Source organism: Micromonospora sp. CPCC 205561 (assembly GCF_036906775.1).
GTDB lineage: Bacteria > Actinomycetota > Actinomycetes > Mycobacteriales > Micromonosporaceae > Micromonospora.
The window spans coordinates 1-55,176 of sequence record NZ_JBAKHV010000045.1 but is presented as its reverse complement, the minus strand read 5'-3'; the positions used below and the strand labels follow the sequence as shown (position 1 = coordinate 55,176).

Here is a 55,176-nt window from a genome sequence, read left to right as displayed (position 1 = left end):
CGCGACGGCGTCCGGCTGCTGGGCCGCGTGCCGGCGCGCCACGTCGACGAGCGTGCGCAACTGAACAGTCACCGGTCCTCCTCAGTGGGCGTACGGGTGGGGCGGCTCAACGCCACGTCGGCCGCGATTCGCATGTCGGGCGAATGGACCAGAGCCATCCGCACCTCGTCCTCGGCCGGACCGCCATTGGCGTCCGGGAATCGTCAGGGCAAAGAGGCGCGGGACCAACGGCAATTGCCGCCTGCCCGATCGGCGCGCTGTTCTTGACCAGCGATGTTGTCATCGCTATTCCTCCGACTGCGTGAGGTGATCTGCGAACGGCTGCGGAATTGAACGTAATCGGCGCGTGCCATTACCCGGTAACAGCGGAAGAACTGACGTTCGACCATCCGCGCCCAGAGACGCTCGCGCGGCACCCGACCGGGGAACCGGGCGGCGGTCAGCTCACCACCGAGTACTTCTGCCAGCCGGTCGCGACGACCTCCGCCGCGGAGAGCGTCGCGGCCGGCCGGTCCGGGTCGAACTTGCCGGTGTGCAGATGGACGACGAGCGTGCCGTCGGCACGCACCGCCAACAGGTCCGGCCGGCCGTCAAGATCGATGTCCGTCACCGCGATCTGCGTGAACTCCTGCCACCCCCGCCCGAGCGTGAACCAACGCCCCTCGCCCCGCCACCACGGCCCCTCCCCGGAGGTGTTGTGCGCGAACTCGTACACGTCCAGATCACCGTTCGCACGCCGCACCAGCAGATCCGGCCGACCCGTCCCGGTGACGTCCGCCATCGCCAACGGAAAGTCCTCGACGTCCACCGTCACCATCCGGTGCGCCGTACGGTCGTACGTCTCGTTCTGCCGCACCTGCCGCTGGTTGAAGAACGCGTCCACATTCCCCGCGTCCTTCTCTCGACCGAACATGTCGTCACAGCCGTCCAGGTCGACGTCGGCGATGCCCAGGGTCTCCCACTTCTTGTCGTCCCGCGAGCCCGAGATGCGGATCGGCTCCCCGAGCGTGTCGAGACCGTTCAGACCGCCCCTGTTCGGATAGAGGAAGATCCCGTGCGTCTCGTTCATATGGCTCACGCTGACGCCGATCACGTCGGCGTAGCCGTTGCCGTTGACGTCGATGGGACGGACCAGCGCGTGGTTCCGCGTCTCGTGGAAGCCGGTGCCGATCAACACCGGCTCGCCGTAGGTCTCGCCACCGCGGAAGCTGCCGCTGTGCGGGAAGACCAACAGGTTACCCGTGACGTCGTCACGGGCCATGATGTCCAGCATCCCGTTCCCGTTGAACGAACGGCAGTGACCATTCCCGCTCATGGCTGCCACAAGCTACCTCCACGTAACCGGATGCGACGCTCCGATCATCACGAACAGGATCTGGGCGAGGTAACCCCTACCCGCACCCCTCACCACCCGCAAGCCGGCGACCGGCGAGGGGAAATCGACATACGACAAAGCAGACTTTCGGCTCTCGCCACCGATCGGTATCCCGCCGCCAGTCATGGACATCAGAGGACCGGTCAGGGGAAGGGAAAACGCGACTTTCCGCTACATCGAAATGTCTCGTCTCGAATCGAGGCCGGGGCCCGAGCGGCCCGCCGCGCGCCGACCGTCCGACGGGCAGCCCTCCCACCAGGAGCCCTCCCCGCCACGCCGGCGTGCGCGACGTTCGAAGCCGGCGGGGCGGAGGGCCGCCCGAGTTGACCGGGAGAACAGAAGTGGTGACGGACGGTAGTCGACGCGGCGACCGGGCGGGCCGGACGCACACCCCCGGCGGCCGGGTGGGCGCACGGGCAGGGGCACGCGAGCGGGGGCCCGACCGGACGAACCGGCCGGGCCCCCGGGGGCGGTCGCGGGGTCAGCCGCCGAGGCTCGCCGCGGCGGAGGCGATCGCCGAGGCGAAGTAGCTCACCTGGGTGTAGACGCCGGGGTAGGAGGGACGGGCACAGCCGTTGCCCCAGCTCACGATCCCGACCTGGATCCAGGCGTTGCTGGCGTCACGCCGGAACATCGGGCCGCCCGAGTCGCCCTGGCAGGTGTCGATGCCGCCGCTGGCGTAGCCCGCGCAGATCTCCTCGCTGGGGATGATGTCGCCGCCGTAGTACGAGTTGCAGGTGGCGTCGCTGACGAACGGCACGGTCGCCTTGCGCAGGTAACGCTGCTGCGCCCCGCCCTCGCGGGTGGCGCCCCAGCCGGCGACCGTGAAGGTGCCGCTGTCGTACGCGGTGCTGGTGGCGATCTTCAGCGTGGGCACCGAGGTCACCGGCGTCGCCAGCCGGATCAGCGCCCAGTCCTTGCCGGCGCCGTTGTAGCCGGGCGCCCGGTAGACGTAGTTGGAGCGCACCTGGATCCGGCTCGACGACTGGAGGTCCACCACGCCGAGGGTGGCGGTGATGCTGGTGTTCGCGCCCGTCCTGCTGACGCAGTGCGCGGCCGTCAGCACGAGCTGCGGGCTGTAGAGCGCCCCGCCGCAGCCCATCGAGAGCCGGACCATGAAGGGGAACTCCCCCTGGGCGGCCAGGGTGCCGCCCACGACGTACGGGGTCACCTCGGGGGCGGGGCGGGCACCCGCCGGAGGGGCCAGGACGAACGAGCCGGCGGTGACCGCCACCAGCGCGGCGGCCATCCGGCCGACGAGTGTGCGCCAACGGACCATGGGAGCCTCCCGAACCTCGCGGCGCACCGAGACGACGCGCCGGCAAACCGATGGCGGGAGCCTATGGACGTGCATTGATGGATGGCAATGCTTCTACACATCCCGCGTCGGTCATACCGCAGGCCACCGGGTCCCGGACCCGCTCGCCCGGGGACCGCCCGTTTTGCACCCGACCGACCCGGGTACGGCGTCGGTATGGACACGAACACGAAGGCACACCTCATCGGCGGCCCCCGGGACGGCAGCACCCTCGACACGGGCGGCAAGGCCCTGGTGGAGGTGGAGATCGACGGCATGATGCACCGCTACATCCAGACCACCAAGCAGCACGACGAGGGGGGCCCGATCTACAACTACGACGGCATGGTGGCGCCCGACGGCGGCGAGCCCGGCGTCGAGGACCCGGCCGCCCGCGTCGCCTCGCCGAAGGCGGACGCGGAGGGCCACGGCGGGAAGCACTGACCCCCGGGTCAGTCCCGGTCGGCCGTGGATGATTCGCGGCCGGCCGGGTAAGCGGCGGCGACCTGGTGGAACGACCGAGGTCGTGGCACGCCACGACCGGGCGCGCGGGCGGGCGGCACGGCCGACCCGCCCGGGCGTGCGGTCAGTGCCCGGTGACCCAGTTCCAGGCCGACACGACCCATTCGGTCTGCTGGAGGTAGGCGACCCCGAGGCCGGTCAGGAAGACCGCGGTGACCAGGTGCGCCCCGCGCGCGCTGCGCCGCACCCGGCCCATCTGCCGCTCCAGCACGACCCGGCCCAGCAGCCGGGCCAGTGCGAAGAGGCCGGCGGCGACCAGCAGGCTCAGCAGGAAGATCAGCAGCGGCCCGGCCAGGTCGCCCCCGCCCGAGATCGCCCAGATCCCCCAGCAGACGAAGGCGAAGAGCCCGCCGGCGGCGCTCCACTCGCCGCCCCGCTTGAGCTGTTCGACGTGCCAGCTCAGCGGCCGGCGCGGCGCCGGCCCGTCCGACCATCCCGGGCCCGTCGGCTCGTGCTCGACGACCGGGAACGGCTCGGTGCGCTGCGTGCGGGACTGCCCGACCGAGGCCACCCCCCGCCGGTACGCGTCGCGCTGCGGCGGCACGCCGGCACCGGGCTGCGGCGGCACCTCGACGGTCCGCTCGGCCCACGGCTGTGTCTGGTCGACCATCTCGTCCCCTCCCCTGGACCGACGGCGACCACCGGCCGCCGTCTGTTCCGAGGGTAGCCACCCGGCAAATCGCCCGCCGAGCCCGCACCGGCGGGCCGACGGGCGCGCGCGTCCCGGGCGCGACGGAACGGGCCGAGCGCCCCGGCCGTCGCGACAGGCCGGGTCGGGCCCGCCGGGCGACGTGGCCGAAGTCACCCGCGCGGGCCCCTCCGGCCCGGCGGCCCGCCACGGGCACGGGTACGGGCGGCCGGCACCGGTGGGCCCGGGACGGTACGGTCGGCTTATGGGGGAGATCGAGCGACGCCGACGCCGGCTGCGGCACCCGAGCGGCGACACCGGCGGCACCGGCGAGCCGAGCGCGACGACCGGTGGGGTGCACGACACCCCCGAGCCGCCGCGCGGCCGCCGGGGCGGCCCGGGCGACGAGGGCGAGCGCGGCCTGCGCGGCCTCGTCGGCCCCGGCTCGTCCCAGGTCAGCGTGACGGCCGCGATGCGGGCCCGCGACGCCGCCCGCCCCACCGACCAGGATCTGGCCGAGGCCGAGGCGCGCGTGGTGATGATCCGCCGCAACTGGACCCCCCGCGAGGACCTCCCCCGCCGCTGAACTTCCGACCCGCCACTGCGGCCCGGCCCCGGGCCCCGGCCGGTACGCGCGGCGCCCGGCCGGCGGCGGAAGGCGGGCGGGGAGGCCCCGCGGCGCCGGCTCCCGCCCGGTACCACGGCGCGGGCCGGCCGGGCGGACCGCCGGTCCGTCAGGGAAGCGGGGGAAGCTCGCGGGTGCGCTCGTACTCCGCCATCTGGGTGATCCGGCGGGCGTGCCGCTCGTTGCCGGAGAACGGGGTGGTCAGGAACGCCTCGACGATGGCGGTGGCCTCGTCCAGCGTGTGCTGCCGGGCGCCGACCGCGACGATGTTCGCGTCGTTGTGCTCGCGCGCCAACTGGGCCGTGTCGACGCTCCAGGCGAGGGCCGCCCGGACGCCGGCCACCTTGTTCGCGGCGATCTGCTCGCCGTTGCCGGAGCCGCCGATGACCACCCCGAGGCTGCCCGCGTCGCCCACCACCCGGTCACCGGTGTGCAGGCAGAAGGCCGGGTAGTCGTCGTCCGGGTCGAAGCTGTGCGGGCCCACGTCGACGACGTCGTACCCCTCCTTGGCCAGGTGGTTGACCAGGTGCACCTTCAACTCGAAGCCGGCGTGGTCGGATCCCAGGTAGACGCGCATACCGCGCAGTCTGTCAGGCGCGCCTCCGGGACGACGCGCGGGCGGCGCCCCGGAGGCGGATTCGTCACAGACTCAGCGGGACAGCTCGGCGACGACCAGGCCGCCGCGCGCCTTCGGGGTGAACCAGGTGCTCTTGCGCGGCATCTTCTCCCGCGCCAGGTTGACCGCCACGAAGTCGTCCACGGTCACCGGGGCGACCAGCACGGCCAGCTCCGCCCGCCCCGCGTCGACCTCGCCGGTCAGCCAGCTCGCCGGGTAGTCGCCACCGACGTAGGTGATCCGCTTGTCGCCCGGGTCCAGCCCGAGCGCGTCGCGCAGCAGCAGCCGCTCGACCAGGGCGTGGTCCAGGTTCTCCAGCCGGTTACCGCCGACGTGCGGCAGGGTCACCTCGTACCCCCGGCCGGCCAGGCGGAGGTGGACGGTGCCGCCGGCCGTCGGGACCTCGACCGGGCCGTCGATCGGGCTGATCTCCGCGCCGGCGGCGCGGAGCCGGTCGAGCAGGTCGTCGGCGGTGGTGGTCAGCTCGCTGACCAGCCGGTTGTAGGGCTGGATCGCCACCGAGGCGGGGGTGGTGACCACGGCGAGGAAACGCGGCAGGCCGCCGGTCTGCGCGGCCAGGCTGCGGTGGTTGCCGTCGGCCACGACCAGCTCGCCGCCGCCCGCCAGGGCGGTCAGCTCGTCCTGGCGCGGGCCCGGCCCCAGCAGCCAGATGGCGTGGGTGCGCCCGGCCTGGTCGGTGTCGGTCGCGGCCGGCGCGCCGGCCGCGTCGGTCGCCGCCGCGAGGGCGGCGTGCAGCTCGTCGCCGCGCCCGGTCTGGAGCAGGAGTACGGGCGACAGCAGGTGCCCCAGCGCCTCGGCCAGGGCCACCCGCTCCCGCACCTTGGCGATGAAGACGTCCTCGTTGCGGATGACCAGCCCGGGCTCGTCGGCGCGGGTGGAGATCTGGTCTGTGTCGACCATGGCGAAGAGCCCGTACGCGTTCCCCTCCCCCGGCGCGCTGATCCGGTAGAGGACCACGACCTGCTCGGCCGGGGTGTAACTGCCGTCGGCCTTGGCCTCGGCGAGGCGGGTCACCGCGTCGGGCAGGGCGTCGAGGAAGGAGTTCCCCAGGCTGCCCGGAGCCCGGTGCGGCATCTCGATGCCGAGGGCACTCTGCGGGTTCGCCTCGATGATCGCGGTGATCTCCGCGTCGTCGGCGAACTCGTCGTAGTTCTGCGCGCCGGTGCCGCCAGTGGTGATCCAGGCCCGGGCGATCGGATGCACGACCGTCATGTGCCCAGACGCTACCGGCGGCGCGGGGGGCGCCGACGCGGGACCCGCTCGGCGTCCAACAGTTGAAAGAGCTACCGGCCGGGGTGCGGCTCAGGCGGTGCGGTCGGCCTGCCCGGCCGCCCGGCGGTGCCGGCCGCCCGGCGCGGGGGCGCCCCCCGGTCGCCGGCCCGCCGTGCCCGGCCCGGCCGGCAGGATCCGGCGGGGTCCGGCCGACGCCAGCCGCTGCTCGGCCGGCTCGGCGGGCGGCCGCCCGGTCGGCGGGGTGAGCCGGGAGGTGGCCGGCACGCGGGCGACGCCGACCACGATCGGCGGGGCGAGCAGGTCCACCATGTGTGCGGGAAGGTCGGGGCGCAGCGTCGGCCAGCGGGAGTCGTCGACCGACCAGTACGCCGTCTCCGGGCCCTCGGTCACCCCCTCCCGGGTCGACGGGTCCTCACCGGACGCGCGGTGCTTGGCCATCGGATTGCCTCCACGAGCTGCGGGGTGCGGCCCTGCGGGTCGCTGCGGCGGACACCGAGGAGAACGATGCCGCGCGCCCCCCGGTGACGCCGACGCGGCGCGTACGTCCGGGCGCGCCCCCGCGGCGGACCGCATCGCGGATCCGACGCGGGGGCCGTGGCCGAGGCGGCCGGCCGTCAGTCGAAGATCGGACCGAGCTCGCGGGAGCGCTTCAGCTCGTAGAAGCCGGGGGTGCCGGCGACCAGCAGGACGCCGTCCCAGAGCCGACCGGCGGCCTCGCCCTTCGGGGCCGGGGTGATCACCGGGCCGAAGAAGGCGACCGTGCCGCCGTCCGGGCCGGGCGCGTGGATCACGGGGGTGCCGACGTCGGTGCCGACCGGGCGCATGCCGGCCTCGTGGCTGGCCCGCAGCGCCTCGTCGTGGTCGCTGCCCGCGGCGGCGTCGGCCAGTGCCGGGTCGAGCCCCGCGTCGGCCAGCGCGCCGGCGATCAGCTCGGGCGAGATCTCCTGCTGCCGCAGGTGGATCCGGTCGCCGAGCGCGGTGTAGAGCTTCCGGACGGCGTCCTGGCCGTACCGCTGCTCGACCGCGACGCAGACCCGCACCGGGCCCCACCCGGTCCGCATCATCTCCTGGTACTCCTCGGGCAGCTCCCGGCCCTCGTTGAGCACCGACAGGCTCATCACGCGGAAGCGGATGTCCACTTCCCGGACCTGCTCGACCTCCAGCAGCCAGCGGGAGGTGATCCAGGCCCACGGGCAGAGGGGGTCGAAGAACATGTCTACGGCGGCACGCTCGCTCACGGTGGGTCCCTTCACGACGGGTGGCACCGGCCTCCGGCACCTCGCCCGATCTTCACCCCGACGGGTATCGACCGGCACCGGAATGAGAGCGTGAGCTAGCCCACCACAGGGTGTTCGTGCATGGAAGACTCGAATCCGGCCGTCACGAGCGGTCGATGACGGCGCCAACCGGGCGCACGGCGAGAACGGGATGGAGACGAACAGTGCCGGGAGTGCGCAACCTGACGCAGGTCGAGGCAACCGAGCGGGCCCGCCTGCTCGACGTGACCGGGTACGACATCAGTCTCGACCTCTCGTCCGCCGTCCGCGCGGCCGACGGTCGCACCTTCCGGTCGACCACCGAGGTCCGGTTCCGCTGCGCGGAGCCCGGCGCGAGCACCTTCATCGAGCTGGCCGCCGACTCCGTGCGCTCGGCGACGCTGAACGGCTCCCCGGTGGAGCTGGGCGACTGGTCGGCCGAGAAGGGCCTGGCCCTGTCGGGGTTGGAGAGCGAGAACACACTGCTGGTCGAGGCCGACTTCGCGTACTCGAACAGCGGGCAGGGGCTGCACCGCACCGTCGACCCGGTCGACGGCGAGACCTACCTCTACAGCCAGTTCGAGACGGCCGACGCCCAGCGGGTCTTCGCCTGCTTCGACCAGCCCGACCTGAAGAGCGTCTACACCTGGCACGCCACCGTCCCGGAGCACTGGAAGGTGGTCTCGAACATGCCGGTGGAGCGTGAGGAGGCCGCGGGCGAGGGACTCAAGACGGTCCACCTCACCACCTCGGCGCGGATGAGCACCTACATCACCGCGCTCTGCGCGGGGCCGTACCACGAGGTGCGCGAGACCCACGACGGCATCGACCTGGGTGCGTTCTGCCGGGCCTCGATGGCGCAGCACCTCGACGCGGACGACCTCTTCCTGGTCACCCGGCAGGGCTTCGACTTCTTCCACGAGAAGTTCGGCGTGCGCTACCCGTTGCCCAAGTACGACCAGCTCTGGGTGCCCGACTTCAACGCCGGCGCGATGGAGAACTTCGGCTGCGTCACGCACGCCGAGGCGCACTACATCTTCCGCTCGCAGGTCACCGACTACGAGTACGAGCAGCGGGCGAACACGATCCTGCACGAGCTGGCGCACATGTGGTTCGGCGACCTGGTCACCATGCGCTGGTGGAACGACCTGTGGCTGAACGAGTCGTTCGCCGAGTGGGCGAGCCACTGGTGCAACACCCACGCCACCCGGTTCGTCGACGCCTGGACGACCTTCCTCTCCATCCGGAAGAACTGGGGCTACCGGCAGGACCAGCTCTCCTCCACGCACCCGGTCTACTGCGAGATGCCGGACCTGGAGGCGGTCGAGGTCAACTTCGACGGCATCACGTACGCCAAGGGCGCGAGCGTGCTCAAGCAGCTGGTCGCGTACGTGGGTGAGGAGCCGTTCGTGGCGGGCCTGCGGGCCTACTTCGACAAGCACGCCTGGGGCAACGCCACCTTCGACGACCTGCTCACCGAGCTGGAGGCGGCCTCCGGCCGGGAGCTGCGCAAGTTCGCCGCCCAGTGGCTCGAGACGGCGCAGGTCAACACCCTGCGGCCGGAGCTGACGGTCGGCGCGGACGGCAGCTACGAGCGGGTGACGGTCCGCCAGGAGGCACCGGCCGCGCACCCGACGCTGCGCACCCACCGGATCGGGGTGGGCCTCTACGACCTCACCGACGGCCGGCTGGTCCGGCGCGAGCGGTACGAGGTCGACGTCACCGGCGAGCGGACCGAGCTGACCGAGCTGCACGGGGTGCCCGCGGCCGACGTGCTGCTGCTCAACGACGACGACCTCACCTACACCAAGCTCCGCCTCGACGAGCGGTCGATGGCCACGGTGGTGCAGCACATCGCCGGCCTGGAGTCGTCGCTGGCGCGCGCGCTCTGCTGGACCGCCGCCTGGGACATGACCCGCGACGCCGAGCTCGCGGCCCGCGACTACGTGGCGCTGGTGCTGACCGGGCTGCCCGCCGAGACCGACATCAACCTGGTCAACGCCACCCTGCGCCAAGCCACCACCGCGATCGTCTACTACGCCGACCCGGCCTGGGCGCCCACCGGCTGGGCGGAGCTGGCCCGCACCGCGCGTACGGCGTTGGCGGCGGCGGAGCCGGGCAGCGGCTTCCAGCTCACCTGGGCCCGCGCGTACGCCTCGGCGGCCCGCTCCGCCGAGGACCTGGCCGCCCTGCGCGGCTGGCTGGACGGCACCGGCGTCCCGACCGGCCTGGCCATCGACACCGAGCTGCGCTGGGCGGTGCTGGACTCGCTGGTCGCCAACGGCGCGGCCGGTCCCGCCGAGATCGAGGCCGAGCTGGCCGGGGACCGGACGGCCAGCGGCGAGCGGGAGGCCGCCTACGCGCACGCGCTGGTGCCGACGGCCGAGAACAAGGCCGCCGTCTGGGCCCAGCTGACCGGGCCGGACGCGCTGCCGAACTGGCGCAACCGGGCGCTGTTGCAGGGCCTCATCCACCCGGCGCAGACCGAGCTGGTGGCGCCCTACCGGGAGAAGTACTTCGCGGCGGTCGCCCAGGTCTGGGCGAGCCGGGACAGCGAGCCGGCGCAGGAGTTCACGGAGCTGGCGTACCCGAGGTACCTGGTGGACGACGAGACCGTGGCGGCCACCGACGCGTGGCTGGCCGGCGAGGGCCACCCGGCGTCGCTGCGCCGGCTCGTGGCCGAGGGCCGCGACGCGGTCGTGCGCGCGCTCAGGGCCCGCGCGAAGGACGGCCGGAGCGCCTGAGCGACGAGCGGCACCGCCGGGGCCGGCGTGGGCGCGAGCCCGCGCCGGCCCCGGCGGCGAAACCGGCACGACGGAGCGGGCACGCCCGGGCCGCCGCCGGAGGGACTGATCGCCCGGCACGACCAGGCCCGGCACGACGAAGCCCGGTCCGCGTGGCGCGGACCGGGCCTGCGTGCGCTGCGGGACTCAGCCCCGGCCGGCGTGGCTGGCCAGCTGGTCGAGGCCGTTGATGATGCCGCCGGTCAGGTCGCCGCCGCCGAAGGCCGCCACCATGGAGAGCGCGGCGAGCCGGGAGTACGTGTCCGGGATGCGCTTGCGGGCGTGCCGACCGGTGACGATCTCCAGCTGCCGCTGGTTGGGCGACACCGCGATCAGCACCGACCTGTCGGGCTCGGCGAGCTGACGGTGCAGCCGCTCGGCGTGTTCCCGGATCGGCTCGTCGAGACCGCCGACGAAGACCGAGAAGACCAGGCCGGTGCCCTGGTCGGCCAGGCGCAGCGCCTCGTCGATGCGCAGCAGCTGGCGGGTCGAGAACGGCCCGTCCAGCACCTCGGGCGGGTTCGGCGACCCGGCCTGCTTCTCACCAACGGTCACTTGCGCCTCCGGTTCCGCCGGCCGGCGCCTCGATGCCGGCCTGCTCCTGCTTGCGGCTGGTCAGCGCCGGCGCCTGCGCGCCCGCTGCCAGGGCGGTGCCGGCCGAGTCGGCCAGCTGCTCCGGCCGGCCCAGGAACCAGACCGGAGTGAAGTCGAAGGGCCGGCCCGGCCGGTAGCGCTTGGTGCCGCCACCACTGCCACCGCCGCGGCTACCGGCGTACGACAGGCCGGCGATCACCAGCACCGCGGCCGCCGGGATGCCGACGAAGACCAGCAACGTCTCGGTTACAGACAATCCCAACGCCCCCAGGCGGAAGAAGAGACCTCAAGGATCCGGGTCGGATGGACGATCATGGCACCGACCGCCCGACACCGCTGCCATTCACGTTAGCGGAGCCCACGGCCCGCCAGATTGCGGGGTGGCGATCCCACCCGCCACTGGAGTGCTCCAGTTGCGCAGCGGTGCCGAGCAACCTCGCGTCGTCGCCGTACCGGCCGGTGAGCAGCACCCCCACGGGCAGCCCCTCGGCGGTGACGCCGACCGGCAGCGACACCGACGGGTCGCCCGTGACGTTGAAGACGGCGCAGTACGGCGAGAACCGGCGTTGCCGGTCGAAGTCCTCCGCCGGGTCGCCGCCCTCGGCGAACCAGCCCAGCGGCGCCTGCGGCGCGGCGAGGGTGGGGCAGAGCAGCAGGTCGCAGCCGGCGGTGCGGCGGGCCCCGAGGCGTACCTGCGCCTGGAGCTCGCCCAGCGTGGCCAGCAGGGTGCCGGCGGAGATCTCCGCGCCCCGGGCCCGCAGGTGGCGCGTCAGCGGCAGCAACTCGCCCTCCCGGCCCGGCGGGACGGGCGCGAGCGCCAGCACGTACCAGACGATCTCGAACAGCGGCCACACCTCGGGCCCGAGGGGCGCGGGGACGTCGACCACCTCGTGCCCGGCGGCGGCGAGCAGCCCCGCCGCCCGGTCCACGGCGGCGAGACAGTCGGGGTGGACCGGCTCGTCGGCGAGCATCGGGGCGGTGAAGCGCCCGACACGCAGCCGGCCCGGGTCACCCGCCCGGGCCGCGGGGAGCCAGCCGCCGGCGGGCGGGGCGGGCGCCGGATAGGGCTCGCCCGGCACCGGGCGGGCCAGCACGTCGAGCAGCGCCGCCACGTCGGCGACCGTCCGCCCGATCGGCCCGTGGGTGGGCAGACCGAAGCCGCCCGAGCCGACCGGACCGCCGGAGACCAGGCCCCGGCTCGGCTTGTAGCCGACCAGGCCGCAGAGCGACGCGGGGATGCGCAGCGACCCGCCGCCGTCGGAGCCCTGGGCGACCGGCACGAGCCCGGCCGCGACGGCCGCCGCCGCCCCGCCGCTGGAGCCGCCCGCGGTGTACGCCAGGTCCCACGGGTTGCGGGCCGGCGGCGCCACCCGCCCCTCGGAGTAGAGCGAGCAGCCCAGCTCGGAGGTGGTGGTCTTGCCCAGGCTGACCAGCCCGGCCCGCGCCATGAACCGGACCACGTCGGCGTCCACCGGCGGCACGAAGTCGGCGAACGCCGCCGAGCCGAAGGTGGTGCGCACTCCGGCGGTGAGGGTGAGGTCCTTGATCGCGGTCGGCACGCCGTGCAGCGGCCCCCGTTCCCCGGCCGGTACGGCGTCGGCGGCGCGCGCCGCCGCGCGGGCCCGCTCCGGGGTGACCGTGACGAACGCGCCCACGGTGTCGCCGAGCGCGTCGACCCGGGTCAGGTGGTGCTCGACCAGCTCGACGCTGGACAGCTCGCCGCGGACGATCGCGGCGGCCTGCTCCAGCGCGGTCAGGTCGTGCGGCTCGGCCATCCCCTCATCCTGCCCGCCCGCCCGCCGCCGCGCCGCACGACACGGCGGGTCGGCGCCGCGACGGCCGCCATATCCCCCTGGCATGACCACATCGGGATGACCCTTCGCCCGCGCCCGGCACGCAGGATGGACACCGATCGATGGCGATCACGTCCACCGGTGGCCCGCAGCGCCACCGACCGTCCACCCCCCGCAGGGAGCGTCGCCGTGCAGCCCCTACCCGCTCTTCACCCCAGTCCCGGTCGCCGCCGGCCCTCGCGCGCCGCCCGGCCGCTGCTCGCCCTCGCCCTGGTCGGCGCGAGCCTGACCGCCGCGCCCGCCGCCCTGGCCGGCCCCCGGGACGCGCCGCCCGCCGCGCCGCTCGCAGCCAACCCGTACGAGCGGGGGCCCGCGCCCACCGTGGCCAGCATCGAGGCCAGCCGCGGCCCGTTCGCCACCGCGCAGACCACCGTCGCCGCCGGCAGCGTCAGCGGCTTCGGCGGCGGGACGATCTACTACCCGACCAGCACCGCCGAGGGCACCTTCGGCGCGGTCGCCATCTCCCCCGGCTTCACCGCGCGCCAGACCTCGGTCGCGTGGCTCGGCCCCCGCCTGGCCTCGCAGGGCTTCGTCGTCATCACCATCGACACCCGCTCCGTCTACGACCAGCCGGCCAGCCGGGGCACCCAGCTGCTGGCCGCCCTGGACTACCTGACCAACACCAGCACCGTGCGCACCCGGATCGACCGGAACCGGCTCGCCGTGATGGGCCACTCGATGGGCGGCGGGGGCAGCCTCTCGGCGGCCAGCACCCGTCCCGCGTTGCAGGCGGCGATCCCGCTGACCGGCTGGCACTCCCAGAAGAGCTGGTCGTCGGTGCGCGTACCGACCCTGGTCATCGGGGCCGAGAACGACACGGTGGCGCCGGTCTCGTCGCACTCGGAGCCGTTCTACACCAGCCTGCCGGCCACCCTCGACAAGGCGTACCTGGAGCTGAACGCGGCGAGCCACTCCGCGCCCACCTCGTCGAACGTGACGGTGGCGAAGTACAGCATCTCCTGGCTCAAGCGGTTCGTCGACGACGACACCCGCTACGAGCAGTTCCTCTGCCCGGCCCCCCGGGGCTCGGCGATCGAGGAGTACCGGGACACCTGCCCGCACTCCTGAACCCCACGCTCCGGAGCCGTCGCGCGCACTGGGGGCCGCGACGGCTCCGGCTTCCACCCCCGCCCGGGCGGCGCGGACCGCCGTCTCGCGGTGCCCGCGCCGGCCGCGCTCAGGGGCGGGTGCCGAGGAAGCGCAGCGCGTTGCCGCCGAGCAGCATGTCGCGCTGGTCCCCGGTCAGGAAGTCCGCCTCGCGTACCACCCGGCCCACCGGCCGCTCCCCCAGCGGGTACGGGTAGTCGCTGCCGAGCAGCACCCGCTCGGTGCCCATCGTGTCGACCAGCAGCCGCAGTGCGGGGGTGGAGAAGACCACCGAGTCGACGTGGAACCGGTCGACGTACGAGCTGGGCGGTGCGGTGGAGGCGCCGCGTACCAGGTCGCCCCGGCGGTGCCAGGCGTTGTCGGCGCGCCCCAGCCAGAACGGGAAGCTGCCGCCGCCGTGCGCGAAGCAGATCCGCAGCGCCTCGGGGACCCGGTCGAAGACGCCGCCGAGGATCAGCGCCAGCACCGACAGGTGCGTCTCGGCGGGCATCCCGGCGAGCCAGCGGGCCATCCACCGGTCCAGCCGGGGGCCACCCGGCATGTCCCAGGGATGCACGAAGACCGGCGCGCCAACCTCGGCGCAGTGCGTCAGGAACTCCACGATCCCCGCGTCGTCCAGGTCGCGGTCGCCGACGTGGTTGCCGATCTCCACCCCGGCGTGCCCGGCCGCCAGGCAGCGGTCCAGCTCGGCACAGGCCGCCTCGGGGTCCTGCAACGGCACCTGGCAGAACGGCACCAGCCGGTCGCCGCCCTCGGCGGTGGCCTCCAGGGTGCGGTCGTTGAAGATCCGCGCCACCTTCACCGCCTGGTCGGCGGGGCGGTCGTAGCTGAAGAAGACCGGGGTGGGCGAAACCACCTGCACGTCCACGCCGTCGGCGTCCATGTCGCCGAGGCGGGTCGGCGCGTCCCAGCACTCCGCCCCGACCGGGCGGAACTCCGCCTCCCCCACCATGATCATCGCTGCCCGCTCGGAGTCGACCCGCAGCCAGGGCCAGCCGGACCCGCCGCACGCCGCGCCGAGGTCCGGCCACCCCTTCGGTACGACGTGCGTGTGCACGTCGACCACCGGCGGCCGCGCCTGTCCCGGGCGGGCCGGGGCGGGAGCGCCCATCAGCCCTTGCCCGGGTGCAGCGCGCCGCAGTTCGCGCAGGTACGCGCGGCCTCGTCGGCGTAGAACGCCGCGAAGACCGGGGGCAGGTCGGCGGCGATGTCCCTGACCTGCAACTCCACCTCGTGCACCTTGTGCCCGCACTCGGCGCAGTACCACTGGAACTTCTCCAGCGTGCCCTCCTCGCGGACCCGCTCCACGACCACGCCGATCGAGCCGGCCTCGGGCCGCTGGGGCGAGTGCGGGGTGTTGCGCGGCAGCATCCACATCTGACCCTCGCGCACGTGCACCGTACGCGGCCCCTGCGGGGTCATCAGGTTGATGTGCATGTTGCCCTTGACCTGGTAGAAGAACTCCTCGTACGGGTCGACGTGGAAGTCGGTGCGCTGGTTGGGCCCGCCCACCACCATCACGATGAAGTCGTCCCCGCCCGGAAACATCTCCTTGTTGCCGACCGGCGGCTTGAGCAGGTGCTGGTTCTCCGCGATCCAGCCCGGGAAGCTGAACGGCTCCGCGATCTCACTCACGACTGACCTCCTGACGGGAGAAGGGCCACGGCCTGTATCTCGATGAGCAGGTGCGGGTGCGGCAGCTGGTGCACCGCCACCGTCGTGCGCGTCGGGCCGGTCGCGTCGAAGAACTCGGCCCACACCTCGTTGTAGCCACCGAAGTCGTTCATGTTGACCAGGTAGGTGGTGACCTGCACGAGGTCGGAGAGGTCGGCGCCGACCGAACGCAGCAGGTCACGGACGTTCTCGACCACCGCCCGGGTCTGCGCCCGGATGTCGAGGTTCGTCGTGCCGAACTCGTCCACCTCGACGCCGGCGAAGGTGTTGTCCGGCCGCCGCGACGACGTACCGGAGACGAAGACGAAGCCGCCGGCGACCTTGACGTGCGGGAAGGCGCCCCGGGGGACGGCCTTGCCCGCGACGACGCGCGCCTGCCCGCTCATGCCGACGCCCCCAGGGAGGCCGTGCCGAGCTTCTCGACCACGGCGCGCACGTGGGCGCCGGGACGCAGCGGTACGGCGGCGGTGGCCGCGCCGGCGAGGAAGACCCAGCCTTCGCGTAGGCGCACCCCGTGCCGGCCGGCCAGCCGGATGCCCTCGTCGAGGGCGCGGCGGGGGTCGCCGAGGATGGCGGCGGTCGAGCCGACCTGCGCCACCCGTCCGTCGATCTCCAGCAGCACGCCCAGGTTCTCCAGCCCGTCGGGCACCGGCGACCAGGGCCCGATGACGAACGCGGCGGCGGAGGTGTTGTCGGCGATCACGTCCGGCAGGGAGAACGTGAAGTTCGCGTACCGGGAGTCGATCAGCTCGATGGCCGGGGCGACCGCGCGGACCGCGTCGGTGAAGTCGCCGACCGGCTCCCCGAGCTCGGGCAGGCGGTCCAGCAGGAACGCCACCTCCGGCTCGACGCGGGGGTGGATGAAGGCACTGACGTCGATGCTGCCGCCGTCGGCAACGCGCATGGTGTCGGTGAGGCGGCCCCAGATCACCTCGTCCACACCGACCTGGGCCATCTTCGCCTTGCTGGTCAGACCCATCTTCAACCCCACCAGGCGCTCACCGCGGTCGAGACGGCGCTGGATCAGCGCGGTCTGCACCGCGTACGCGGCGTCCGCGTCCAGGCCCGTCTCGGCGGCCAACTGCCCGATCGCGGTGGCGGTGTCCGCCGCCACGCCGAGGCGCTCGGCGATGCCAGCGGTATCCGGCCCGATCATGATTTCTCCTTGCCGGCGAGGTCCAGTGCCACGTCCACGATCATGTCCTCCTGACCACCGACCATGCGGCGGCGACCCAGCTCCACCAGGATCGAGCGCACGTCCACCCCGTACTTGTCCGAGGCCCGCTCCGCGTGGCGCAGGAAGCTCGAATAGACCCCCGCGTAGCCCAGCGAGAGCGTTTCCCGGTCGACCTGCACCGGCCGGTCCTGCAACGGCCGCACGATGTCGTCGGCGGCGTCCATCAACGCGAACACGTCACAGCCGTGCTCCCAGCCGTGCAGCTCCGCGACCGCCACGAACACCTCCAACGGCGCGTTACCCGCCCCGGCACCCTGCCCGGCCAACGACGCGTCCACCCGCACCGTCCGCCCGGGCGCCGAGCCGAGCGGGCCGTCACCGAGGATCCGCCCGTGCTCCACCGCGACCACACTGTTCGCGACGCCGAGGGACAGGTTGTGGTGGGCGTGGATACCGATCTGCGTGTCCGGCGCCAACACCTGCCGATACGCGTCCACCCGCTGCGCGACATCCGACATCAACAGCCGGCCGCCGGAGTCGGTGACGTAGACGCAGTGCGCCCCGTACGACTCCATCAGCTTCGCCTGGGCGGCGAGCCCGGCCGGGTCGTTCATGTGCGACATCATCAGGAACCCGGAGACGTCCATGCCGTTCTCCCGCGCCCACGCGATGTGCTGCGCCGAGATGTCCGCCTCCGTGCAGTGCGTCGCGATCCGTACGCTCGTCACGCCGAGGGCCTTCGCCGCCTTCAGATCCGCGATCGTGCCGATCCCCGGCAGCAACAGCGTCGTCAGCCTCGCGGTCGTCATCACCTCGGCCGCCGCCGCGATCCACTCCGCGTCACTGGCCGCACCATGGCCGTAGTTCACACTGGAACCCGCCAGCCCGTCACCGTGGGCGACCTCGATCGCCGCCACCCCCGCCGCGTCCAAGGCCGCCGCGATGGTGCGCACCTGCTCGACGGTGTAGCGGTGGGCGACCGCGTGCATGCCGTCGCGCAACGTCACATCCTGGATGTACAGGCCGGTCACGACCGCACCCCCGAGGCGGTCTCGGGGCGCAGCGCGACCAGCCGCTCCGCGGTGCGCAGCGCGGCCGAGGTCATGATGTCCAGGTTTCCCGCATACGCCGGCAGGTAGTGCCCCGCCCCGGAGACCTCCAGGAACACCGAGACCTGCAACCCGGTCAGGTGTCGGCCCAGCGCCGGCACGTACGTGTCGACCCGGTCGAACTGCACGTCCTGCTTGAGCCGGTAGCCGGGGACGTACTCCCGTACCGACGCCACCATCTCCCCCACCGACGCGGCGATCGCGGCCCGGTCGGCGTCGGCGTCGGGGCACAGGCAGTAGACGGTGTCGCGCATCAGCAGCGGCGGGTCCGCCGGGTTGAGCACGATGATCGCCTTGCCCCGGTCGGCACCACCGACCACCTCGATCGCCCGCGCCGTGGTCTCGGTGAACTCGTCGATGTTCGCCCGCGTCCCCGGACCCGCCGACCGCGACGCGATCGACGCCACGATCTCCCCGTACGCCACCGGCGTGACCCGGCCGACGGCGGCCACGATCGGCACCGTCGCCTGCCCGCCACACGTCACCATGTTCACGTTGCGCTCACCCAGATGCTCATCCAGGTTCACCGGCGGCACCACGTACGGACCAATCGCCGCCGGCGTCAGATCCACCACCGTACGACCGTGCGCGGCCAGCACCGCGTCGTTGTGCCGGTGCGCGCCCGCCGACGTGGCGTCGAACACCAACTCCACGTCGGCGAACTCCGGCATCGCCACCAGGCCGTCCACACCCTCGGCGGTGGTGGCCACACCCAACCGCCGCGCCCGCGCCAGACCGTCGGACTCCGGATCGATGCCCACCATCGCCACCATCCGCAGCGACTCCGACAACCGCAACACCTTGATCATCAGGTCGGTGCCGATGTTGCCCGACCCGATCACCGCCACCCCGACGGTCATGACGTCTCCCCGGAGAAGCAGGCGCGCACCGAACCCAGGCCGGAGATCCGTGCCTCGTACGCCGCGCCCGCCGTCACCGGCACCATCGGACCGAGCGCCCCGGAGAGCACCACGTCACCCGCGCGCAACGGATCACCGGAGCGGGCCATCGTCTGCGCCAACCACTGCACCGCGTGCAACGGGTTGCCCAGGCACGCCGCGCCCGCCCCCACCGACACCGGCTCACCGGCCCGCTCCAGGACCATCCCGCACAGCCGCAGATCCACGTCGGCGAGCCGACGCGGCGTGGTGCCCAGCACGAACAGCCCGCTGGACGCGTTGTCCGCCACCGTGTCCACGATGGAGATGTCCCACCCGGCCACCCGCGAGTCGACGATCTCGATCGCCGGCAACACGTGGTCCACCGCCCGGATCACATCCGCGCTCGTGACCCGCTCGTCGGGCAGGTCCGCACCCAGCACGAAGGCGACCTCCGCCTCCACCCGGGGCTGGAGCAGCCGGTCCATCGCCACCTCGGCCCCGTCGGGCACCGCCATGTCGTCCAGCAGCACCCCGAAGTCCGGCTGGAACACCCCGAAGCTCTCCTGCACCGCCCGCGAGGTCAGCCCGATCTTCGCGCCCACCCGCCGGTGACCGCGCTGCAACCACTGCCGCACCTGGAGCTGCTGCACGACGTACGCCGACGTGACGTCCCCCTCGGGCAGCAGCCGCCCGCGCAGCGGCGGGCAGGGCCTGCCGTTCTCCCGCGCGTCGACCAGTTCCCCGGCCGCCGCCTCGTAATCAACGCTCATGTCGGCTCCTCGCTGCCCTCGGAGCCGCCACGGGGCTCCACGGCACTGCGGCTGATGATCCGTCCGCTGCGCTCGCTCATGTCAGGTCCACGCAGACGTTGGTGAGTTCGGAGTAGAAGGCGAGTGAGTGCACGCCGCCCTCGCGCCCGATGCCGGACGCCTTCACCCCGCCGAACGGGGTGCGCAGGTCGCGCAGGAACCAGGTGTTCACCCAGACGATGCCGGCGTCGAGCCGGGCGCCGGCCCGGTGGGCCCGGCCGACGTCGCGGGTCCAGACCGTCGCCGCCAGGCCGTACTGGGTGCCGTTGGCCAGCGCGTACGCCTCGTCCTCGTCGTCGAACGGGGCGACGTGCACCACCGGGCCGAAGATCTCCTCGGTGTTGGTGCGGGCCTGCGGGCCCAGCCCGGTCAGCACCGTCGGCAGCACGTACGCGCCGCCGTCGCGGGCGTCGCCGAAGCGCGGCGCGCCGCCCCCGGTGAGCACCTCCGCGCCCTCGGTGCGGGCCAGTTCGTAGTGACCGAGCACCTTGTCGCGGTGCTGGTGCGAGATCAGCGGCATGTTCACCGTGGCCTCGTCGGCGGGCCACCCGTACGGCAGCGCGGCGGCCCGCTCGACGAGCCGGGCGGTGAACTCCTCGAACACCGGCCGCTGCACGTAGATCCGCTCGGTGCAGAGGCAGACCTGGCCACCGTTGGTGAAGCTGGAGCGCACCGACCCCGCCACCGCCGCGTCGAGGTCGGCGTCGGCGAAGACCAGCCCGGCGTTCTTGCCGCCCAGCTCGAAGGAGACGGCCTTCACCCCGTCGGCGGCGGCCCGCATGATGGTGCTCCCGGTGGCCGACTCGCCGGTGAAGGTGATCGCGTCCACCCCCGGGTGCCGGGTGAGGAACTCCCCCGCCGAGTCCGGGCCGAAGCCGTGCACCAGATTGAACACGCCGGCGGGCACCCCGGCGGCGGCCATCACCTCGGCGAGCAGGGTCGCCGAGGCGGGCGTCTCCTCGCTGGGCTTCACGATCACGGCGTTGCCGCAGGCCAGCGCGGGGGCGACCTTCCAGGTGAGCAGCAGCAGCGGCAGGTTCCACGGCACGATCACCGCGACCACGCCGACCGGCTTGCGGACCGCGTAGTTCAGCGCCCGGCCGCCGGTCGGGGTGACCGTGGTGAAGGACTCCGTCGGCGCGGTCGCCACGATCTCCGCGAAGGCGCGGAAGTTCGCCGCGCCACGCGGGATGTCCAAGGTCCGCGCCTGCGAGATCGACTTGCCGGTGTCGGCGACCTCGGCGGTGACCAGGTCGTCGAAGCGGCGCTCCAGCTCGTCGGCGACCCGGCGCAGCACCTCGGCGCGCTCCCGCTCCCCCATCCGGCCCCACGGCCCGCGCAGCGCCGCCCGCGCGGCGGCGACGGCGTCGTCCACGCACGCCCGGTCGGCCTCGGCGACCTCGAAGACCGGCTCGCCGGTGACCGGGCTGCGCTTGGCGAACCGCCGCCCGGCCTCGACGAACTCGCCGCCGACGAAGTTGCGCAGCAGGCCCGGGCCGTCGGGTGCCCGCCCCGCCATCAGCCGGGGATCCCAGGTCACGGTCATCGACGCCTCCCTCTGCTGATCGTGAGGCCGACCGCGCCGGCCAGCAACGCGGCCGCCCCGGCGGCCACCACCCCGAGCGCCCGGTGCTGCCGGCGGACCCGGCGGCGCACCTCGGCGTACGGGGTGGTCGAGAAGGACACCAGCTCGTAGCGGGAAACGTACCGGCCCGGCAGCACCCGCTCCAGCGTGTGCTCGACCTTCCGGCCGGCCTGGAACAGCGGCGAGGCGACCTTATCCCGCATCTCCACGAAGTTCGCCAGCGCCATCTGCGCGATCGCCTCGGCGTTCTCCTGCCGCCGCTGCTGGAACAGCGGCAGCGCCCGGGACCAGTCGTCGGCGCACTCGTCCAGGCAGCGGTCCAGCTCGACCACGTCCTCGAAGGCGCAGTTCGCGCCCTGGCCGTAGAAGGGGACGATGGCGTGCGCCGCGTCGCCGAGCAGGCCGACCCTGCCGTACGCCTGCCACGGGGTGCAGCGGACGGTGCCGAGCACGCCCACGGGGTTGTGCTGGTAGTCGTCGACGAGGCCCGGGGCGAGCGGCGGCAGGTCGGGGTAGTGCTCGGCGAAGTGCCGCTCGATGGCCGCCGGGCTGCCGAGCGAGGCGAAGCTGGCGGTGCCGTGGGTCGGCCAGAAGAGTGTGCAGGTGAACGAGCGGTCCGGGTTCGGCAGCGCGATCATCATCGAGGTGCCGCGCGGCCAGATGTGCAGCGCCTGCGGGTCGAGGGCGAAGTCCCCGCCCAGCGGCGGGATCGTCAGCTCCTTGTAGCCGTAGTCCAGGAAGTCCACGCTCTCGGTCAGCAACCCGTACGCCAGCAGCTGCCCGCGCACCGCCGAGCCGGCGCCGTCGGCGCCGAGGACGACCGACGCGGTGGCCGCGACCGGCCCCCGCGGGGTCTCGAAGGTCATCTCGCCGCTGGCCGGGTCGAGCCCGACGAGCCGGTGGTCGAAGGCGACCCGCACCCCGGGCAGGCTGGTGGCCGCGTCCAGCAGCGCGTTGTTCAGGGCGCCCCGGCTGATCGAGTTGATCGCCCGGTCACCGGCGGCGCTGTACGACTGGAACTGCGCCTCGCCGTCGACGGGGTGGATCATCCGGCCGCGCATCGGCAGCCCGTCCGCCAGCACCTGCTCGTCCAGGCCGATCCGGCGCAGCGCGTCGAGGCCCCGCTCGGAGAGCGCCAGGTTGATGGAGCGTCCCCGCTCCACCGTGCCGGTACGCGGGTCGGGCCGCCGCTCGTAGAGCGCCACCGGATAGCCGCGCCGGGCCAGGAAGCAGGCCAGCAGGCAGCCGGCCAGCCCCGCGCCGACCACCGCGATCTCGTTCCGCTGATCGGTCATGAGTGCACCTCCACCGTGGCGGCGAGCGCCTCCGCGACCCGCCAGCAGTCGTGGAACGTGGAATAGAGCGGTACCGGGGCGAACCGGATGACGTCCGGCTCCCGGGCGTCGGCGATCACACCGTGCTCGTACCGCAGTCGCTTGGCCAGCCCGGCCGCGCTGCCCGCGCCGATGCGGACGGAGAGCTGGCAGCCCCGCCGCTCCGGCTGACGCGGGGTGACCACCGTCAGCGGGCGGTTCGCGGTGACCTCGTCCAGCAGCCCCGCCAGGTAGCCGGTGAGCCGGAGGCTGCGCTCGCGCAGCGCGGGCATCCCGACGGCGTCGAAGAGTTCGAGCGAGGTCCGCACCGGTCCCATCGCGAAGATCGGCGGGTTGGAGATCTGCCAGGCCTCCACGGTGGCCGGCGGCCGGGAGACGGGGGTCATCTCGAACCGGGTGGCCGCCTCGGTGCTCCACCAGCCCTCGAAGCGGGGCAGGTCCGCGTCGCCGAGGTGCCGCTCGTGCACGAAGACGCCGGCCAGCGCGCCGGGACCGGAGTTCAGGTACTTGTAGGAGCACCAGGCGGCGAAGTCGACGTCCCAGTCGTGCAGGGCCAGCGGGACGTTGCCGGCGGCGTGCGCCAGGTCCCAGCCGACGACCGCCCCCGCCGCGCGGCCGGCCGCGGTGATGGTCGGGATGTCCATCAGCTCGCCGGTGAGGTAGTTGACCCCGCCGAGCAGCAACAGCGCCACCGTGTCGCCCTCGGCGGCCAGGAAGCCGGTCACGTCCTCGGTGCGCAGGTTGTCCTCGCCGGCGCGCGGGCGCAGCCGGACCACCGTGGCGTCCGGGTCGAGCCCGTGGAACCGGGCCTGGCTGCGCACGGCGTAGCTGTCCGAGGGGAAGGCGCTGTCCTCGATGACGATCCTGGTGCGCGCCCCGGCCGGGCGGTAGAAGCTGACCATCAGAAGGTGCAGGTTGACGGTGAGGGAGTTCATCACCACGACCTCCGCCGGGGCGGCGCCGACCAGTCGCGCGGCCGGCGCCGTCAGCAGCTCGTGGTACGGCAGCCAGGGCCGCTCCGCCTCCAGGTGCCCCTCGACGCCGAGCCGGCTCCACGCGTCCAGGTCGGCGAGGAGTTCCTCGCGGGTGGCCCGGGGTTGCAGGCCCAGGGAGTTGCCGGCCAGGTACGCGGCCTCGGGGTGGCGCCCGCCGTCGGCCGGCGGGACGTGGAAGAGGTGGCGGTGCCCGGGATCGGCGGCGTCGAGGCGGCGCGCCTCGGCCTCGCCGGCGGCGAGGCCGGACGGATCGGGTGCGGGGGTGGTCATGTGGTTCTCTCGCTCTCGGGTCACATCGCTGTCCGGGCCGACCACAGCTCGGGGAAGACCACCCGGGCCATGCTGCGCTGCAACCACGCCAGTCCGGCGGAGCCGCCGCTGCCGACCTTGGCGCCCATTGTGCGTTGCACCGCCTTGACGTGGTGCTGCCGCCAGTCGCCGAACTGCTCGGCCACCTCGGTCAGCGCCTCGCCCAGCATCCGCAGGTGGTTCTCCGGCCCGGACTCGGCGTAGATCCGCACCCAGGCCGCCTCCACGTCGGCGTGCGGCTGGTGCTCGGCGGTGACGTCCCGGCCGAGCAGGTCGGCGGGGAGGTGGTGGCCGTGCCGGTCCAGCAGGGCGAGCACGTCGTCCCAGAGGCTCGGCGCGGCCAGGGTGGCCCGCAGTTCGTCGTACACGTCGGTCTGCCGCCGGAACGGGCGGATCAGCGTCTCGTCGCGGAGGCCGAGCAGGAACTCCAGGTGCCGGTACATCGCCGACTGGAAGCCGGAGCCCTCGCCCAGCAGGTTGCGGAACCGGTTGAAGTCGGCCGGGGTCATCCAGCGCAGCCCCTTCCAGGCCGCGTTCAGCCCCTCCAGGTGCAGCGCGGCGCGGCGCAGCGGGGCCAGCGCGTCCCAGACGCGGTCGGCCCGCAGCAGCCGCTGCGTCTCGCGCAGCTCGTGGCAGGTCAGCCCGAAGTACAGCTCCATGATCTGGCTGACCATCAGGAAGGACATCTCGCCGGGGTCGCTGCTCAGCGGCTGCTGCAACCGGTGCAGCGTGCTGGCGTGCACGTACGCGTCGTACGGCACCCGCTCGGCGAACTCCAGCGTCGGTTCGCCGCCGTTGCGGGCCGCGCGGGCCGCGCGCTGCCGCGGGGTCGCCGGGCGGACCGCCGGCTGGGCGGATACGCGCAGGTCGGTCTGCTCCACCGGTGCCTCCCTCTGCTCTGTGCGTCACCCGGACCGCCGACGATCGGCGTTTTCGGGTCGACCGCCATGATCTCTCGGTGCAACCGCCGGATGGAATGCCGGATCAACGGCACTCACGGCCTCTGACCTGCGGCGCGAAAGGCATGAGTCGGATTCGGGTTTGAGGAAGTAAGGTCGCCGCATGGACGACATGGACTGGGCGCTGCTGCGGGAACTGCAGGCCGACGCGCGCCTCTCCTTCAGCGAGCTCTCCCGTCGGGTGCACCTGTCGCCGCCGGCCGTCGCGGAGCGGGTGCGCCGGCTGGAGGAGTCCGGGGTGATCACCGGCTACCACGCCCACGTCGACCTGACCCGCGCCGGCCGCACCGTGGTCGCGCTGATCCGGATGTCCTGCTACGGGTCGCGCTGCATCCTGCACGACCCGGCCGTGGCGGGCTGGCCGGAGATCCTGGAGATCCACCGGATCACCGGCGACGCGTGCAGCATGCTGAAGGTGGCGGCCGGGTCGATCGGGGACTTCGAACGGGTCATCGACCGACTCGCCCCGTACGGCCAGCCGTCCAGCACGATGGTGCTCTCCACCCCGTTGCAGTGGCAGCACGTCACCCCGCTGCCCCCCGCCGACCGGCAGCGCTGAGCCGCCCCGGGTTTGCCCCCTGGCCAGCGGGAAAGCAGGCCCTGTTGCCCGGGGAGGATTCCGGTGCTCGTCACCGGAAGGGGGGATCATGCCGGTGCTCACAGCTTTCCAACGTGCCCTGACCCGCGCCCTGACCGTATTGGGGCTGGTCGGGGCCTTCGTCCTGACGACCGTCGCACCCGCCTGGGCGGGTGAGAACACCTTCGTCGAGGTGGTGCCCAACAGCGCCCAGAACGGCACCCGGGTGAACATCCGGGCCGGTTGCGACGACGCCAACAACCGCCAGGCCAGCGTCCGCTCGGACGCCTTCGGCGGCCCGGTGGTGCTCCGGCCGGACAACGGCTTCCTGACCGGCCAGGTCACCATCCCGGGCAGCAAGGAGCCCGGCGACTACCCGGTCGACCTGCGCTGCGACAACGGCAGGACGGCGACCACCACGCTCACGGTGCTGAACATGGAGCGGCCCAGCAAGGGGCCGGCGACCGGGGGCGGCGGCACCGTCGGCGCCTCGGGCACCGGCTCGATGCTGATGGTCGGCGGTCTCGCGGTGGTCGCCCTGGCCGTGGGCTTCGGCTTCTTCGGCAACCGCCGCCGGACCGGGACCGGTTCCTGACCCGCCGTCGCCATGGCCGGCTCCCAGAGGCGTACCCGGGGATCGGATCCGGGCCGGGTCCGGGCCACCGCCCGGCGGGCGACGCGGGCGGCGCGCCGGGCGGCCCTCGCGACCTCCCGGCGACTGCGCCGGGTGGCCGGGGAGGCGGTGTCGGCGAGCGTCGCCACCACCGACCCGGCCGCCGGGCCGCTGCCCGCCCGGCGCCCCGGGGTCCCGCCGGGGCGTCGCCGCCCGGCCCCCGGTCGAGGGCCGGGCCTGCCGGTGCTGGTGATCGGGACGCTGATGGCACTGATCATCGCGATGCTCGGGGTGGAGCGGATCACCGGTGTGAGCGTGCTGCCGGAGCGGTTCCTCGCGGGGCTGCGACCCGCGCCGAAGAAGTTCCCGGTGCTGCCCGCCAGCCGGCCCGTCGGGATCGCCATCGACCCGATCGACGTCCGGGCGCCCGTGCACGGCGTCGGGATCGCGACGGACGGCAGTATCGCGGTGCCCGACGCCGCCCGCGCCCAGGAGGCCGCCTGGTACGACCGGGGGCCGACCCCCGGGCAGTACGGTCCGTCGGTGATCGTCGGGCACGTCGACACCACCACCGGACCGGCGGTCTTCCACCGGCTGCGGGACCTGCGCGACGGCGACCGGATCGAGGTCGCGCGGCAGGACCGCTCGGTGGCGGTCTTCGAGGTGGACTCGGTCGAGCGCTTCGACAAGGACCGGCTGCCGGTCGACGAGGTCTACGGGGACTTCAGCCGCCCCCGGCTGCGCCTGATCACCTGCGGTGGACGCTGGGTGGGCGGGCAGACCGGGTACGCCGACAACGTCGTGGTCTTCGCGTCCCTGGTCCGCGCCCGCACGGAGTGATCGGCGAATCCGCCCGCGAAGGCGGCGTCGGGCCCGCGACGGGCGGGGCGGATCAGGCAGCCTCGGACTCCCGCAGGTCGAGCCAGTCCGCCCAGCGGGGATCCGGCGCCCGGTGGCCGAGCACCCGCCACGCGGTGCCCTTGGGGGCCGCCGGCAGCGCGTGCAGCCGCCAGCCCAGCTCGGCCGGCGTCTTGTCGCCCTTGGTGTGGTTGCACCGGGCGCAGGCCGCCACCACGTTCTCCCAGGCGTGCCGGCCGCCCCGGCTGCGCGGGAAGACGTGGTCGATGGTCTCGGCGGGGCCCCGGCAGTAGGCGCAGCGCCAGCCGTCGCGGGCGAAGATCGCCCGGCGGGAGAGCCCGACGTGGGTGCGGTAGGGCACCCGCACGAAGCGGGTGAGCCGGACGACCGACGGCACCGGCAGGGCGTCACGCGCGCTGTGCAGGATGCCCTCGCCGTCGGCGACGCAGACCGCTTTCGCGGAGAGCACGAGGATGGCGGCACGGCGCACCGACACGACGCACAGCGGCTCGTAGGTGGCGTTGAGGACCAGCGCACCGGAGCCCACCGTGGGTCGTATGTCAGGCATCGCGCTCACCCTCCCGGTTCAGCGGCCCCTGCCCGCCGCCGCCGGCCGGGATCGGGCACAGCGACCCACCACGGCCGACGCCGAGCGGATCACCGACGTCCGTGCGCCCATCGTCCCTGATCGGCCCCCGGATTGCACGTACTAATCCGGGGTCCCTCCGAAGGCGATCCCCGGCCGTGTCAGGATGACCGGTTCACCCGCGACGCCCCGGCGGCGCCCCGCGTCGGGCGGGCGCCCGGTCACCGTGCGGAGGGTCGGCCGCGTCCGGCCCCGCCCGGTGCGGTACGAAGACGGGGTGACCGCTGCCAGCCTGACGCCGCCCGCCCTGCCCGCCGTCGAGGTGCCGGACACGGATCCGTCGCCGACCTGCCTGGACGACACCCTCTGCAAGGGCGTCTACGAGATGACCGGCTCGGTGTGGTTCGCCGAGGGCAGCTACTGGATCCTGCTCAAGCCGCTGCGCGTCGTGCTGGTCCTGCTGCTGGCGATCGCCGCCCGCTGGCTGGTGCACCGGACGATCCGCCGTCTGGTGCGCACCACCACCGACGCGGGCGTGCCGACCATGCTGCGCCCGCTGCGCGAACGGATCCCCACCGCCGCCGTCGAGCCGGGCGAGTTCGTCCCGGAGCGGCGCCGGCAGCGCGCCGAGGCGATCGGTTCCGTGCTGCGCAGCCTCAGCACGGCGTTCATCTTCGGCATCGCGCTGCTGATGGTGCTCAAGGAGTTCAGCTTCGACCTGGCCCCGTTGCTGGCCAGCGCCGGCATCGCCGGCGTGGCCCTCGGCTTCGGCGCGCAGAGCCTGGTCAAGGACCTGATCGCCGGCCTGTTCATGCTCATCGAGGACCAGTACGGCGTCGGCGACACCGTCGACCTCGGCGAGGCGACCGGGGTGGTGGAGTCGGTCGGGCTGCGGGTCACCACCGTCCGCGACGGGCGCGGCGTGCTCTGGTACATCCGCAACGGCGAGATCGTCCGGGTCGGCAACAAGAGCCAGGGCTGGGCCCTGGTGGTCGTCGACCTGCCGATCGGCTTCGCCAGCACCGAGGAGGCCACCGCGGTGCTGCGTACCGCCGCCGCCTCGATGTCGATGGACCCCGAGCTGTCGCCGGAGATCGTCGAGGCACCGGAGGTGCTGGGCGTGGAGCAGATGACGGTCGACGGCGCGGTCATCCGTACGGTGGTCAAGACGACCGCCGACGGCCAGTTCGCGGTCGGCCGGGAGCTGCGCCGGCGGCTGGCCGAGGCACTGGAGAACTCCGGCATCACGGCCAAGATCGCCGCGGCCCGGCTCTACCCCGGCCTGCCGCAGCGCCCCCCCGCCGAGACCGGTCAGGGCGGCGCCGTCTGAGCCGCCGGAGCGACGGGCGGCGGGGGTCGCGAGCCGGGTGGCCCCTCGGGTATCGTCCGTTCGTTCAGTCGGGGATGCGACGATCAACCCGTTCGCCCTAGCCACTCGTCGGAGCATCGGGCAGAATCCGGTGCACGCGCTCCCCGGAGCGTGCTCACGTCCTCGCTGATCCTCAGATCTGACGACAGTTCCCGGCCGTCCACCACGAGTGGCCCGCCCAGGGGAACGATGGAGGCGACGGTGCCCGACGAGCGACCATCCCCGGAAGGGCCGGCAACCTTCCGTGAGGTGTTCGCAGATCGTGAGTACGCTGCGGTCTTCGCCGCCAGCGCCCTCTCCTGGATCGGCGACTACATCGCCAAGGCCGCGGTCACCCTGCTGGTCTACGAGGAGACCCGGTCCGTCGCGCTCTCCGCCGCCGCCTTCGCGGTCAGCTACCTGCCGTGGCTGGTCGGCGGCCCCCTGCTCGCCACGCTCGCCGAGCGGCACCGCTACCGGCAGGTGATGGTCGTCTGCGACCTGGCCCGGATGGCGCTGATGGTGGGCATCGCCATCCCCGGCGTGCCGGTCGAACTGGTCCTGGCCCTGCTCTTCGCCACCACCCTTGCCAACCCGCCCAGCCAGGCCGCCAAGTCCGCGCTGCTGCCCCTGATCCTCACCGGGGACCGCCTGGTGCTCGGGCTGTCGCTCAACGGCAGCGTCGGCCAGGCCGCGCAGGTCGTCGGCTACCTGGCGGGCGCCGCCATCGCCGCGTTCAACCCGACCGCCGCGCTGCTGGTGAACGCGGCAACCTTCGCCCTCTCGGCGGCGCTGGTCCGCTTCGGCGTGGCGGACCGGCCGCCCGCGATGACCGCCGCGCACCGCAGCCACCTGCTGCGGGAGACCGCCCAGGGCTTCCAGATCGTGTTCGGCACCCCGGTGCTGCGGGCCATCGCCGTCCTGGTCTTCACCGCCATGCTCTTCTCCGTGGTTCCCGAGGGGCTGGCCGCCGCGTGGGCGGGCGAGCACGCGGGCGGCATGGACGCCGGCGTGGCCCAGGCGGTCATCATGGCGGCCAACCCCGTCGGCTTCATCCTCGGCGGCCTGGTCGTCAGCCGGGCGTTCGGGCCGGACCGCCGGCTGAGCCTGATGCGGCCGCTGGCGGTGCTCTCGCCGCTGGCCCTGGTGCCCGCGCTGCTCAACCCGCCGCCGCTGGTGGTGGCGCTGCTCGCCGCGGCGTGCGGCTTCGCGGTCGCCGGCATGCTGCCGGTGGCCAACGGCCTCTTCGTCCGCGCCCTGCCCGACGGCTTCCGGGCCCGCGCCTTCGGCGTGATGGCGACCGGCGTGCAGGTGATCCAGGGCACGGCCGTACTGGTCACCGGGCTGCTGGCCGAGCGGTACTCGATCCCGGTCGTGGTCGGCGTGTGGAGCGCGGTGGGGGTCCTGCTGATGTCGCTCGCCGCCCTGCGCTGGCCGAGCAGGTCGACGATCGACGCGGCCGTCTCGATGGCCCAGACGCCGGGCGGGGCGCACCCGCGGCAGGCGGGCGCGGCGGAGCCGGCGGCCGGCACGACCGGCGGGGCGGAGGGACAGGAGCGACCCGACGACGACCGGCCCGGCGGGTCGGCGGGCCGGTGGGCGGTCGCCCCGGCGAGGCGGGACGCCAGCGGCACACGGTGAGCCGGCCCACAGCCGCCACCCCCCGCCCGGGCGCCGCGGCACCTGGCAGGATGGAACGGTGAATGCCGCAGGTGAATCCGACCGTCCCGGTGCGTCGATGACCCTCTTCGAGGCGGTCGGCGGGGAGCCCACCTTCCGCAAGCTGGTGGACGAGTTCTACGTCGGGGTCGCCGCCGACCCGCTGCTTCGCCCGATGTACCCCGAGGAGGACCTCGGGCCGGCCGCCGGCCGGTTGACGCTGTTCCTCATGCAGTACTGGGGCGGCCCCAACACGTACTCGGCGCAGCGGGGGCACCCGAGGCTGCGGATGCGCCACGCGCCGTACCGGATCGGCGCCGCCGAGCGGGACGCGTGGCTGCTCCACATGCGCCGCGCCGTCGACCGCCTCGACCTGCCGCCGGAGATCGCCACCGCGCTCTGGGACTACCTGGAGCGGGCCGCGTACTTCATGGTCAACTCGATGGAGGACCCGGCGGCGGGACCGGCCTGACCGGGCCGGCGCCCACGGGGCAGCCGGCCCGCCCGGGGTACGACCGCATGCCGGCCCGACCCGGGCGCGCGCCCCGGCCCGCCCGCCGGGGCGCCGTGGTCGCGGCCCGCCCACGGGCGGCTCAGAGCAGGGCGCCCTCGTCGTGCAGCCAGTCCACGAAGCTGGTGGCGACCGCCGCGCCACAGTCGAGCATCTCGACCAGCAGCGCGTCGTGCGCCCCGGCCCCGAAGGGCACCTGGAGCTCCGCGTAGATCGGCAGCTGGCCGCGCTCGGTCGGGTCGCCGATGTAGGCCTTGCAGAAGCGGCGGGTGTGGTTCCACTCGTTGACCACCCGGTAGGCCCGGTCGGCCCAGTCCGGCGGGACCGTCGCGTGTGGACGGGCCCGCATCACCAGGATCTCGTCCTCCGGGCCCTCCAGGGTGACCAGCACGGCGTGCCGCTCCCACATCGCCAGCAGGTTGCCGTCGCCGTCGGCCAGGTAGCGCACGTCGAGCAGGTCGAGTGCGTCCCGGACCCGACCCAGGGTGACGGGCTCCACGGTGGCGGCGGGCATGTCCGCGATCACGGCTCGCTCCGCCGGTGTGCAGTCGTCTCCCGGCTGACGGGGGGTCGGCGGTCCGACCCGGACGGTGCCCTCCACTGTGATCCCACTCCGCCCTTCCGGTTCGTCGCCGCCGTTGGCGGGACCGGGGCGCCATGACCACCACGGCATCGCTCGCGCACCTCACTCCCCAGCGGATCCAATCGCCTACGGTGCGTTGGATCCGAGGATGGACGGTACCCGGACAGCCGGGTTGAGGCACCCCCCCAACGGCAGCACCAGGACAGAAGAACGACCACGGGTCATCCGAACGGATGAACTCAGAGGGGTCGCACGGCAAGATCCGTGGCCTTCTGCGACCATGTCGCTCCGTACGGTCCCACAAGACCGACCCAACGGCCGGCCACCCGCACCTGGACGTCGCAGTCGCCGGCCGCCGCGGCGCCCTCCCCGGCGACGCCGAGGAAGCCCATCCGGACCATCCCCTGGACCATCCGCTGGGTCACCTCGACCGGCTCGCCGGACGGGTCGTCCGGGGTGACCACGACCGGCACGTGGTCGAGCAGGGCGTCGCGCAGCGCCCGCTGCCCGACGGCCCGCCCGGCCACCCCGTGCGTGCTCGCCTCGCGCAGCGCGCCCGCCGCCGCCGCCGCGATCCGCCGCAGCTCCCCGCCCGGCAGCGTCTCCACCCGGCGGCTCCTCGTGGGCGGCAACGGCCACCGCCATTGCTCGTCCCGCCGCGCCGGCAGGGCCCCGCCGCCCGATGACAGCACGGCCAGCAGCTCGCCGGCCGCGACCGTGGCGTCGCCGGGGCCGGGGCCGGCCACCGTGCGGACGACCAGCACGCCCCACGGCAGGCGGCCCCAGAGGGCCGTCCGCCCCGCCACGTCGGCCGACCGGAGTCGGACCGGCGCGGCGCGCTCCAGCCGGACGAGGCGGGCGAGGAAGGCCCCCGCGTCCGCGGCGTCGGCGATCCCGTGGCCGCCGCCGGCGCCCGCCGTGGCGGCCGGCGCTCCGCCGGCCGCCGTCACGCCACCCCGCCCTGCGGCGCGTACGTGAGCAGGAACGTCCGCTCCTCCGGGGTGATCCGCCGGGGCCGCTGCCGCGTCAGGTCGAACGGCACCAGCACCGAACGGGCGCGGCTGGCCAGCACGTCGCCGTCGAAGAGCTCGTAGGCGACCGTGAAGGAGGCCCCCCGGATCTCCTCCACCCACAGCTCGATGCGGACGGTGGGGGCGGCCTCGGCGGTGGCCCGGCCGAGGGCGTACTCGACCGGGCGCAGGTAGTCGATCTCGTGCCGGCTGATCACGACGCCGTCGGCGAACGAGCCCACCCCCCACGCCCGGCCGCCGGCGAACATCAGCGCCACCCGCGCCTCCTCGTAGAGGGTGAGGAAGCGCGAGTTGTTGATGTGGCCGTACGCGTCCAGGTCGGACCAGCGCAGGGTGCAGTGGTATACGAAGCGATCGCTCATGATCGGCGGCGGTCCGCGCTGCTAGTCACGGGTCAGCTTGCGGTAGGTCACCCGGTGCGGGCGGGCCGCCTCCGCGCCGAGCCGGTCGACCTTGTTCTTCTCGTACGCCTCGAAGTTGCCCTCGAACCAGAACCACTTCGCCGGGTCCTCGTCGTCGCCCTCCCAGGCCAGGATGTGCGTGGCCACCCGGTCGAGGAACATCCGGTCGTGGGAGATCACCACGGCGCAGCCGGGGAACTCCAGCAGCGCGTTCTCCAGGCTGGAGAGGGTCTCCACGTCCAGGTCGTTGGTCGGCTCGTCGAGCAGGATGACGTTGCCGCCGATCTTCAGCGTCAGCGCCAGGTTGAGCCGGTTGCGCTCGCCGCCGGAGAGCACCTTGGTCGGCTTCTGCTGGTCCGGCCCCTTGAAACCGAACGCCGCGATGTAGGCCCGCGACGGCATCTCGACCTTGCCGACCATCAGGTGGTCGAGCCCGTCGGAGACGACCTCCCAGACCGTCTTGTCGCCGGCCAGGCCCTGCCGGTTCTGGTCGACGTACGACAGCGACACGGTCTCGCCGACCCGGACGTCGCCGGCCGTCGGCTGCTCCAGCCCGACGATGGTCTTGAACAGGGTGGTCTTGCCGACGCCGTTCGGGCCGATGATGCCGACGATTCCGTTGCGCGGCAGCGAGAAGGACAGGTTGTCGATCAGCACCCGGTCGCCGAAGCCCTTGGTCAGGTCGCGCGCCTCGATCACGGTGTTGCCCAGGCGCGGGCCCGGCGGGATCTGGATCTCCTCGAAGTCCAGCTTCCGGGTCTTCTCCGCCTCCGTGGCCATCTCCTCGTAGCGGTCGAGGCGGGCCTTGGACTTGGTCTGGCGGGCCTTGGCGTTGGAGCGGACCCACTCCAGCTCCTCGGTGAGGCGCTTCTTCATCTTGGCGTCGCGGCGGCCCTCGACGGCCAGCCGGGCCGCCTTCTTCTCCAGGTAGGTGGAGTAGTTGCCCTCGTAGCCGACGGCCCGGCCCCGGTCCAGCTCCAGGATCCAGCCGGCCACGTTGTCGAGGAAGTACCGGTCGTGGGTGATCGCCATGACGGTGCCGGCGTACTTGGCCAGGTGCTGCTCCAGCCAGGAGACGCTCTCCGCGTCCAGGTGGTTGGTGGGCTCGTCGAGCAGCAGCAGGTCGGGCGCCTCCAGCAGCAGCTTGCAGAGCGCCACCCGGCGGCGCTCGCCGCCGGAGAGCTGGGTGACGTCGGCGTCCGGCGGCGGGCAGCGCAGCGCGTCCATCGCCAGTTCGAGCTTGGAGTCGATGTCCCACGCGTCGGCGTGGTCCAGCTCCTCCTGGAGCTTGCCCATCTCCTCCATCAGCGCGTCGGAGTAGTCGGTGGCCATCTGCTCGGCGATCTTGTTGAACCGCTCCAGCTTGGCCTTGGTCTCGGCGACCGCCTCCTCGACGTTGCCGAGCACGGTCTTGGCGTCGTTGAGCGGGGGCTCCTGGGCGAGCAGGCCGACGGTGTAGCCGGGCATCAGCCGGGCCTCACCGTTGCTCGGGCGGTCCAGTCCTGCCATGATCTTGAGCAGGCTGGACTTGCCGGCGCCGTTCGGGCCGACCACACCGATCTTGGCCCCCGGCAGGAAGCTCAGCGTCACGTTGTCGAGCACGACCTTGTCGCCGTGCGCCTTGCGCGCCTTTTCCAGGACGTAGATGTACTGGGCCACGGTGCGGGCTACCTCCGTAGGTTGCGACTGGGAGCCGGCGGGCGCTGGCGCGGGCTCCGACTCCGCCCGCCGCCGCGGGCCGCAGGCCGGCCCGCACGCACGCCATCGTCAATCCTGACAGGTACGCGGCGCCGCGCCCACATCACCCCGCCCCGACGCCCCGGACACACCTCCCGGCACCCCTGCTTCCGAACAGGGGTATCGACAAGATCACACGGTGGTTGGACCATCGTGGGACGGGTAGGTGAGTCCGGCACGGGGCCCCAGACGCCGCAGCTACGCTCAGTACGCTCATTCGCGGTTGACCCGTCAGCACCCGGAGGTGGCCGAACGTGACCGTCCGCAGCTCCTTTGTCGTAGTGGCGAACCGGCTACCCGTCGACGAGGTGAGCACCCCCGGAGGACGGCAGTGGCGTCGCAGCCCCGGCGGGCTGGTGACCGCCCTGCACCCCGTCCTCGCCGAGCACCAGGGCACCTGGGTCGGCTGGGCCGGCGGCACCGGTGCCGCCCCCGAGCCCTTCGACCTGGAGGGCATCCGGCTGCACCCCGTGCCGCTGAGCGCGGAGGAACTGGAGCGCTACTACGAGGGCCAGTCCAACGCCACCATCTGGCCGCTCTACCACGACGCCGTCGAGACACCGGCCTACAAGCGTCGCTGGCGTGAGGCGTACCGCCTGGTCAACGCCCGCTTCGCGGAGGCCGCGGCGGAGGTCGCGGCCGAGGGGGCCACGGTCTGGATCCAGGACTACCAGCTCCAGCTCGTCCCGGCGATGCTCCGCGAGCTGCGCCCGGACCTGCGGATCGGGTTCTTCCTGCACATCCCGTTCCCGCCGATCGAGCTGTTCATGCAGATGCCGTTCCGCACCGAGATCCTGCGCGGCCTGCTCGGCGCCGACCTGGTCGGGTTCCAGCAGCGCCTCGCCGCGCAGAACTTCGTCCGGCTGGCCCGCCACCTGCTCGGGCTGCGCTACGAGGGGCAGATGATCCAGGTCGACGGCCGCCAGGTGAAGGCCGGCGCGTTCCCGATCTCCATCGACACGAGGGAGATGGAGCGGCTGGCCGCCGACCCGGGGATCCAGGCCCGGGCGAAGGAGATCCGCGAGGAGCTGGGGAACCCGAAGACGATCATCCTGGGCGTCGACCGGCTGGATTACACCAAGGGCATCGAGTTGCGGCTGAAGGCCTTCCGCGAACTCCTCGCTGACGGAAAGTTGACAGTTCCCGACGCGGTCATGGTGCAGGTCGCCACGCCCAGCCGGGAGCGCGTGGAGCACTACCAGGCACTTCGCGTGAAGGTGGAGCGCGAGGTCGGTCGGATTAATGGTGAATTCGGCAGGGTCGGCGTGCCGGCGGTGCATTACCTGCATCAGTCGTACAGTCGCACTGAGCTGGCCGCGATGTACGCCGCCGCGGACGTGATGATGGTGACCCCGCTGCGAGACGGAATGAATCTGGTAGCCAAGGAGTACGTCGCATCGCGCGCCGACCAGGGCGGTGCACTCGTGCTCAGCGAGTTCGCCGGCGCCGCCACCGAGCTGCGTCAGGCGTTCCTGTGTAACCCGCACGACCCCGACGCGGTCAAGGACGCCCTGCTGCGGGCCGTGCATGTCGAGAAGCCGGAGGCCCGCCGCAGAATGCGGACAATGCAACGCCACCTACGCACCCACGACGTGGGGCACTGGGCGAAGTCGTTCCTCACCGAACTCGGTGTGCCCCAATCGGAGGACGCGTGAACGCGGCCACCGAGATCGTCACCCCGGCGGCCGGCACGATGGACCCGGAACTGCGCGCGGCCATCGGCCGGATCGCCCGGGTACCCCAGCTTCTGATCGCATGCGACTACGACGGCACCCTGGCGCCGATCGTGGAGGACCCGAGCAAGGCCGTGCCGCTGCCCGAGTCCGTGGCCGCCGTCCGGGCGCTGGCCGCCCTGCCCCAGACCACCGTGGCGGTGGTCTCCGGGCGGGCGCTGCGCGACCTGGCCGCGCTCTCCCGGCTGCCCAGCGAGGTCCACCTCGTCGGCAGCCACGGCTCCGAGTTCGACATCGGCTTCGTCGAGCGGCTCTCCCCCGAGCTGATCGCGGTCCGCACCCGGCTGCGCGACGCGCTGCGCGAGATCGCCGCGCTCCATCCGGGCGTCCGGCTCGAACGCAAGCCGGCGAGCGTCGCGGTGCACACCCGCGGGGTCGACCCGGCGGTCGCGGCGGCCGCCATCGAGGCGGTCCGCGGCGGCCCCGCCACCTGGGACGACGTCACGGTCACCCAGGGCAAGGAGGTCATCGAGTTGTCGGTGGTCGCCACCCACAAGGGCACGGCCGTCGACCAGCTGCGCACCCAGCTCTCCGCCAGCGCGGTGCTCTTCATCGGCGACGACGTCACCGACGAGAACGCCTTCGGCAACCTGCACGGCCCCGACGTGGGCATCAAGATCGGTCCCGGCGACACCAGGGCCGGCTACCGGGTCGCCGAGCCCATCGAGGCCGCCCGCGCCCTCGGGCTGCTGCTGGAGACCCGCCGCCACTGGCTCTTCGGCGAGCGGGCGGTGCCGATCGAGCGGCACTCGATGCTGGCCAACGGGCGGACGGTGGCCCTGCTCACCCCCGAGGCCAAGGTCACCTGGCTCTGCCACCCCAAGCCCGACTCGGCGGCGATCTTCGCCGACCTGGTCGGCGGCAGCCCGGCCGGGCACTTCAGCGTCGCGCCCGAGCGCGGGGGCATCCCGCTGGGGCAGCGCTACCGCTCGGGCACGATGACCGTCGAGACCCGCTGGTCGGGCCTGACCGTCACCGACTGGCTGGACAAGCCGGCCAGGGAGACCACGCCCGACGGCCCGGCCGTCGTCAGCGGCGACTCGACCCTGGTCCGGGTGCTCACCGGCTCCGGCCGGGCCCGCCTGGAGTTCGCGCCCCGGCCCGAGTTCGGCCAGGTCGCCGTGCAGTTGCAGCCGATCGGCGACGGCCTGCGGGTGCTCGGCTCCAACGAGCCGGTCGCGCTCTACTCGCCCGGGGTCGAGTGGCAGGTCAGCAACGACGGCGGCTACGAGACGGCCAAGGCGGTCGTCGACCTCTCCGCCGCCGGCGGGCAGGTCGTGCTGGAGCTGCGCTTCGGCACGCACAGCCTGGAGCACCACCGGCTGCCGATCCACGAGCGGCAGGCCGCGGCCGAGCAGCCGTGGAAGGACTGGGTCGCCACCCTGCGGCTGCCGAACACCGCACGGGACCTGGTGGTACGCAGCGCGCTCACCCTGCGCGGGCTCTGCCACGAGGCCACCGGCTCGATCCTGGCCGCCGCGACCACCTCGCTGCCGGAGGAGTTGGGCGGCGTCCGCAACTGGGACTACCGCTACTGCTGGCTGCGGGACGCGGCGATGACCGCGCGGTCCCTGGTCGACCTGGGCTCGATCGAGGAGGCCGAGGCGCTGCTGCGCTGGGTCGACGGGTGCATCGAGCGCACCGGCGGGCACCCGGAGCGGCTACACCCGCTCTACACCGTGGACGGCTACGAGCTGGGCGCCGAGGCGGTCATCGACACGCTGCCCGGCTACGCCGGCTCCCGGCCGGTGCGGGTCGGCAACCTCGCCAACCACCAGCTCCAGCTCGACGTCTTCGGGCCGATCGCGGATCTCATCGCGGCCGTGGCCGACGCCCGCGGCTCCGTCCGCGAGGACGAGTGGCGGGTGCTGGACAACATGGTCGAGGCGGTCCGGCGCCGCTGGCACGAGCCGGACCACGGCATCTGGGAGGCCCGGCTCCCGCCGCGGCACCACATCTTCTCGAAGGTGATGTGCTGGATGACCGTCGACAGGGCGCTGCACGTCATGCGCCAGCACGGCGGCGAGGACCGGCCGGAGTGGGTGGAGCTGCGCGACCGCATCGGCGCCAACGTGCTGGAGTACGGCTGGCACGAGACCGTCGAGGCCTACAGCGTGGCGTACGGGGACGAGGAGATGGACGCCTCGTCGCTCTGGATCGGGCTCTCCGGCCTGCTCCCCGGCGACGACCCGCGTTTCCTCTCCACCGTCCTGCGGATCGAGGCGGACCTGCGCAGCGGCCCGGTCGTCTACCGCTACCACTGGGACGACGGCCTGCCCGGGCGCGAGGGCGGCTTCCACATCTGCACGGCGTGGCTCATCGAGGCGTACCTGCGCACCGGGCGGCGTACCGACGCCGAGGAGCTCTTCTCGCAGATGGTGGACACCGCCGGCCCGACCGGCCTGCTCCCCGAGCAGTACGACCCGATGGCCGAGCGAGGGCTGGGCAACCACCCGCAGGCGTACAGTCACCTCGGCCTGATCCGCTGCGCGCTGCTGCTGGACAACATGCTCAAGCAGTGACCTGACCAGCGACGGGGGCGGCCGGAGAGGATTCTCTCCGGCCGCCCTCGCGGTTGCGGCGGACGGCGGCGGGCCGGAGGTCAGTCGCCGGTCGACGCGGCGAGCGCCGTGACGACGTCCCCGACGACCACCACCGCGGGCGGGCGCAGCCCCGCCGCCACCACGTCGGCGGCCACCGCCCCGAGCGTGGAGCGGAGCACCCGCTGCGCCCCGGTCGTCGCCTCCTGCACCACGGCGGCCGGGGTCTCCGCCGGCCGGCCGTGGGCGAGCAGGGTCGCGGTGATCGCCGCGAGGTTCTTCAGCCCCATCAGGACCACCAGCGTGCCGCGCAGCCCGGCCAGCGCGTCCCAGCGCACCAGGGAGGCCGGCGAGTCCGGCGCGACGTGCCCGGAGACCACGGTGAACTCGTGGGCCACCCCCCGGTGGGTGACCGGGATGCCGGCCACGGCCGGGGCCGCGATCGAGCTGGTCACGCCGGGCACCACGGTCACCGGTACGCCCGCCGCCGCGCAGGCCAGCAGCTCCTCGCCGCCCCGACCGAAGACGTACGGGTCGCCGCCCTTGAGCCGCACCACGGACCTCCCGGCCAGGGCCCGGTCCACCAGGATCCGGTTGATCTCCTCCTGGGCGCGGGACGGGCCGTACGGGATCTTGGAGGCGTCCACCAGCTCGACGTCGGCGCGCAGCTCGTCGAGGAGCAGTCCCGGCACCAGCCGGTCGGCCACCACCACGTCCGCCTCGGTGAGCAGCCGCCAGCCCCGCACGGTGATCAGCTCCGGGTCCCCCGGACCGGCGCCGACGAGCGCGACCCGCCCGGGGCCGCCGCCGGGAGAGGGCTCCTCCCGGGCCGCCGGTGTCGACGGGGGGCCCTTCCTCGCGTCCAGCAGGTCGCGCACGGCGTCACGCACGGCCATCGCCCGGCGCGGGTCGCCCCCGCCGAGCACCGCCACGGTCACCGGCCCGTGCCGGGTGACCGCCGGGGTCCAGGCGGTGGCGGCGGCGCGGTCGTCGGCGCGTACGCAGAAGATCCGCCGCTCGGCGGCGGCGGCGCTGACGGACGCGGCGGCGAGCGGGTCGTCGACCGCGACCTGCACCAGCCACGCGCCGTCCAGGTCGTCGGGGGCGAAGCGGCGCGGCGCCCAGTGCAGCCGCCCGGCGTCGACGTGCGACCGCAGCGCCGGGGTCAGCTCCGGCGCGACGAGGAAGACGTGCGCGCCCGCGTCGAGCAACGCCGGCACCCGCCGGGTGGCCACCGCTCCCCCGCCCACCACGACCACCCGGCGACCGGCGAGCCGCAGGCCGAGCGGGTACGGGTTGCCGCTCACGTCGCCGCCCCGCGCCGCCCGCCGGCGGCGGCGCACGGCGCGCCACCGGGTCGGAGGCTTCGCCCGCTCACTTCTCGGCCACCCCCGCCGAGTCGAAGGTGGCGACCTCGTGCAGCACCCGGACCGCGCCGGTGACCACCGGCAGCGCGAGCAGCGCGCCGGTGCCCTCGCCCAGGCGCAGCCCGAGGTCGATCAGCGGCTCCAGGCCGAGCCGGCGCAGCGCGACCGTGGCCCCCGGCTCGGCGGAGCGGTGCCCGGCCACCATGGCGCCCACGGCCAGCGGCGCGAGGGCCGCCGCGGCGAGCGCCGCGGAGACCGCGATCACCCCGTCCAGCAGCACCGGCGTCCGGCGGGCGGCGGCGCCCAGGATCAGCCCGGCGAGCGCGGCGTGCTCCAGGCCGCCGACGGCGGCCAGCACGCCCAGCGGGTCGGCCGGGTCGGGGGCGTGCCGGCGCAGGGCGGCCCGCACCACGTCCACCTTGCGGGCGTACGTCGGGTCGTCGACCCCGGTGCCCCGGCCGGTGGTCTGCACCGGGTCGACGCCGGTGAACGCGGCGATCAGGGCGGCGGCCGGCGTCGTGTTGCCGATGCCCATGTCGCCGGTGAGCAGGATGCGCGCGCCGGCGTCGATCAGCTCGTCGGCCACCCGGATGCCGGTCTCGACCGCCGCCCGGGCCTCCTCCCTGGTGAGCGCGGCGGTGACGGCCAGGTCGCGGGTGCCGGCCCGGACGTTCGCCGCGACCAGCCGGGGCGTGTCGCGCGCGGGCGGCGACCCGGCGGCGTCCCCGTGCGGCGCGGCGACCGGGAGCGGGGTGGCCACGCCGACGTCGACCACCGTGACCGAGGCCCCGGCCTGCCGGGCGAAGGCGTTGACGACGGCGCCGCCGGCCAGGAAGTTGCCGATCATCTGCGCGGTGACCTCACGCGGCCAGGGCGTCACCCCCTGGGCGTGCACGCCGTGGTCACCGGCGAAGATCGCGACGGCGGCCGGCTCGGGCAGCGGTGGCGGGCAGTGCCCGGCCAGGCCGGCGAGGCGTACGGAGAGCTCCTCCAGGGCGCCGAGCGAGCCGGCGGGCTTGGTCAGCCGCCCCTGCAACTCCCTAGCGGCGGCCATCGCCGGCTCGTCCGGCGGACGGATCGCCGCGATCGTCGTCTCCAGCATCATGCCTCCAGGATCTCCGTCAGTACCTCGGTGAACGCGTCGGTGGTGGCGGGGTCGCGAACGGCGACGCGCAGCCAGTCCGGGCCGAGCCCGGGGAACGTGTCGCCCCGGCGGACCGCCCAGCCGCGCCGACGCAGGGCGAGCCGCACGTCGGCGGCCCCGGGCACGTGCACCAGCACGAACGCGCTGGCGGGGCGGCCGACGACGCGTACGCCGGGCAGGGCCGACAGACGGGCGACCAGGTGCTCGCGGTCGGCGGCGAGGCGGACGGCGACGGCGCGCTCGGCCTCGACCGCGACGGGCGTGGCGCAGGCCGACGCGGCGGCCAGGGCGGGGGTGGAGACGGCCCAGAGCGGCTGGGCGGCGGCCAGCCGCTCCAGCAGCGCGGCCTCGCCGAGCAGGTAGCCGACGCGCAGCCCCGCCAGGCCCCAGGTCTTGGTGAGACTGCGGACCACCAGCAGGCCGGACAGGTCGCGCCGGGCGGCCAGCGACTCCGGTTCGCCGGTCCCGCCGGGGGCCACGGTGGTGTCGGCGAACGCCTCGTCGACCACCAGCACCCGGCCGGGCCGGGCCAGGGCGGCCAGGTCGGCGGCGGGGTGCAGCACCGACGTCGGGTTCGTCGGGTTGCCGATCATCACGAGGTCGGCGTCGGCGGGCACCCGGTCGGGGTCGAGGCGGAAGCCGTCGGCGGCGTCGAGCAGCACCCGGTCGACCTGGTGCCCGGCGGCACGCAACGCCGCCTCCGGCTCGGTGAACTGCGGGTGCACCACCACCGGTCGGCGCGCGCCGGTCAGCGCCCGGGCGATCAGCACGAAGCCCTCGGCCGCGCCGGCGGTCAGCAGCACCTCGGCCGGCGGGCGGCCGTGCCGGGCCGCGACGGCCGCGCGCGCCGGCCCCGGGTCGGGGTACGCGGCGAGGTCGCCGAGCGCGGCGGTGATCGGGTCGGCCAGCCAGTCCGGCATGGCGTCGCGCCGCACGTTCACGGCGAGGTCGACCAGCCCCGGCCCCACCTCGGCGTCGCCGTGGTGGTGGAGATCGGGCTCGGAGCCGTGGCGGGCGGGTCCGGGCTCCGCTCCGGGACGGCTCTCGGCCGGCTGAGCTCGCATGCCCGCGATCCTGCCGGGAAGGCGGCGCGCGGGACAGCGGATCACGGCGTGGGCCGCGTCACCACCCGGGCGTTTATGAATATTTCTCCGGTACGAATCAGAAATGTCATAACTTGGGGTGGTGAGCAATCGACCCCTTGCTGCCGCCGGTCGTCTCGTTCCCCTCCTCCGCGCCGGACTCATCGCCGGCATCGTGGTCGCCGCCGTGGCGTACCCGGTGGCCGCCGCCACCGGCCTCGGCGCCAAGGTCACGGCGCACGCCATGGAACACAAGACCGAGATCCTCACCAGCGCGCTGCCGGCCGAGACGTCGTACGTCTACGCGCCCGACGGCAGGACCGTGCTGACCATGTTCTACGAGGAGTACCGGCAGTACACGAAGCTCTCCGACATCTCGCCGAACATGCAGCAGGCGATCGTCGCCGCCGAGGACAACCGCTTCTACCAGCACCGGGGGGTCGACCCGAAGGGTGTCGCCCGGGCCTTCGTGGCGAACGCCCGCTCCAGCGGCGTCTCCCAGGGCGCCTCCACGCTGACCATGCAGTACGTGCGGATGGCGCTGCGGGACAGCGCGAAGACGCCGAAGGAGGTGCAGGAGGCCACCCAGCAGACCAGCCTGCGCAAGGTCCGCGAGATGCGGATGGCGCTGGACCTGGAGAAGGAGCTGAGCAAGGACCAGATCCTGGAGCGCTACCTCAACTCCGCGTACTTCGGGCACCGCGCGTACGGCATCTACGCGGCCAGTGAGATCTTCTTCTCCAAGACCCCGAAGGACCTCTCCCCGGTCGAGGCGGCCACCCTCGCCGGCCTGGTGAAGTCCCCGTCCGAGTACGACCCCGCCAGCTCCGACCAGAAGGACGCCACCGGCCGGCGCAACTACGTGCTGGACCGGATGGCCCAGCTCGGCTACCTCTCGCCGGACGCCCTCGCGCAGGCGAGGAGCGAACCGATCCGGCTGAAGCTGACCGACCCGCCGAACGACTGCGCCTCGGTGCCCGAGAAGTGGAACAGCTGGGGCTTCGCCTGTGACTACCTGAAGAACTGGTGGAGCGCGCAGCCCGCGTTCGGCGAGAACCGGCTGGAACGGATGGACAAGCTGCGCCGGGGCGGCTACCGGATCGTGCTCAGCATCGACCCGAAGATCCAGCAGGCCGCCGAGAAGAACGTCGGCAGCAAGGAGAACACCGGCAGCCCGTTCGCCAACGGCATCGTGGTCTCCGAGCCCGGCACCGGGCGGGTGAAGGCGATGGCGGTGAACCGGACGTACTCGCTGGACCTGAGCGAGAACGGGCAGAGTTCCAACCCCGAGGCCGGGCCGAAGGTCAAGGCCAACTACCCGAACACCGTGGCGCCCCTGCTCGGCGGTGGCGACCTGCCCGGCTACCAGGCCGGTTCGACGTTCAAGATGTTCCCCATGCTGGCCGCGCTGAACTCCGGCATGCCGCTCTCCACCTCGTTCAACGCCCCGCACCGGTACCGCTCCGAGGTCTACGACGGCTGGGCGCCCTCCAACGCCAGCGGCGCCATGTCCGGCAACCAGACCATGTGGTCCGGCTTCGGCAAGTCGGTCAACACGTACTTCGTGTGGCTGGAGGAGCGGGTCGGCGCCGACAAGGCGGTCCACCTCGCCGAACAGCTCGGGCTGCGCTGGCGCACCGACGTCGACCGGGAGCAGGCGTCCCCGGAGAAGGTGAAGAAGTGGGGCGCGTTCACCCTCGGCGTCTCCGACGCCACCCCGCTGGAGATGGCCAACGCGTACGCCGCGATCGCCGCCGACGGCCGCTACTGCGAGGCGATCCCGGTGCAGGCGATCTACAACCGCGACGGCACGCCGACCACCTGGAAGACCGCCTCCGGGATCGAACGCGAGGTCGCCAAGCCGCGCTGCCGGCAGGTGGTGGAGGCCGACGCCGCCCGGGCCGCCACCGACGCCGCCCGCTGCCCGACCGGCGACACCCCGGCCCGCGGCAGCTGCGGCGGCTGGTCGACCGCGGACAGCGTGCGGGGCACCGTCGGCCGCCCGGTGGCGGGCAAGACGGGCACCACCGACAGCACCCGCTCGGCCTGGTTCGTCGGCTACACCCCGGAGCTGGCGGCGGCGAGCTTCATCTCCGACCCGGACAACCCGTTCAACGCCGTGGGCGACGGCCAGTCCCAGATCCCGATCAAGGCGGTGGCGCAGACCCTGCGCGACGGCCTGAAGGGCCAGCCCACCCGCCAGTTCACCCCGCCCTCGGACCGCATGGTCGGCTGACCCCGCCGCCGGGCGGGACGCCTCAGCGCAGGTCGGCCGCCACGAAGGACCAGACCTCCAGGTCGACCCGGCCGCCGCGGACGAAGCCGGCGTTGCGGAGCAGGCCCTCGTAGCTGAACCCGGCCTTCTCCGCGACCCGGCGCGAGGCCAGGTTGCCCGGGGCGACCCGCAGCTCCACCCGCTGGAAGCCGTGTTCGAGGATCAGCGCGATGGCGAGCGCGTCGACCGCCTCGACCGCCAGGCCGAAGCCGCGCGCGTCCGCCGCCATGGCGTACGAGACCTCGGTGCAGCGGGCGCCCCAGTCGGTGCGCCGGGTCCAGAGGCAGCCCACCACCCGGTCGTCCTCCCGGCGGACCACCGCGTAGTGGTCGCCGTCGCCGCTGTCGCGGCGCTGTCGGGCCAGGTCCGTGCACCAGGCCAGCCCGTCGATCTGACCGGAGGTGTCGGCCAGGGGCAGCCACCGCCGGGTCAGCCGGTCGGCGAAGACCTCGCCGACCGCCTCCGCGTCGGCCGCGCCCAGCACCCGCACCTCGGTGCGGGGGGTGGAGACCGTCAGCGCCGGGAAGCGACGGACCGCCACCTGGCCGATCACGCCGGCACCCCGCCGGGCCGGGCCGCCGCCGGCTCGGCCGCCTCCACCGCCGCGTCCACCAGCCGGGCGGCGAGCCCCGGGTGCGCCGCCCAGTGCAGGGTGAGCTGGGAGGCGTGCACGCCCCGCCAGACGAACCCCTCGGCGGCCCCGCCGTCCCAGCTCCAGGCCGGTCGTGCCCCGGCGCGCGGGGCCAGCACCGTGCGGTGCTCCTTGTGCCCGACCACCGCCGTGCCCGCCGTCGCCACCACACTGTCGGTCAGCGCCGTCGCCTCCCGGTAGCCGACCACCAGGCCGTCGCGGCGGGTCGCCACCGCGTCCAGCACGCCGCACATGGGCAGCCCGTCCAGCTCCCGGGCCAGCCAGAGCAGGCCGGCCCCCTCGGCGAGGACCGGACGCCCGGTGCGGGCCAGCTCGGCGACCGCGATGCAGAGCCGGCGGTTGGCGGAGAGTTCCTCGGCGTACGCCTCGGGAAGCCCGCCCCCGACGACCAGCGCGTCGGTGCCGGCGGGCAGCGCCTCGTCGCGCAGCGGGTCGACCGGCACCACCTCCGCGCCGGCCGCCCGGAGCAGCTCGAGCGTCTCGGCGTGGCTGTAGCTGCCGCCCGACGCCCCGGCGACCGCCACGACCGGGCGCGCCTCAGGCCCCGGGCCGGCGGACTCCCGCCCGGCCTCCGGCGACCAGGGCGACGCGGGCAGCGGCGGCGCGGAGCGGGCCAGGCCCAGCAGCCGGTCCAGCTCGACGGTGGCGGCGACCGCCTCACCGAGCCGGTGTACGGCGCGGACGGCCTCACCGGCGCGGTCGAGCGCGGGGACCGCGCCGTGCCGGCGGGCGGGCAGCACGGACGGCAGGTCCTGGCGACGCAGCGCACCGTAGACCGGCACGCCGATCTCGTCGAGCGCCTCGCGCAACAGCTCCTCGTGCCGGGCGGAGGCGACCCCGTTGAGGATCACCCCGCCGAGCCAGAGCTGCTCGTCGTACGCCCGGAAGCCGTGCACCAGGGCGGCCACCGACTGCCCCATCGCGGCGACGTCGACCACGAGCACCACCGGGCTGCGCAGCGCGGTCGCCACGGCGGCGGTCGACTCGATCTCCGGACGGCCGGTGGGGCTGTCGTACAGCCCCATGCTGCCCTGCACCACCGCGAGCCCGGCGCCGGCCGAGCCGTGGCCGACCAGCGGGGCGATCCGGTCGACGCCGACCAGCCGGGGGTCCAGGGTGCGACCGGGGCGGCCGGAGGCGAGCCCGAGGTACGCCGCGTCGACCCGGTCGGGGCCGACCTTGAACCCGGCGACGTCGACGCCGCGCTCGGTGAACGCGGCGAGCAGCCCGATCGCCAGCGCGTTCTTGCCGTGGCCCGAGGAGGGCGCGCTGAGCACCAGGCGCGGCACGACGGTCATCATCGACTCCCTGCGGGGCGGCGGTGGACCCTGCGACGGACCGACCGCGCGGTCCGCCCGCGTGACGATAGCCGAAGGGGCCGGCGGGTGGCCGCCGCCGTGCGGGCCGGTCGCGCTCCCCCGCGGCCCGGACGGGGGCTGTCGAGGTCAGTGGCTCCGGTCACAGGGGTAGCCTCGTGGTCGTGTACCGGTTCCTGCTGACGCCGCGCTGGCTGGGCATTCTCGCGCTGACCCTGGTCGCCTCGGCCGTGATGGTGCTGCTCGGCAACTGGCAGCTGGAGCGCTACCACGGCCGCACCGAGATCAACGAGCAGATCGACGCCGGCCGGCGGATGGACCCGGTGCCGCTGCGCGACGTGCTGTCCGCGCCGACCGGCGGCAGCGGCACCGTCGGCCCGCCCCCCGCCGAGGAGAAGACCTGGACCAAGGTCACCGTGACCGGGCGGTACGACCCGGCGAACGTGGTGCTGGTCCGGGGGCGTTCCGTGGACCGCACGGTCGGCTTCGAGGTGCTCACCCCGCTCGTGCTCGCCGACGGCACGGCCGTGCTGGTGGACCGGGGCTGGATCCCGCCCGTGCGGGGCGGCGACGCGACCGCCCAGCCGGACGTCCCGGCCGTCCCGCCCGGCGACGTCACCGTGGCGGGGCGGGTGCGCCTGAGCGAGAGCGGTTCGGTGGGCGTGGCCCGGCGCGAGGGCAGGTTGGAGACCCGGCGGATCGGCCTGGAGCAGCTGGCCCGGGAGCTGCCCTACCCGGTGCACGGGGCGTACCTGCTGCTGGACGGGCAGACCCCGGCGGCCGATCCGCTCTTCCGGGCAGTGCCGATCGGCTACACCAACAACTGGCAGAACCTCGGCTACGTCGTGCAGTGGTGGATCTTCGCCGCGATGACCCTCTTCGGCTACGGCTGGGTGGCCCGCCGGGAGGCGCGCCGGCTGGCGGGCGTCGAGCCGGAGCGGCCCATCGACCGCGCCGCCGAGCCCGCGCCGCAGGGCGCCGCCTGACCGTCGCCCCGGTCGGTTCAGCCGGTGACCCGGCCGGCGTGGATGGCGCGGACGGCGTCGACGGTGTCGGCCTCCGCCGCCGTCTTGTCGTCGCGGTAGCGCACCACCCGGGCGAAGCGCAGCGCCATCCCGCCCGGGTAGCGGGAGCTGGTCTGCACCCCGTCGAAGGCGATCTCGACCACCTGCTCGGGGCGGACCCGCACCACCCAGTCGCCGCGCTCGACGGCGAGGCCGAGGAAGCGCTCGGTCTGCCAGCGCAGCAGCTCGTCGGTGAGGCCCTTGAACGTCTTGCCGAGCATGACGAAGTCGCCGGTGCGCGGGTCGCGGGCGCCGAGGTGCAGGTTGGAGAGCCAGCCCTGCCGCCGGCCGCTGCCCCACTCGACCGCGAGCACCACCAGGTCGAGGGTGTGCCGGGGCTTCACCTTCACCCAGGCGGCGCCCCGCCGGCCGGCGTCGTAGGGGGCGTCGGGAGCCTTCACCACCACCCCCTCCTGACCGGCGTCGATGGCCGCGGCGAACGCCTCGCCGGCCCGCCCGGGGCCGTCGACCTCCATCCGGCCGACCAGCAGCGAGGCGTCGACCGCGGCGTCGAGCGCCGCCCAGCGCTCCCGGCCGGGCAGGTCGATCAGGTCGTCGCCGTCGAGGTGGAGCAAATCGAAGAAGTAGGGCGTCAGCACCGTCGCGCCGGTGCTCTCGGCGGCGGCCCGCACGGCCGGGGCGACCGGGGCGGGGCCGGTGGGGCGCGGCGAGCCGCGCCGCGCCGCGCGGCTCGACGTCTGCTGGAAGGGCAGCGGGCGGCCCGTCTCGTCCAGCCCGATCGCCTCCCCGTCGAGCACCAGCTCGCGGGCGGGCAGCGCCCGCACGGCGGCGACCACCTCGGGGACCCGGACGGTGATGTCGTCCAGGCTGCGGGTGAACACGGCGATGTCGTCGCCGGAGCGGTGGACCTGGATCCGGATGCCGTCGAGCTTGACGTCGACCACGGCGGGGACGCCGGTGGCCGTCAGCGCCTCGTCCACCGAGGGCGCACTCTGGGCCAGCATCGGCGCGAGCGGACGGCCGACCTGGAGCCCGAAGGCGGCCAGTGCCGCCGCGCCCCCGTCGATCGCGGCGACCGCGACCGCGCGCAGGTCGCCGGCGAGCAGCAGCGCCCGGCGTACGGCGGCGACCGGCACGTCGGCGGCGCGGGCCACCGCGTCGGCGAGCAGCCCCGCCTGGGCGCCCTGACGCAGCTCGCCGCTGAAGAGCCCGGTCAGCAGGCGCTGTTCCTCGGCGGTGGCGGCGGCGTAGAGCGCACCCAGCAGCGCCCGGCGGCGGGTCTGGGACCCCGGTCCACGCACGGCCGCGATCTCGTCGACGGCCGCGTCGACGGCGGCCACGGTCAGGGTCGGCTCGGCGGCCGGGGGCGGCAGGTCGCGCAGGCTCGCCCAGCCCACACCGGTCTGCCGCTGCCGCAGCTCGCCGGCGAGCCAGCCGGCGCCGGCCGGCACCTCGGGCGGATCGAGCGCCCGCAGCGCGGCGGCCAGCAGCTCCACCTTGGCCCGTCGGGCGCGGGTGGCGCCGACGGCGGCGGAGGTGGCTGCCAGATCGAGGAACCGCACGGGCTCCATCCTGCCAGCCACCCCCGACACCGGCCGGCGGGTCAGGCCGAGACGGGCTCCTCGATGCGCAGCCCCCGGGCGCGGATCTCCTCGGCGACCCGTGAGAGCGTCGTGTCGAGCGTGACCAGCGCGGCGGACAGGTCACCGAGCTGTTCCTTGAGCGTGTCCTCGGACCACGCGGAGACGTCGACGTCCCCCAGAGCGCTGACGGCGGCCTCTAGCCGGCTCATCACCTCGTTCGTACGCATGTTCGAGAGGCTATAACAACCCGCCGGCCGACACACCGCAAACTCCCACATCGTCCGCGAAGTTACGGTTCCGTCACCTGACGCCCGCCTCGGCGACCCGCTTCAGCAGCAGCGCCTCGGCCAGGCAGACCCGGGCGAACTCGCCGAGGTGCAGGCTCTCGTTCGGCCCGTGGGCCCGGGCGTGCGGGTCCTCCACGCCGGTCACCAGGATCGCCGCCCCCGGGAACATCTCCTGGAAGGTGGCGATGAACGGGATCGAGCCGCCGATGCCGAGGTCCACCGGGTCGGTGCCGTCCCAGGCGGTCCGGAACGCCGAGCGGGCCGCGTCGAACATCGGCCCGGACGCGTCGATGACGCACGGGTCGCCGTCGTGCTCGAAGGTGACCGCCACCCGCGCGCCCCACGGGGCGTGCTTCTCCAGGTGGGTGCGCAGGGCCGCGTACGCCCGCTTCGGGTCGTCGCCCGGCGCCAGCCGTACGCTGAGCTTGGCCTTCGCGGCCGGGACCAGGGCGTTCGGCGCCTCGCCGGTGGCCGGGGCGTCGATGCCGAGCACCGCGAGGGCCGGCTTGGTCCAGAGCCGGTCGGTGATCCGCCCCGTGCCGATGAGGCTCACGCCCTCGGCCAGCCCGGCCTCGGCCCGGAACCGCTCCTCGGGGTAGTCGACGCTCGCGCCCTCCCGGCCCACCAGCCCCTCGACGGCCACGTCGCCGGCGTCGGTGTGCAGGGTGGCCAGCAGCCGCGCCAGGGCGGTCAGCGCGTCCGGCACGGCGCCGCCGTACATGCCGCTGTGCACGGCGTGGTCGAGGGTGCGCACCTCCACGAAGCAGTTGACGATGCCGCGCAGCGAGGTGGTCAACGCCGGTACGCCGATGTCCCAGTTGGCCGAGTCGGCGATCACGATGACGTCCGAGGCGATCTCGTCGCGGTGCTCCACGAGCAGCCGCTCCAGCGAATCGGAGCCGTACTCCTCCTCGCCCTCGATGAAGAGCACCACGCCCACCGGCAGCGCGTCACCGAAGGCGCGCAGCGCCGCGACGTGCGCCATGATGCCGGCCTTGTCGTCGGCGGCGCCCCGGCCGTAGAGCCGGCCGTCCCGCTCCACCGGCTCGAACGGGTCCGACTCCCACAGCGTCAGGTCGCCGACCGGCTGCACGTCGTGGTGCGCGTAGAGCAGCACCGTCGGCGCCCCGGGCGGGGCGGCCCGCTTGCCGATGACCGCCGGCTGACCGCCGGAGCGCACGGTCCGCACGTCGAGACCGCAGCCGCGCAGCAGCTCGGCCACCGCCTCGGCGGAGCGCTCCACGTGCGAGTGGTCGAAGCCCTCGAACGCGATGCCGGGGATGCGGACGAGGCGTTCCAGGTCGGCGCGGACCCCGGGCAGTTCCCGCTCGACGGCGGCCCGGACCTCGGACTCGGACATGATCGGTGTGGTCATGACCGGCATCGTATGCCGGCCTTACCGTGCCCACCGCCCGAGCCCGGCGGCGACGCCGGTCCGCCCGGCGGCCTTCAGCGGCGGCGCACGTAGTAGCGGTCGGCGTCGTGCGGCAGGCGCGGAGCGCCGTCGACCACCAGGTCCGCGCGGGCCTCGGTGCCGTCGGCGGCGAAGTGCGCGCGCTCCCCGGCGTGCCAACGGCGCAGCTCGGGCAGGATCCCCGGGCCGTCGCGCCGGACCGCCCGGCCGAGCCGCAGCGGCGCCGGCGCCGTGACGAAGACCGCGAGCGAGAGGTCCCGGGCGGCCTCGGCCCGGGCCGCACTGACCCCCTCGACGAGGAGCACCGGCGCCACCGGGACCGGCACCGGGCGCGGCAGGAAGGCCGCGCGCACCCAGCTGTACCGGCGGTAGGCCCCGGGCCGACCGGCGCGCAGCGGCGCGAGCACGCACTCCTCCAACCGGGGCCAGAAGGTGAGCTGGTCGTCCCAACCGTCGAGCAGGTCGTCGGTGTGCACCACCGGCGGCGGGCAGCCGCCGGGCAGGGCGGCGAGGGCGTCCGCGAGCCGCGCCGCGAAGACGCTCTTGCCCGCGCCGCTCGGCCCGTCCACCGCCACCAGCCGGGTCCGGCCCAACCGCGGCGGGCCGGCGAGCACCCGCCGGGCCAGCCGGTCGTACGCCTCGACCACCGCCACCGTCACCGCCCGACGGTAACGATCCCGGCGGGCCCTCCGATCGGGGGTCGCCCGAACGAGCGGTCGTCGGGTGGGCCGGGGCGTTCGGCGGGCGCAGTACCGGCCGGGACGCGATGATCGGCGGGTGTCCCACAGCGTGATGAGTCCGGGCGTCGACGCCCTCCTGGAACAGGCCCGCGCCGGGGTGCGCCGGCTGACCCCGCACCAGACCGTCGAGGCGGTCCGCACCGGGGCGTTGCTGGTCGACACCCGCACCGACGGGCAGCGGCGGGAGCAGGGTGACCTCCCGGGCGCCCTGGTGATCGACCGCACGGTGCTGGAGTGGCGGCTCGACCCGGCCAGCGCCTGGCACATCCCGGAGGTCAGCGGGTACGACCAGCGGATCGTGGTGGCGTGCCGCCAGGGCTACAGCTCCAGCCTCGCCGTGGCCAGCCTGCGGGCGCTCGGGCTGCGGAACGCGACCGACCTGATCGGCGGCGTGCAGGCGTGGCGCGAGGCGGGGCTGCCCATGTCCGACCGTCCCGCCGACGTCCGCCACTGACCCCGCCGGTCAGGCGAGGACCGGGGCGCCGGGCGGGATGAACGGGAGGCCGGCCGGCGGGCCGGACTCCAGGAGGCGCCAGAGGGCCGCCGTGTCCAGGTGCTCCTCGACGAGGTCGCCGAGCAGGTCCAGGGCGCGCTCGCGGGCGGCGGCGAAGGAGTTGTCGGGGGCGACCGTGAAGCCCGTCCGACCGGCGAGCCGCGCCACCTCGGTCAGGAACCGCCGGCGGAACTCGTCGGACTCGAAGGTGCCGTGCCAGTGGGTGCCGTGCACCGCGCCGACGACCGCCCCCTCCCCACGGCCGTCCGCGTCGGTCAGCAACGGGGTGAGCGCCGGGTCGGCGGACGAGACGTGCCCGTGGTGGATCTCGTAGCCGCGTACCGGGACGTCACCGGCCGCCGTGCCGGCGGAGCGCCGGACGGTCTTGCGCGGGTCGAAGGTGACCTCGATGGGCAGCAGGCCCAGCCCGGGCACGCTCCCCTGCCGGCTCTCCACCGCGTCGTGGATCGCCCGGCTGAGCATCTGGAAGCCGCCGCAGATGCCGAGCAGCGGCCGGCCCGCCGCGGCGTGCGCCAGGACGGCGTCGGCGAGGCCGGTGCGCCGCAACCAGTCCAGGTCCGCCACCGTCGACTTCGACCCGGGCAGCACCACCAGGTCGGCGGCGGCCAGTTCGGCGGGCTCGACGGTCAGCCGGACCCGTACGCCCGGCTCGGTGGCGAGCGCCTCGACGTCCGTGGCGTTGCTGATCCGGGGCAGCCGGACCACGGCCACGTCCAGCCACTCGGTGCCGCGCGGGGCGGCCGGTCGACCGAGGACCCGGCCGTAGGCGAGCGAGTCCTCCGCGTCGAGCCAGAGGTCGAGCGACCAGGGCAGCACCCCGTACGTCTGGCGGCCGGTGACCTGGCGCAGCATGTCCAGCCCCGGGCGCAGGAGCCCGAGGTCGCCCCGGAACTTGTTGACCACGAAGCCGGCGACCAGCGCCTGGTCGGCGGGGTCCAGCAGGGCCACGGTGCCGAACATCGAGGCGAAGACCCCGCCCCGGTCGATGTCGCCGACCACGATCGTGGGCAGCCCGGCGTGCCGGGCCAGACCCATGTTCACGTAGTCGCCGGCTCTCAGGTTGATCTCCGCCGGGCTGCCGGCGCCCTCGCAGATCACCACGTCGTACACCGCCCGCAGCTCGCCGAGCGCCGCGTACGCCGTCTCGGCGAGCCGGGGCCGCAGCGTGCGGAAGTTGCCGGCGGTGACCGTGTCCACGGCCTCGCCGAGCAGCACCACCTGGCTGGCCAGGTCGGTTCCCGGCTTGAGCAGCACCGGGTTGAAGCGCAGGTCGGGGGCGACGCCGCAGGCGGCCGCCTGCATCGCCTGGGCCCGCCCGATCTCGCCGCCCCGGCCGTCCAAGCCGACCACGACGGCGGAGTTGTTGGACATGTTCTGCGCCTTGAACGGCGCCACCCGCACGCCCCGTCGGCGCAGCCACCGGCAGATGCCGGCGGTGAGCACGCTCTTGCCCGCGTCGGAGGTGGTGCCGGCGACCAGCAGCCCGCCGGTCACCGGCCGCTGCCCCGCCCCGCCGACGCCACCACAGCGCCGACGAGGCGCCGCCCGCTGCCCCGCGACCCGGAGCCGGCCGGCCCCGGGCCCCGCCGCCCGACGACGAGCCGGGCGGCGATCCGGCGGCCGGCGGCACCGACCAGCCGCCCGACGGTCAGCGGGTACGCGGTGGCCACCCCGAGCGCGGCCAGCCCGACCGCGCCCGAGACGCGGGCGGCCCGGGCCAGGTGCCGCGCCTCGGGTCGCGGGCCGTCGCCGAGGAACGGACGCACCTCTGAGCGCCCGAAGTAGACGTTGCGCCCGCCGAGCCGCACGCCGAGGGCGCCGGCCATCGCCGCCTCGCACTGCCCGGCGTTGGGGCTGGGGTGGTCGTCGCGGTCCCGGCGCCAGATCCGCCACGCCCTCCGCCGGTCGCCGTGCGCGGTCGGCGCGACCGCGACGGTGAGCAGGCCGGTCAGCCGCGCGGGCACCAGGTTGAGCAGGTCGTCGAGGCGGGCGGCCGGGGTGCCGAACCGGGCGTACCGCGACGAGCGGTGGCCCACCATCGCGTCCAGGGTGTTCGCCGCGCGGTAACCGAGCAGTCCGGGCAGCCCCGCGACCGCGCCCCACAGCAGCGGGGCGACGACGGCGTCCGAGGTGTTCTCGGCGACCGACTCGACGGTGGCGCGGGCCAGCTCCGGCTCGTCCAGCGCGGACGGGTCCCGCCCGCAGAGGTGCCCGAGCCGCCGCCGGGCCGCCGGCAGGTCGCCGGCGCGCAGCGCCCGACCCATCACGTTCGCCTCGTGCCGCAGGGTGCGCCCGCCCAGCACGGTCCAGGTACCGGCGGCGACGAGCGCCGCCCGGCCCACCGGCCGGTGCCGGGTGGCGATCGTGCCGGCCACCCCGAGCAGTACGGGCACGCCGACCGCCAGCGCGGTGAACGCCGCGCCGGCCGTCCGGTCCGGGCGGTGCATCCGACGCTCCAGCGCTCCGGCCACGCGCCCGAAGCCGGCCACGGGGTGGTACCGGCGGGGGTCGCCGAGGACCGCGTCGAGGGCGTACCCCGCGGCCAGCCCCACCGCGGTCGCCACCGGCGTCACCTGTCGCACCCGCCACCACCTCCGGCCGGCCAGCCTAGCCGAGCGTCCGACCGGCTCCCCTCGTGTCCGCCCGTACCGCTCCGTCGGTCGGGGTGCGGGATGTCGCGGCCGGTGGGAGCGCCGCCCCGGGCGACGCAGGGCCCGCACCGCCCACCGCCGACCACGCCGGGCCGCGGGAGGCACGCGGGGTGACGACGACGGCGCCGCCGCCACCCCGCCCCCGTCGTGCCGCCCCCGGCCCGGCGGGGCTCAGGCCGGCTGCGGCACCCGCCCGCGGCCCCGGCG

At 74.3% G+C, this 55,176-nt stretch carries 52 protein-coding genes and 1 pseudogene; 16 read left to right on the top strand and 37 right to left on the bottom strand.

What is annotated here, in order from left to right; genetic code table 11:
* The coding region (locus tag V6V16_RS21545; RefSeq protein ID WP_334564721.1) for a hypothetical protein at positions 1-267 on the top strand (267 nt) is incomplete at its 5' end.
* Between the two features lie 172 nt (positions 268-439).
* On the opposite strand, the gene V6V16_RS21540 is transcribed toward V6V16_RS21545, so the two are convergent.
* Positions 440-1,315 (bottom strand): FG-GAP repeat domain-containing protein, encoded by an 876-nt coding sequence (locus tag V6V16_RS21540; RefSeq protein WP_334564719.1) that lies wholly within the window; start codon positions 1,313-1,315, stop codon positions 440-442.
* A 541-nt stretch (positions 1,316-1,856) separates the two neighbouring features.
* A complete protein-coding gene (locus tag V6V16_RS21535) occupies positions 1,857-2,654 on the bottom strand; it encodes a S1 family peptidase (RefSeq protein ID WP_334564718.1) in 798 nt (265 codons plus the stop codon).
* Between the two features lie 195 nt (positions 2,655-2,849).
* On the opposite strand from V6V16_RS21535, the gene V6V16_RS21530 reads away from it, so the two are divergent.
* The gene (locus V6V16_RS21530; protein WP_334564717.1) at positions 2,850-3,116 is read left to right on the top strand and encodes a hypothetical protein; all 267 of its coding nucleotides are present in this window, start codon (positions 2,850-2,852) and stop codon (positions 3,114-3,116) included.
* Positions 3,117-3,258: 142 nt separating this feature from the next.
* On the opposite strand, the gene V6V16_RS21525 is transcribed toward V6V16_RS21530, so the two are convergent.
* Entirely contained in the window at positions 3,259-3,804 is a 546-nt protein-coding gene (locus V6V16_RS21525; RefSeq protein WP_334564716.1) for a hypothetical protein, read from the bottom strand.
* Positions 3,805-4,087: 283 nt separating this feature from the next.
* On the opposite strand from V6V16_RS21525, the gene V6V16_RS21520 reads away from it, so the two are divergent.
* Positions 4,088-4,408, top strand: a complete 321-nt coding sequence (locus tag V6V16_RS21520) for a hypothetical protein (protein ID WP_334564715.1) — start codon at positions 4,088-4,090, stop codon at positions 4,406-4,408.
* A 148-nt stretch (positions 4,409-4,556) separates the two neighbouring features.
* On the opposite strand, the gene V6V16_RS21515 is transcribed toward V6V16_RS21520, so the two are convergent.
* The 4 genes from V6V16_RS21515 to V6V16_RS21500 form a co-directional block, all read right to left on the bottom strand.
* A complete protein-coding gene (locus tag V6V16_RS21515; protein WP_334564714.1) occupies positions 4,557-5,024 on the bottom strand; it encodes a ribose-5-phosphate isomerase in 468 nt (155 codons plus the stop codon).
* A gap of 72 nt (positions 5,025-5,096) precedes the next feature.
* Positions 5,097-6,296 (bottom strand): DUF1015 family protein, encoded by a 1,200-nt coding sequence (locus tag V6V16_RS21510; RefSeq protein WP_334564712.1) that lies wholly within the window; start codon positions 6,294-6,296, stop codon positions 5,097-5,099.
* Positions 6,297-6,386: 90 nt separating this feature from the next.
* Positions 6,387-6,755 carry a hypothetical protein gene (locus tag V6V16_RS21505; RefSeq protein WP_334564711.1) on the bottom strand — a complete coding sequence of 123 codons (369 nt, stop codon included), beginning with the start codon at positions 6,753-6,755 and terminating at the stop codon, positions 6,387-6,389.
* 176 nt (positions 6,756-6,931) lie between these two features.
* Entirely contained in the window at positions 6,932-7,555 is a 624-nt protein-coding gene (locus V6V16_RS21500) for a DsbA family protein (RefSeq protein ID WP_334564709.1), read from the bottom strand.
* Between the two features lie 212 nt (positions 7,556-7,767).
* Between V6V16_RS21500 and pepN the strand changes: the two genes are divergently transcribed.
* On the top strand, positions 7,768-10,317 hold the full coding sequence (gene pepN / locus V6V16_RS21495; protein WP_334564708.1) for an aminopeptidase N: 2,550 nt from the start codon (positions 7,768-7,770) through the stop codon (positions 10,315-10,317).
* A gap of 186 nt (positions 10,318-10,503) precedes the next feature.
* On the opposite strand, the gene V6V16_RS21490 is transcribed toward pepN, so the two are convergent.
* From V6V16_RS21490 to V6V16_RS21480, 3 genes are read right to left on the bottom strand one after another with little or no spacing between them, the layout of a single operon-like run.
* The gene (locus V6V16_RS21490) at positions 10,504-10,911 is read right to left on the bottom strand and encodes a DUF5130 family protein (RefSeq protein ID WP_334564707.1); all 408 of its coding nucleotides are present in this window, start codon (positions 10,909-10,911) and stop codon (positions 10,504-10,506) included.
* On the bottom strand, positions 10,898-11,212 hold the full coding sequence (gene ctaJ, locus V6V16_RS21485; protein WP_442934125.1) for an aa3-type cytochrome oxidase subunit CtaJ: 315 nt from the start codon (positions 11,210-11,212) through the stop codon (positions 10,898-10,900). The genes V6V16_RS21490 and ctaJ overlap by 14 nt, the downstream gene beginning before the upstream one ends.
* Positions 11,213-11,261: 49 nt before the next feature.
* Positions 11,262-12,725: an amidase gene (locus tag V6V16_RS21480; RefSeq protein WP_334564706.1), complete on the bottom strand. Its 1,464-nt coding sequence runs from the start codon at positions 12,723-12,725 to the stop codon at positions 11,262-11,264.
* 207 nt (positions 12,726-12,932) lie between these two features.
* Here V6V16_RS21480 and bdeA point away from each other — a divergent pair, with 207 nt between their 5' ends.
* Entirely contained in the window at positions 12,933-13,871 is a 939-nt protein-coding gene (bdeA, locus tag V6V16_RS21475; RefSeq protein WP_334564705.1) for a bis(hydroxyethyl) terephthalate hydrolase, read from the top strand.
* Between the two features lie 109 nt (positions 13,872-13,980).
* On the opposite strand, the gene V6V16_RS21470 is transcribed toward bdeA, so the two are convergent.
* From V6V16_RS21470 to V6V16_RS21420, 11 genes are all read right to left on the bottom strand, one after another.
* The gene (locus V6V16_RS21470; protein WP_334564704.1) at positions 13,981-15,021 is read right to left on the bottom strand and encodes an amidohydrolase family protein; all 1,041 of its coding nucleotides are present in this window, start codon (positions 15,019-15,021) and stop codon (positions 13,981-13,983) included.
* Positions 15,021-15,545, bottom strand: a complete 525-nt coding sequence (locus V6V16_RS21465; protein WP_334564702.1) for a 3-hydroxyanthranilate 3,4-dioxygenase — start codon at positions 15,543-15,545, stop codon at positions 15,021-15,023. The genes V6V16_RS21470 and V6V16_RS21465 overlap by 1 nt, the downstream gene beginning before the upstream one ends.
* Entirely contained in the window at positions 15,542-15,970 is a 429-nt protein-coding gene (locus tag V6V16_RS21460; RefSeq protein WP_334564700.1) for a RidA family protein, read from the bottom strand. Before V6V16_RS21460 ends, V6V16_RS21465 begins: the two co-directional genes overlap by 4 nt.
* Entirely contained in the window at positions 15,967-16,740 is a 774-nt protein-coding gene (locus tag V6V16_RS21455; RefSeq protein WP_334564699.1) for a 2-keto-4-pentenoate hydratase, read from the bottom strand. Before V6V16_RS21455 ends, V6V16_RS21460 begins: the two co-directional genes overlap by 4 nt.
* On the bottom strand, positions 16,737-17,792 hold the full coding sequence (dmpG, locus tag V6V16_RS21450) for a 4-hydroxy-2-oxovalerate aldolase (RefSeq protein ID WP_334564698.1): 1,056 nt from the start codon (positions 17,790-17,792) through the stop codon (positions 16,737-16,739). Before dmpG ends, V6V16_RS21455 begins: the two co-directional genes overlap by 4 nt.
* Positions 17,789-18,730, bottom strand: a complete 942-nt coding sequence (locus V6V16_RS21445) for an acetaldehyde dehydrogenase (acetylating) (RefSeq protein WP_334564697.1) — start codon at positions 18,728-18,730, stop codon at positions 17,789-17,791. Before V6V16_RS21445 ends, dmpG begins: the two co-directional genes overlap by 4 nt.
* Positions 18,727-19,521: a 2-keto-4-pentenoate hydratase gene (locus V6V16_RS21440; RefSeq protein ID WP_334564696.1), complete on the bottom strand. Its 795-nt coding sequence runs from the start codon at positions 19,519-19,521 to the stop codon at positions 18,727-18,729. Before V6V16_RS21440 ends, V6V16_RS21445 begins: the two co-directional genes overlap by 4 nt.
* A gap of 76 nt (positions 19,522-19,597) precedes the next feature.
* Entirely contained in the window at positions 19,598-21,079 is a 1,482-nt protein-coding gene (locus tag V6V16_RS21435; RefSeq protein ID WP_334564726.1) for a 2-hydroxymuconic semialdehyde dehydrogenase, read from the bottom strand.
* A gap of 23 nt (positions 21,080-21,102) precedes the next feature.
* Entirely contained in the window at positions 21,103-22,440 is a 1,338-nt protein-coding gene (locus V6V16_RS21430) for an FAD-dependent oxidoreductase (RefSeq protein WP_334564694.1), read from the bottom strand.
* Positions 22,437-23,744, bottom strand: a complete 1,308-nt coding sequence (kynU, locus tag V6V16_RS21425) for a kynureninase (protein ID WP_334564693.1) — start codon at positions 23,742-23,744, stop codon at positions 22,437-22,439. The genes V6V16_RS21430 and kynU overlap by 4 nt, the downstream gene beginning before the upstream one ends.
* A gap of 20 nt (positions 23,745-23,764) precedes the next feature.
* A complete protein-coding gene (locus V6V16_RS21420) occupies positions 23,765-24,664 on the bottom strand; it encodes a tryptophan 2,3-dioxygenase (protein ID WP_334564691.1) in 900 nt (299 codons plus the stop codon).
* 181 nt (positions 24,665-24,845) lie between these two features.
* Here V6V16_RS21420 and V6V16_RS21415 point away from each other — a divergent pair, with 181 nt between their 5' ends.
* The 3 genes from V6V16_RS21415 (at position 24,846) to V6V16_RS21405 (ending at position 26,772) form a co-directional block, all read left to right on the top strand.
* Positions 24,846-25,301: an Lrp/AsnC family transcriptional regulator gene (locus V6V16_RS21415; protein WP_334564689.1), complete on the top strand. Its 456-nt coding sequence runs from the start codon at positions 24,846-24,848 to the stop codon at positions 25,299-25,301.
* A 94-nt stretch (positions 25,302-25,395) separates the two neighbouring features.
* Entirely contained in the window at positions 25,396-25,914 is a 519-nt protein-coding gene (locus V6V16_RS21410; RefSeq protein WP_334564687.1) for a hypothetical protein, read from the top strand.
* A gap of 12 nt (positions 25,915-25,926) precedes the next feature.
* Positions 25,927-26,772 carry a class F sortase gene (locus V6V16_RS21405; RefSeq protein WP_334564685.1) on the top strand — a complete coding sequence of 282 codons (846 nt, stop codon included), beginning with the start codon at positions 25,927-25,929 and terminating at the stop codon, positions 26,770-26,772.
* Between the two features lie 52 nt (positions 26,773-26,824).
* On the opposite strand, the gene V6V16_RS21400 is transcribed toward V6V16_RS21405, so the two are convergent.
* The gene (locus V6V16_RS21400) at positions 26,825-27,358 is read right to left on the bottom strand and encodes an HNH endonuclease (protein ID WP_334564683.1); all 534 of its coding nucleotides are present in this window, start codon (positions 27,356-27,358) and stop codon (positions 26,825-26,827) included.
* A 295-nt stretch (positions 27,359-27,653) separates the two neighbouring features.
* Here V6V16_RS21400 and V6V16_RS21395 point away from each other — a divergent pair, with 295 nt between their 5' ends.
* The 3 genes from V6V16_RS21395 (at position 27,654) to V6V16_RS21385 (ending at position 30,855) form a co-directional block, all read left to right on the top strand.
* A complete protein-coding gene (locus tag V6V16_RS21395; RefSeq protein ID WP_442934124.1) occupies positions 27,654-28,706 on the top strand; it encodes a mechanosensitive ion channel family protein in 1,053 nt (350 codons plus the stop codon).
* A gap of 228 nt (positions 28,707-28,934) precedes the next feature.
* Positions 28,935-30,365 (top strand): MFS transporter, encoded by a 1,431-nt coding sequence (locus V6V16_RS21390; RefSeq protein WP_334564679.1) that lies wholly within the window; start codon positions 28,935-28,937, stop codon positions 30,363-30,365.
* A gap of 97 nt (positions 30,366-30,462) precedes the next feature.
* The gene (locus tag V6V16_RS21385; protein ID WP_334564678.1) at positions 30,463-30,855 is read left to right on the top strand and encodes a globin; all 393 of its coding nucleotides are present in this window, start codon (positions 30,463-30,465) and stop codon (positions 30,853-30,855) included.
* 121 nt (positions 30,856-30,976) lie between these two features.
* Here V6V16_RS21385 and V6V16_RS21380 read toward each other — a convergent pair whose 3' ends face one another.
* The 4 genes from V6V16_RS21380 to ettA form a co-directional block, all read right to left on the bottom strand.
* Positions 30,977-31,567 (bottom strand): YbjN domain-containing protein, encoded by a 591-nt coding sequence (locus tag V6V16_RS21380; RefSeq protein WP_334564677.1) that lies wholly within the window; start codon positions 31,565-31,567, stop codon positions 30,977-30,979.
* Positions 31,568-31,716: 149 nt separating this feature from the next.
* Entirely contained in the window at positions 31,717-32,427 is a 711-nt protein-coding gene (locus tag V6V16_RS21375) for a hypothetical protein (protein ID WP_334564676.1), read from the bottom strand.
* Positions 32,424-32,870: an acyl-CoA thioesterase gene (locus V6V16_RS21370; RefSeq protein WP_334564675.1), complete on the bottom strand. Its 447-nt coding sequence runs from the start codon at positions 32,868-32,870 to the stop codon at positions 32,424-32,426. The genes V6V16_RS21375 and V6V16_RS21370 overlap by 4 nt, the downstream gene beginning before the upstream one ends.
* 21 nt (positions 32,871-32,891) lie before the next feature.
* Positions 32,892-34,568 (bottom strand): energy-dependent translational throttle protein EttA, encoded by a 1,677-nt coding sequence (gene ettA, locus V6V16_RS21365; RefSeq protein WP_334564674.1) that lies wholly within the window; start codon positions 34,566-34,568, stop codon positions 32,892-32,894.
* A gap of 332 nt (positions 34,569-34,900) precedes the next feature.
* Between ettA and V6V16_RS21360 the strand changes: the two genes are divergently transcribed.
* Together V6V16_RS21360 and otsB are read left to right on the top strand one after the other, a co-directional pair.
* Positions 34,901-36,301, top strand: coding sequence for an alpha,alpha-trehalose-phosphate synthase (UDP-forming) (locus V6V16_RS21360; RefSeq protein WP_334564673.1), 1,401 nt, complete (start codon positions 34,901-34,903; stop codon positions 36,299-36,301).
* A gap of 38 nt (positions 36,302-36,339) precedes the next feature.
* Positions 36,340-38,901 carry a trehalose-phosphatase gene (otsB, locus tag V6V16_RS21355; protein WP_442934126.1) on the top strand — a complete coding sequence of 854 codons (2,562 nt, stop codon included), beginning with the start codon at positions 36,340-36,342 and terminating at the stop codon, positions 38,899-38,901.
* An 80-nt stretch (positions 38,902-38,981) separates the two neighbouring features.
* Here the strand turns inward: otsB and cobA are convergent, their stop codons facing one another.
* The 3 genes from cobA to cobC form a co-directional block, all read right to left on the bottom strand.
* Positions 38,982-40,226 carry a uroporphyrinogen-III C-methyltransferase gene (cobA, locus tag V6V16_RS21350; RefSeq protein ID WP_334564671.1) on the bottom strand — a complete coding sequence of 415 codons (1,245 nt, stop codon included), beginning with the start codon at positions 40,224-40,226 and terminating at the stop codon, positions 38,982-38,984.
* Between the two features lie 67 nt (positions 40,227-40,293).
* Positions 40,294-41,388, bottom strand: a complete 1,095-nt coding sequence (gene cobT / locus V6V16_RS21345) for a nicotinate-nucleotide--dimethylbenzimidazole phosphoribosyltransferase (RefSeq protein WP_334564725.1) — start codon at positions 41,386-41,388, stop codon at positions 40,294-40,296.
* Positions 41,388-42,494 (bottom strand): Rv2231c family pyridoxal phosphate-dependent protein CobC, encoded by a 1,107-nt coding sequence (cobC, locus tag V6V16_RS21340; protein WP_334564670.1) that lies wholly within the window; start codon positions 42,492-42,494, stop codon positions 41,388-41,390. Before cobC ends, cobT begins: the two co-directional genes overlap by 1 nt.
* 121 nt (positions 42,495-42,615) lie before the next feature.
* On the opposite strand from cobC, the gene V6V16_RS21335 reads away from it, so the two are divergent.
* Positions 42,616-44,748, top strand: a complete 2,133-nt coding sequence (locus V6V16_RS21335) for a transglycosylase domain-containing protein (protein WP_334564669.1) — start codon at positions 42,616-42,618, stop codon at positions 44,746-44,748.
* Positions 44,749-44,770: 22 nt separating this feature from the next.
* Here V6V16_RS21335 and V6V16_RS21330 read toward each other — a convergent pair whose 3' ends face one another.
* On the bottom strand, positions 44,771-45,340 hold the full coding sequence (locus tag V6V16_RS21330; protein WP_334564667.1) for a GNAT family N-acetyltransferase: 570 nt from the start codon (positions 45,338-45,340) through the stop codon (positions 44,771-44,773).
* Complete coding sequence (locus V6V16_RS21325; protein ID WP_334564665.1) at positions 45,337-46,737, bottom strand: cobyrinate a,c-diamide synthase; 1,401 nt, start codon at positions 46,735-46,737, stop codon at positions 45,337-45,339. Before V6V16_RS21325 ends, V6V16_RS21330 begins: the two co-directional genes overlap by 4 nt.
* A 176-nt stretch (positions 46,738-46,913) precedes the next feature.
* Between V6V16_RS21325 and V6V16_RS21320 the strand changes: the two genes are divergently transcribed.
* Positions 46,914-47,741: an SURF1 family cytochrome oxidase biogenesis protein gene (locus V6V16_RS21320; RefSeq protein ID WP_334564663.1), complete on the top strand. Its 828-nt coding sequence runs from the start codon at positions 46,914-46,916 to the stop codon at positions 47,739-47,741.
* Between the two features lie 17 nt (positions 47,742-47,758).
* Here V6V16_RS21320 and V6V16_RS21315 read toward each other — a convergent pair whose 3' ends face one another.
* From V6V16_RS21315 to V6V16_RS21300, 4 genes and pseudogenes are all read right to left on the bottom strand, one after another.
* On the bottom strand, positions 47,759-49,342 hold the full coding sequence (locus tag V6V16_RS21315; RefSeq protein ID WP_442934123.1) for an ATP-dependent DNA ligase: 1,584 nt from the start codon (positions 49,340-49,342) through the stop codon (positions 47,759-47,761).
* A 41-nt stretch (positions 49,343-49,383) separates the two neighbouring features.
* Entirely contained in the window at positions 49,384-49,590 is a 207-nt protein-coding gene (locus V6V16_RS21310; RefSeq protein WP_334564659.1) for a hypothetical protein, read from the bottom strand.
* Positions 49,591-49,663: 73 nt separating this feature from the next.
* Positions 49,664-51,010, bottom strand: coding sequence for a dipeptidase (locus tag V6V16_RS21305; RefSeq protein WP_334564724.1), 1,347 nt, complete (start codon positions 51,008-51,010; stop codon positions 49,664-49,666).
* Positions 51,003-51,922 (bottom strand): annotated as a pseudogene (locus V6V16_RS21300) (uridine kinase family protein); the annotation flags it as partial. The pseudogene V6V16_RS21300 and the gene V6V16_RS21305, both read right to left, overlap by 8 nt.
* Between V6V16_RS21300 and V6V16_RS21295 the strand changes: the two are divergent.
* Positions 51,857-52,258: a rhodanese-like domain-containing protein gene (locus tag V6V16_RS21295; RefSeq protein WP_334564723.1), complete on the top strand. Its 402-nt coding sequence runs from the start codon at positions 51,857-51,859 to the stop codon at positions 52,256-52,258. The pseudogene V6V16_RS21300 and the gene V6V16_RS21295 overlap by 66 nt on opposite strands.
* A 9-nt stretch (positions 52,259-52,267) precedes the next feature.
* Here the strand turns inward: V6V16_RS21295 and V6V16_RS21290 are convergent, their stop codons facing one another.
* Positions 52,268-53,812: a cobyric acid synthase gene (locus V6V16_RS21290; protein ID WP_334564658.1), complete on the bottom strand. Its 1,545-nt coding sequence runs from the start codon at positions 53,810-53,812 to the stop codon at positions 52,268-52,270.
* Positions 53,809-54,900: a cobalamin biosynthesis protein gene (locus V6V16_RS21285; protein ID WP_334564657.1), complete on the bottom strand. Its 1,092-nt coding sequence runs from the start codon at positions 54,898-54,900 to the stop codon at positions 53,809-53,811. The genes V6V16_RS21290 and V6V16_RS21285 overlap by 4 nt, the downstream gene beginning before the upstream one ends.
* Positions 54,901-55,176 lie beyond the last annotated feature (276 nt).

Bases quoted from the DNA above. Each gene is read 5' to 3' on its own strand.
- V6V16_RS21540 (WP_334564719.1), bottom strand. From the start codon at position 1,315: ATGAGCGGGAATGGTCACTGCCGTTCGTTCAACGGGAACGGGATGCTG.
- V6V16_RS21535 (WP_334564718.1), bottom strand. From the start codon at position 2,654: ATGGTCCGTTGGCGCACACTCGTCGGCCGGATGGCCGCCGCGCTGGTG.
- V6V16_RS21530 (WP_334564717.1), top strand. From the start codon at position 2,850: ATGGACACGAACACGAAGGCACACCTCATCGGCGGCCCCCGGGACGGC.
- V6V16_RS21525 (WP_334564716.1), bottom strand. From the start codon at position 3,804: ATGGTCGACCAGACACAGCCGTGGGCCGAGCGGACCGTCGAGGTGCCG.
- V6V16_RS21520 (WP_334564715.1), top strand. From the start codon at position 4,088: ATGGGGGAGATCGAGCGACGCCGACGCCGGCTGCGGCACCCGAGCGGC.
- V6V16_RS21515 (WP_334564714.1), bottom strand. From the start codon at position 5,024: ATGCGCGTCTACCTGGGATCCGACCACGCCGGCTTCGAGTTGAAGGTG.
- V6V16_RS21510 (WP_334564712.1), bottom strand. From the start codon at position 6,296: ATGACGGTCGTGCATCCGATCGCCCGGGCCTGGATCACCACTGGCGGC.
- V6V16_RS21505 (WP_334564711.1), bottom strand. From the start codon at position 6,755: ATGGCCAAGCACCGCGCGTCCGGTGAGGACCCGTCGACCCGGGAGGGG.
- V6V16_RS21480 (WP_334564706.1), bottom strand. From the start codon at position 12,725: ATGGCCGAGCCGCACGACCTGACCGCGCTGGAGCAGGCCGCCGCGATC.
- V6V16_RS21470 (WP_334564704.1), bottom strand. From the start codon at position 15,021: ATGGGCGCTCCCGCCCCGGCCCGCCCGGGACAGGCGCGGCCGCCGGTG.
- V6V16_RS21460 (WP_334564700.1), bottom strand. From the start codon at position 15,970: ATGAGCGGGCAGGCGCGCGTCGTCGCGGGCAAGGCCGTCCCCCGGGGC.
- V6V16_RS21455 (WP_334564699.1), bottom strand. From the start codon at position 16,740: ATGATCGGGCCGGATACCGCTGGCATCGCCGAGCGCCTCGGCGTGGCG.
- V6V16_RS21445 (WP_334564697.1), bottom strand. From the start codon at position 18,730: ATGACCGTCGGGGTGGCGGTGATCGGGTCGGGCAACATCGGCACCGAC.
- V6V16_RS21440 (WP_334564696.1), bottom strand. From the start codon at position 19,521: ATGAGCGTTGATTACGAGGCGGCGGCCGGGGAACTGGTCGACGCGCGG.
- V6V16_RS21435 (WP_334564726.1), bottom strand. From the start codon at position 21,079: ATGGCGGGGCGGGCACCCGACGGCCCGGGCCTGCTGCGCAACTTCGTC.
- V6V16_RS21430 (WP_334564694.1), bottom strand. From the start codon at position 22,440: ATGACCGATCAGCGGAACGAGATCGCGGTGGTCGGCGCGGGGCTGGCC.
- kynU (WP_334564693.1), bottom strand. From the start codon at position 23,744: ATGACCACCCCCGCACCCGATCCGTCCGGCCTCGCCGCCGGCGAGGCC.
- V6V16_RS21415 (WP_334564689.1), top strand. From the start codon at position 24,846: ATGGACGACATGGACTGGGCGCTGCTGCGGGAACTGCAGGCCGACGCG.
- V6V16_RS21405 (WP_334564685.1), top strand. From the start codon at position 25,927: ATGGCCGGCTCCCAGAGGCGTACCCGGGGATCGGATCCGGGCCGGGTC.
- V6V16_RS21400 (WP_334564683.1), bottom strand. From the start codon at position 27,358: ATGCCTGACATACGACCCACGGTGGGCTCCGGTGCGCTGGTCCTCAAC.
- V6V16_RS21390 (WP_334564679.1), top strand. From the start codon at position 28,935: ATGGAGGCGACGGTGCCCGACGAGCGACCATCCCCGGAAGGGCCGGCA.
- V6V16_RS21385 (WP_334564678.1), top strand. From the start codon at position 30,463: ATGACCCTCTTCGAGGCGGTCGGCGGGGAGCCCACCTTCCGCAAGCTG.
- V6V16_RS21380 (WP_334564677.1), bottom strand. From the start codon at position 31,567: ATGCCGTGGTGGTCATGGCGCCCCGGTCCCGCCAACGGCGGCGACGAA.
- V6V16_RS21370 (WP_334564675.1), bottom strand. From the start codon at position 32,870: ATGAGCGATCGCTTCGTATACCACTGCACCCTGCGCTGGTCCGACCTG.
- otsB (WP_442934126.1), top strand. From the start codon at position 36,340: ATGGACCCGGAACTGCGCGCGGCCATCGGCCGGATCGCCCGGGTACCC.
- cobT (WP_334564725.1), bottom strand. From the start codon at position 41,388: ATGCTGGAGACGACGATCGCGGCGATCCGTCCGCCGGACGAGCCGGCG.
- cobC (WP_334564670.1), bottom strand. From the start codon at position 42,494: ATGCGAGCTCAGCCGGCCGAGAGCCGTCCCGGAGCGGAGCCCGGACCC.
- V6V16_RS21325 (WP_334564665.1), bottom strand. From the start codon at position 46,737: ATGACCGTCGTGCCGCGCCTGGTGCTCAGCGCGCCCTCCTCGGGCCAC.
- V6V16_RS21310 (WP_334564659.1), bottom strand. From the start codon at position 49,590: ATGCGTACGAACGAGGTGATGAGCCGGCTAGAGGCCGCCGTCAGCGCT.
- V6V16_RS21305 (WP_334564724.1), bottom strand. From the start codon at position 51,010: ATGTCCGAGTCCGAGGTCCGGGCCGCCGTCGAGCGGGAACTGCCCGGG.
- V6V16_RS21295 (WP_334564723.1), top strand. From the start codon at position 51,857: ATGAGTCCGGGCGTCGACGCCCTCCTGGAACAGGCCCGCGCCGGGGTG.